The following is a 56,687-nucleotide window of genomic DNA, read 5'->3' on the forward strand; positions in this document are numbered from 1 at the left end:
CACCGTGACCGATGGTGCGCTGACCTCCAACACCGCCACCGTGACCGTCAACGTCGCGCCGGTAAATGATGCACCGGTTGCCGTCAACGACAGCCTGGTCGCCAGCGAAGACACTCCGATCACCTACACAGCAAATGACCTGCTGAGTAATGACAGCGATGTCGATGGCGATACCCTGACCATCGCCAGTGTCACCAGCGGTAATGGCGGTACGGCCGTGCTCAACCCTGACGGCACAGTGACTTTCACCCCGAATGCCAACTTCAATGGCGTCGCTGACTTCACCTACACCGTGACCGATGGTGCGCTGACCTCCAACACCGCCACCGTGACCGTCAACGTCGCGCCGGTAAATGATGCACCGGTTGCCGTCGCCGATGCCTTTACTTTAAATGAAGACGAAACACTGACAGTCACATCGGCAAACGGTGTATTGGCCAATGACAGCGATATCGATGGCGACACTCTGACAGCTTCACTGGTAAGCGGCCCTGCACAGGGTAGTTTGACCCTTAATGCTGACGGTTCGTTTAGTTACACCCCAGCTCCAAACTGGTCAGGCAGCGACAGCTTCACCTACCGCACGTTCGATGGCACCAGTTTCAGCAACCCTGTAACAGTGTCTCTTAATGTCGTGCCGGTCGCCGACACACCTGACCTGCAACTCAACGGCAGCCGTGTACTTGCTTCAACCGATTTTGAAAGCGCAGCGCTCAATGGTGCTAGCTGGTCCGCAGGAATTAGCTCTGCCGGCCTGAACAATGGCGTTGGCAGCACCTGGCAAACCGACAATCCAAACGGCCAGGTAGAGGTCGGCCAGCAGTCGGTGTACATGGGAGGTAACTCGACCAACCAGGTTATTGAACTTGAGCGCATCGCGGGTGATGCCTCCAACCTATTCACCAACGTGACTGGCCAAGCAGGAGCTACTTACTCGCTGGACTTCGACTACTCGCCGCGCAGTGGCGCCCTGGCAACCTCCAATATCGAGGTTTATTGGGACGGTAACCTGCTCGGCACACTTAGCTCTGCAGCCGTAGGCTTTACGTCCTACCACTTCGATTTGCCAATTCCCGCAGACGGTACATACAAGCTTGAATTCAAGGCAGTGGATAGCACCAGTGTCGGCGGCCTGCTGGACAATATTGTGCTCTCCGATGTACGCAATATTGGCAACGAAGACGCCTGGATACGCCTATCCGATATCAGCGCGAACCTAACGGACACCGATGGTTCGGAAACACTGCAAATCACCATCGAGTCCTTACCTGCCGGCTCTTTCCTGAGAGACAACAATGGCAACCTGTTCGAAGCCACCGGCAGCAATGTGGCTGATATCACAGGCTGGGATAAATCGACCTTGTCCTTCCTGCCACCACCGAATTACAACGGTTCGCTAACGCTTAACGTCACCGCTACGGCAACAGAGACCGCCAATAACGATCAGAGCGCAACCTCAACCCCTCTGAATGTAACGGTCAACCCAGTCAATGACGGGCCCGTGGCAGGCAGCGACGTGGTCACGCCGAGTTCAATCCGTTCAGGCCTGCACGCTGACTTCTATAACTACCGTGAAGGCGCAGTCGCCAGTGGCTTCGACGGTCCCAATATGGCCAGCATCAGCCAGGCGGAAGCCTTTATTGCCAGTAGCCAGGCCAATGCCATTTTTGTTGCGTCAAGCCTGAGCTTCACACCTACCCTCACTCACCTGGGTAGCGGTACAGAGCTGGAAACCTTCCTAGGTAGCGCCAGCAGTAGCCTGGTAGATATAAACCGACTCTCAACCATAGATGCTGTCGTACACATGCGCGGACAGATAAATCTCTCGGCAGGCACCTATAACTTCCGTATCAATGCTGACGATGGCTATATCATCCGCATCAACGGTGAGGTCGTCGCCTCATTGAACGGCACCAATACCAATAACACCTCGACTCACAGCAGTTTCAGCATTGCCGCCGGCGGCCTGCAAGACATTGAAATCGTTTACTACGATCAAGGTGGATTTTCGCGCTTCAATGCCGAGTTGAGAAGCAATGGCGCCGGCCCTTATGAGCCGGTTACCGATGCAATGCTTTCCCACAGTCCTGCACTCTATGGCGGCGTGGAAACCTACAGCATCAGCGCTGCCGAGCTGCTCGCGAATGACAGCGACGCTGACAGTGGCGACATTCTCAGCATCACTGCGGTAAGCGGAGCCATTGGTGGCACGGTAAGCCTGAGCGCAGACTTCTCGACCGTGACCTTTGTCCGTGAAGCGGGCTTTACTGGCACTCCCAGCTTCACCTACACGGTAACCGATACTGCCGGCGCAACCAGCAACGCCCAGGTCCAGATCAACCCGACCTCCACGCTGATTAGCGGGTCGGCAGCTGCCGACATACTAATCGGCGATGCAGATGACAACCTGATCATGGGCCTTGCCGGAAACGACACACTGACTGGTGCTGGCGGTAGCGACACGTTTATCTGGCTAAAAGGCCATACCGGCAATGACACCATCAGTGATTTCAACATCAGCATGGACCTTGCCCAGCGGGACCGCCTTGACCTGCACGATCTGCTGCAAGGCGAGAACGCGGGCAATATCGACAACTACCTGCAAATCGTCAGCACCCCTCTAGAAACCACCCTGCAAATCAGCACCAACGGTCAATTCAACGTTGGTGGTAGCGCCGACCTTAGCATCAGGCTTGAAAACGGCGGAGCTCCCGTAGACCTCTCAAGCTTTGGCGCAACCTCTTCACAGATAGTCAACTCACTGATCGCAGGCGCCGACCCGATCATCAAAGTCGACCACAGCTGATGGCCATAACCCCGCTACCATAAGGTAGCGGGGTTAATATTGAGCACGGCCAGCAAGCCAAGGAGCAGTCGATGTTGTATGTAAAGCGGGATGCCTGGGGCAACTTACAGCAGGTGGAAGCAGCGCCTTTTGAGGGCATGGATGGCGAGTTACTGGCTGACAGCGAAGAAGCGCAAGCCTGGTATGCCAATCAGACTGTAGAAAGCAGCCTGCTGCAGCTCAAGCAGAGTGATCTGGACATGATCCGGGTACTGGAAGACTTGATTACCGTGCTGATCCGCAAAGGCGTGGTGCGTATTACCGATCTGCCGGAAGCAGCCCAGAGCAAGCTGGTAGGCCGTAGCAAGGCGCGAGACGCCCTAGGTGGCTTGCACCGTTTGATCAATGACGACGAGTCAAAACTCATCTAGACACCGCCAACACAACGGCCGCATCGCGACCGACGCCCTCGACTAACCAACTTGGCTAACCGAGGGCGCTATGTGTCGAGCTAGCTTCGAGCCAAGCCCTGCAAATGCACAAAGCCAAACAACAGCACCTGCACCCGCTGCAACCAGGGCTGCGGCTGGCCGACCAGGCGGGCCTTGAACAGCAGCAGCTCGCCGAGATGCGCCAGCAGCATGCCACCGGCAAGCAGGTTGACCGCCAGGTACCAGCCCTCGCCCATGGGGTAGAGCAGGTTGAGCAGCGCCAGTAGCCAGAATGCGGCCAGCGCGCCTTTGGCGAATATCAGAACAGGCATACATCACTCCTTAATCAGCTAAGTCAGCCAGGTGAAAAACCTGAGCAGTCTGCCCTGATAATGCCTCACGCGCGTCCGCACTTTGGTCGGGTCGAGTGACGCAGCAACACTCAACGCAGCGTCAGGGCAATCGGTTCATCGCTGAAATCGAAGCAGCCGAGGAAGGTCTTGATCTCCAGCAGATTGCCGTCGACTTTTACATCACCCAGTAGCGCACCCTTGAGCAGGCCGTTCTCGCCGCTCATCACGGTGTCCAGGTACGTCTTGTCGAGGGTCAGCTTGAGCGTGGTGCCCTCGGGGATGCCCTGGTGCAACTGCACCACACCGCGGCGCACTTCTAGCGCCCATTCCTCGCCGATATCCGGGAAGCTGAAGCCCAGGGTCAGCTGCACATCACTGGCCTTATCCGGGTCGACCCGGGTAATCCAGTTTTGCAGAAATATTTTCGCCGGAAAGGCCTTGAGCATGTCCGCCGAGAGAAACACGCTGCGTATGCTTTGCGCCATCTGCTGCACTTTACCGCCGGCAAACTGGCCCTCCAGCTCCATGGCGCTCATCAGGTACCAGTTGCGCCAATTGATATTCATGCTGGCGTAACCCAGTTTGCGAAAGCTGCGCGCCTTAATATCGCGCGCTAGCTTGTCCTCGTTGTCCACCTGAATGGCGTAGCTGGAAAGCTCAGCGGCCCATTGGTAATCACCCTTGAGATAGGCTTCTCCGGCGGCCAGCAGCAGTTTTTCCCGCCCCCCCATCAAGGCAATCAGACGCTCGGCCTTGTCTTTCGGCGGCAACGGGTCAAGCGCCACCGGGTCGCCCTGAAACCAGCCCATATAACCGTTATAGATCTGCCGCACGCTGTGCTTCACCGTGCCGTAGTACTCGCGCAGATAAGGTGTGTAGCCCGCCAGGTGTGGCGGCAGTTTGACCTTCTCGACCAGCTCGTCCGGGGTCAGGCCCTTGTTCATCCAGCGCACGCTCTGGTCGTGGATATAGGCAATACCGTCGCGGGTCATGCGCAATACTTCCTCGACCTTATCCTGGCCGCTGACCGGGCGGCCATGCAGCGGCACCATATGCTCGGCCTTATAGGCGCGCAGCTTGTCCAGGCTCTCGACCCACACCACCGGGTCGCGGAACTTGGTACCGCGCAGGGTGTGGATATTCGGTAGGGTCGGGCCCTGCTCCACTTCGGCACTGATCAGCACGCGGTTATCCGGCAGGTAAATGATGATCTCGTCCGGCGCTTCGCTGGGCACATGCAGAAACTGCAGGTCCAGGCCGGCGATGCGGGTGTCGAGCTTGTCCTTGAAGGTCAGAGTAGGCGCAATAAAAGTTGCGGCCTCGACCTTGGCAATGGGCCCGATACCGGCATTCATCTGTTCGTGATCACCCTCGGGGAGCATGGCGCCGAAGCTGTAGCCGGAGCGCACCGACAGAATCGGCCCGACCAGCGCGCCCTGGGCCACCACATTGGCCAGCAGGGTTTCATGGGCAATGATCTGCACTTCACCGCTGCGCACCTGCTCTTCAGTGACGAAAGCTTTTACGCCGTTGATATGGTCGGAGTGGAAGTGGGTGTAGACCACCGCCTTGACCGGCTTGTCGCTGATCTTGCGGAACTCGGCCATGATCTTGCGCGATTCGCTGACCGATTCGCCGGTGTCGATGATGATCAGCCCTTCCGGCGCCTCAATCATCGCCACGTTGCCCAGCTGCCAGCCGACCGCCGAATAGACGTTGCCGGCCACCTGGTAGACCTTCTGCGCGAAGTGTTTGCTGTGTTCGGCCAGTTCCGGGTGGATCGAGGCTTTGATCTGCTCTTCCGGCAAAGCTGCGTGGCCGGCCATGGGTAACGCCAGGCTCAGCAGCACGGCGGCAGTTCGATTGAGTGAAAACATGCGAAGGCGCTCATTGTTATTGGCAGTGCTGGAAGATTGGCCAAACCAAGTCAATAATTCCAATGCATTCCAAACTCAATAGCGATGCACAGAGCGCATGAATGATCTACGCCAGCTCCGCCACTTTGTCGCCCTCGCCGAGCACGGCCATTTCGCCCGTGCCGCCGAAGCCGTGCACCTCAGCCAACCCGCCCTAAGCCGCAGTATTCAGGCACTGGAGTCCAGCCTCGGCTGCAACCTGGTCGACCGCCACAGCCGCGGTATCAGCCTGACCACCCACGGCCAACTGGTACTGGAACATGCTCAACGCCTGCTGGCCGGCAGCCGCGCGCTGAAGAATGCCGTCAGCCAGCTGGGTAATCTGCAAACCGGTGAACTGCGTCTGGGCAGCGGTCCCTACCCGGCCGCGCGTCTGGTGCCACGAGCGCTGGGACGCATGGCGCAGCGTTACCCACGGGTGCGGATCAATCTGCAGATTGGCAACTGGCTGGAACTGCGCAGCAGCCTGCTGGATGACGCCCTGGAGTTGTTTGTCGCCGATAGCCGCGAGCTGCGAGGCGACACGCTGCTGTGCATCGAGCCACTGCAGCGCCACAGCGGCGTACTGTTCTGCCGCCCCGGGCACCCACTGCTGAAGCAACCGACGCTGCGTATGCACGATCTGCTCGACTACCCCATTGCCGGCACCCAACTACCGCAGGCGGTCGAGCAGAACCTGCGCGCACTCAGCGGCCGCGAACAGCCGCTGAGTATTCAGTGCGATAACTTTATGGTGCTCAAAGCCCTGGTGGCCGATAGCGACGTGCTAAGCATGGCGCCCTGGGATGTGGTGGCCGAGGATATCCAGACAGGTCGCCTGGCGCGGTTGCCGCTGGAAGCAGGTGCATTGACCGAGCAATCCGCCTACGCCCTGATCAGCCGCGCCGGGCACAGCCTGTCACCGGCGGCGCAAGCTATACGGGAAGAGATACTGGCCGAAGATCAGCTCTTCGGCCGTCAGCTTGAAGATGCGCCAGGTTAATAGAGCGCCTAAAAATAGTTGGTTAGAACCTGTTTACGAGCTCGCGAGCTAGAGCTATGCAAGGCGCTACGTTAGTAACAGCCTCTGGCTGATCAAAGCGGCGAGGAAGCGGACTGGGCTCGCACACGAGTGTACGAGCTGTACATGAGCATTCCGACTGGGCTCGCATCCGAGCCTGTTTTTAACGCAGCAGAGCCGACGCGCAGCAGATCGTAAATAGGTTCTTAGTTGCGCTGCCGCTCCCAGCCCTTACTCTCATCACGCCGCCCCTCGCGTCGATCATCACCACGCCGCTCACCACCCCGTTGTGCATCGTGGCGTTGCGGGCGCTGTTGCTGATGGTTGCGCGAGTGGTCGCGATCACGGCGACCATCCCAGCCAGCGTGCGGTTGCGTCACGCGGTAGTCATGACGGTTATGGTACTTGTGCGTTTGGTAGTGACGCGGCTGCGGGGCCGGCACGTAATAACGCGGTGGTTGACGGTAATCATCGTAACGTCGCCCATCATGGTGATAAGCCTTGTAGCGCTGCGGCTGCGGCACCACGTAAACCGGGTAGCGTTGCACCTGATAGTAGGTAGTCGAAGGTCCGCGATCATAACCGCGGTGACCATAGCCACTGCCGCCGCCGTAGACCGCACAACCGCTTAAAGACAAAACCAACAACGCCAGCAGCATGGATTTGTATGACATAGCGGCCTCCTTCGACCGCGGGTGCGGCAGCGACCGTTGTCGCTGCCAGGGATTGCTCCCAATAAATAGACAACGGCGCAGGCCATCCAGTGCGTTGGCCCTAAGCAGCAGATTTCATGACAAATTATTTCAGCGCCGATACGGCCTGCGCTTCGGCTTACACAGACCAACCTGGCACAGTCCTCGCTTAGCGTTCTGCGCATAAAGGAAATGCGTACGGCGGCAAGCAGCTTGCAGCCAGACAATCTGCAATGGTCGACTAGGGTTCCGGTTCGCTGAGCAAGCCTGCAGCGAATGACTGGTCCGAGAGTCGACGACCTCACGCAATGGCCACGGCCATGGGGTTACACGGCGGGATAAAAGCCCGGGAGAACGCACAGCACTGCTGTTCGCTTTCCTGTTCCCGCTGACTGACCCGAGGTTACCCATGCCGCTATCCACCCTGCTCGCCCGCCTGACTGCCACCTGCCTGCTCGCCGCCCTGCTGCTGCAACCGGCCACTGCTGCGAATGAGCCGAAAACCTTCAAGCTGTGCTGGTCGATCTTCGCCGGCTGGATGCCCTGGGGCTATGCCGCCAACGAAGGCATCGTGAAGAAATGGGCCGACCAGTACGGCATCCGCGTCGAAGTCAGCGAAGTGCCGGATTACGTCGGCTCAATCGAGCGCTACAGCGCCGGGGAGTTCGATGCCTGCTCGATGACCAATATGGATGCCCTGACCATCCCGGCTGCGGCGGGCGTGGACTCCACCGCATTGATCATCGGCGACTTCTCCAACGGTGCGGATGCCATTTTGCTGCGCGGCCCGGGGCTGACCCTGAAGGACCTCAAGGGCAAGACCGTGCTGCTGGTGGAGAACTCGGTGTCGCATTACTTGCTCAGTCGCGCCCTGGAGTGGGCCCTGCTTACGCCTGAGGATGTGACCATCCAGCACGTCTCCGACACGCAGATTGCCGAGGCCTTTCTCGCCGGCCAGGGCGATGCAGTAATCACCTGGAATCCGATCCTGGCCAAGATCAAGCAGCAGGCTCAGGTCAGCCAGGTGTTCAGCTCCAACCTGATACCCGGCGAGATCGTCGACCTCACCGTGGTCAACAGCAAGGTCCTCGCCGCCCACCCGGAGCTGGGTAAGGCGCTGACCGGCGCCTGGTTCGAAACCCAGCGCCTGATGGGCATGCCCACCGATGCTGGGCGCGCAGCACGGGCCAAGATGGCCAGCGCCGCCAGCACCACGCCGGAGGATTTCAGCCAGCAACTCGACACCCTACGCTCGTTCTACTCGCCGCGTTACGCCCTTGCCTTTGCCCGCGCCAACAAGATGCCCGAGCTGATGCAACGGGTCGCCCAGTTCGCCGACCAGCAGAAGCTGCTCGGCCACGACGGCAAGGGCCTGGATAAGCTCGGCATCGCCTTCAGCGGTGAGCGCAGCCTGGGCAATGCCGACAACATCCTGCTGCGTTTCGATGGCAGTTATATGCAGATGGCCGCCGAGAAAAACCTGTAACGCCCAGCGCCCCGCAATGCAGCACATCGACATCATTACGCACCGCCAGGGCGCACACCCCTGGCCCGACACCGGCAGAAACCGCGTGCCAGCGCGCTAGATCGAGCTGGCACGATGTTCGCAATACCTACCTTGTGCAGGAACAACCCGCTTCGGCGGGATCGCGGCACCACAATTTGCAATAGCCGACTAGGGTTCCGGGCTGACGATCAGAGGATCGACAGCTGACTGGTCCGAGAGTTGGCGACCTCCTTCGAGGTTACACGGCGGGATAAAAGCCCGGGAGAACGCGCCCCACCCGTGGGGAACCGCCGCGCACTCCTGCCCGTACTTTCTCGAACTGGAGGCTCCACCATGCGTAAGACCCGTCTGTGTTCAGTACTCGCCGCCGGCCTGGCCGCCGCCATCAGCCTCAATAGCCACGCCGCGCCGAAATCCGACTTCAGCGTCTGCTGGACCATCTACGCCGGCTGGATGCCGTGGGAATACGGCGCCGCAGAAGGCATCGTCGACAAGTGGGCGAAAAAGTACGACATCAATATCGATGTGGTGCAGATCAACGATTACGTCGAGTCGATCAACCAGTACAGCGCCGGCCAGTTCGATGGCTGCACCATGACCAATATGGATGCCCTGACCATTCCGGCAGCTGGCGGCGTGGACAGCACCGCGCTGATCATCGGCGACTTCTCCAACGGCAACGACGGTGTCGTGCTCAAAGGCGAGAAGAAGACCCTGGGCGATCTCAAGGGCCAGAACGTCAACCTGGTCGAGCTGTCCGTTTCCCACTACCTGCTGGCCCGCGGCTTGGAAAAAGCCGGCCTCAGCGAGAAAGACCTGAAAGTGGTCAACACCTCCGACGCCGACATGGTCGCCGCCTTCTCCACCAACGACGTCACCGCCGTGACTACCTGGAACCCGCTGCTGGCCGAGATCGAAGCCACACCGAGCGTGACCAAGGTGTTCGACTCCAGCCAAATCCCCGGGGAAATCATCGACCTGATGGTGGTCAACAGCGACACCCTCAAGGACAACCCCGCCTTCGGCAAAGCGCTGACCGGCGCCTGGTACGAAATCATGGCCACCATGAGTGCCGATACCCCGGCCGGCAAGGCCGCTCGCGAGCATATGGCCAAGGCCTCCGGCACTGACCTGGCTGGCTACGAAGCGCAGCTTGCAGCGACCAAGATGTTCTATTCGGCCAAGGACGCCGTGGCCTTCGCCACCAGCCCGAAACTGCCAGCCACCATGACCAAGGTCGCGGAGTTCTCCTTCGGCCACGGCCTGCTCGGTGAAGGCGCGCAAAGTGCCGATGCCATCGGCATGGGCTTCGCCAAGGGCGTGACCACCGGCGACACCGGCAACCTCAAGCTGCGCTTCGACCCCAGCTATATGCAGATGGCGGCTGACGGCACGCTCTGACCGCTCCGTAGGGTGGATGACGCTCTTTTCATCCACCGTGAATCCGGTGTGGTGGTGGATGGGTAAAGCGCCATCCACCCTACGCCCACTTTGCTTCGAGAGCTTGCCATGCGCCTGATCAACCGCCATCCGGATCGCAGCGGTCGCCTGCTGCTGATCCTGCTGCCCTTCGCCCTGCTGCTGTTCGCCTACTTCGCGGGCTCGGCGCAGCGCCTGGCTGACAACCCCAACGACAAACTGCTGCCCAGCGCCAGCCAGATGGTGGCGGCGGTTGATCGCCTGGCCTTTACCGAGGACAAGCGCAGCGGCAACTACCTGTTCTGGCAGGACAGCGCCGCCAGCCTGTCACGCCTGGCCATGGGCATCGGCATCGCCGCCATCGCCGGGCTGTGCTTAGGGATAGCGGCGGGCATCATCCCGCTGTTTGGCGCGCCGTTGTCGCCCCTGCTCACGGTGCTGTCGATGGTGCCGCCGCTGGCGATTCTGCCAATCCTGTTTATCGTTTTCGGCCTGGGCGAGTTGTCCAAGGTGATGCTGATCGTGATCGGCATCACCCCCTGCATCGCCCGCGATCTGGAACAACGCGCCCGCGAAATCCCCCAGGAAATCCTGATCAAGGCGCAGACCCTCGGCGCCAGCACCTGGACCCTGATTCTGCGTGTGGTGCTGCCGCAACTGCTGCCGCGCCTGCTGATCTGCCTGCGCCTGATGCTCGGCTCGGCCTGGCTGTTTCTGATTGCCGCCGAAGCCATCGCCAGCACCGACGGCCTGGGCTACCGGATCTTCCTGGTGCGCCGCTATATGGCCATGGACGTGATCCTGCCCTATGTGGTGTGGATCACTCTGCTCGCCTGGCTGATGGACCTGGGCCTGCGCCAGACCATCCGCGTGTGCTTCCCCTGGTACGAGGGGGCCAAGGCATGAGCACCTTTATCGAAGTGAAGAACGTCTGGCAGGAGTACGGCGATCAGGTCGTACTGGAAAGACTCAACCTGTCGATCAACGAAGGCGAGTTCTGCACCCTGGTCGGTGCATCCGGCTGCGGCAAATCGACTTTTCTGCGCCTGCTGCTCGGTCAGGAGCGCGCCAGCCGTGGCGAGATTCTGCTCGGTGGTGAGCCGCTGGCCGCCGAGCCCGATAGCAGCCGTGGCGTGGTATTTCAGCGCTACTCGGTGTTTCCACATCTGACCGTGCTGGACAACGTCGCCATCGGCCTGGAGTTGCCGCGCTCAAAACTGCTCGGCCGGCTGTTCGGCACCGCCAAGCGCGAAGCCCGCGAACAGGCTGCACAAATGCTAACCAAGGTAGGCCTCGGCCATGCCCTGGATAAATACCCCAGCCAGCTCTCCGGCGGCATGCAGCAACGCCTGGCCATTGCCCAGGCGCTGATCATGCAGCCGCGCGTGCTGCTGCTCGACGAACCCTTTGGCGCCCTCGACCCCGGCATCCGCAAGGACATGCACAGCCTGCTGCTGGAGTTGTGGCACGAAACCAAGCTCACCGTATTTATGGTCACCCACGACCTGAGCGAAGGCTTCAGCCTCGGCACCCGCCTGCTGGTGTTCGACAAGACCCGCATTGATCCGCACGCGCCGAACGCCTTCGGCGCGCGCATCACCTACGACATCCCCCTCAACAGCGACCGCCGCGCCACCCGCGCTGCCGTCGAAGCGTTGCCCGCGCATATCGCCGGCAACCTGCAACCGGCCCTGTAGGAGCACCCGATGACTGCCTCTTTAAGCTTGCGCCCCACGCTCTACGAAGAGCTCGTTCCCGGTGGCGGCCATACTTCCTTTGTCCTCAAGCGCGGCCAATTGCTGCGCGTTACCGACCTGCAAGGCGGCGCCAATGCCAGCCTGCTGCTGCTCAATGCTGCCGAAAAAAGCGAACGGCTAAACCTGCCCGACAGCCTCAAATGCCAGCACACCGCCAAGCTCACCGCCGGGCACTGCCTGTATTCGGATATGGGCCGGGTGCTCGCCGCCATTACCGCCGATACCTGCAGCTGGCATGACAGCTTCGGCGGCGTACTGAATGCCGATGAAGTGCAGGAAAAGTACGGCAACGGCAACTATCAGCAACTGCGCAACGGCTTCTTCCGCAACGGCGTAGACAACCTGCTGGTGGAAATGGGCAAGTGGAACCTGGGTCTTGCCGACCTGCTGATGTGCCTCAACCTGTTCAGCAAGGTCACGGTCGACAGCGACGGCTGCTTCCACTTCCAGCCGGGCAATTCCAAGGCCGGCGACTACATCGAGCTGTACGCGCCGATGGACACGCTGGTGGTACTCACTGCCCTGCAGCACCCCATGGACCCCAACCCTGTGTATGCGCCCAAGCCGCTGCAACTGAGCTGGCACAAGGTCGAAAGCGACGGCATCAGCGTGCTGTGCCGCACCTCGCGCCCGGAAAACCAGCGTGGCTTCCATAACACCGAACGTCTGTATATCTGAGGCCGGCCAGCATGACTCTTATCTCAAGCGACAAGCACCCGGAAGCTGCGGTGTACCGCGCCACCATCGCCGCTGGCGAACCCTTTCTCTGCGAAGTAAAAGCCGGCCAGACCCTGCGCCTGCTTGATCTGGAAGGCAATCAGGCGGTCGATACGCTGTTCTATTCGTCGCGCAACCCGCGCGAGCGCTATGACGTGCAACGCACCCTGCGCAAACAGAACCGCGTGTACCTGACCACCGGCAGCGTGCTGTATTCCAACCTCGGCCAGCCGATGCTGACCATCAGCGCCGACACCTGTGGCCGTCACGACACCCTCGGCGGCGCCTGCGCCCAGGAAAGCAACACCGTGCGCTACGCCCTGGACAAGCGCTATATGCACAGCTGCCGCGACAACTTTCTGCGCGCCAGCCTGCATGACGGCCGCCTGAACAAGGCCGACATCAGCGCCAACATCAACTTCTTTATGAACGTGCCGGTGACGCCCGAAGGCGGCCTGACCTTTGAAGACGGCATCTCCGCCGCTGGCAAATACGTCGAGCTCAAGGCGCATATGGACGTGATCGTGCTGATCTCCAACTGCCCGCAACTGAACAACCCATGCAACGGCTACAACCCGACTCCGGCTGAAGTGCTGATATGGGACTGAACAAAGACGGATGTGGGAGGGGCTTTAGCCGCGAGCAATTGACCTTAAAAGCTCGCGGCTAAAGCCCCTCCTACAGTGGTGAACGTAGCCCGGATGCAATCCGGGGAAAACCACAGCATCACCCCGGATTGCATCCGGGCTACGAATTTTCCACCTCGGACGACCGTGGTGCAGACCGAATACCGCGGGACGGCCCGCCCCTTCGAGGACACCTCGAATGTTCAACAAACTGCTGATCGCCAACCGTGGCGCCATTGCCTGCCGCATCCTGCGTACGCTACGCGCCCTTGATGTACAGGGCGTGGCCGTCTACTCCGAAGCCGACGCCGCCAGCCTGCATATTCAGCAGGCGGACGAAGCGCACAGCCTGGGCGAAGGCCCAGCAGCCAGCACCTACCTGGTGGTCGAGAAGATTCTCGCCGTGGCCAAACAGAGCGGCGCCACCGCGATCCACCCCGGTTACGGCTTCCTCTCCGAGAACGCCGCCTTTGCCGAAGCCTGCGAGGCCGCCGGTATCGCCTTTGTCGGCCCCACACCCGAGCAGCTGCGGGTGTTCGGCCTCAAACACACCGCCCGCGCTCTGGCCAAACAGCACGGCGTGCCGATGCTGGAAGGCACCGAACTACTGGAAAGCCTTGACGCCGCTTTGGTCGCAGGCGAACAGGTCGGCTACCCGGTGATGCTGAAAAGCACCGCTGGCGGCGGCGGTATCGGCATGCGCGTATGTAACAGCGCCGCCGAGCTGAGTGACGCCTTCGACGCAGTCAAACGCCTGGGCCAGAACAACTTCAGCGACAGCGGCGTATTTATCGAAAAATACATCCAGCGCGCCCGCCACCTGGAAGTGCAGGTATTTGGCGATGGTCGCGGCGAAGTGCTGGCCCTCGGCGTGCGCGACTGCTCGGTGCAGCGGCGCAACCAGAAAGTGCTGGAAGAAACCCCTGCGCCGAACCTGCCGGCCGGTATGGCCGAGGAACTCTGCGCGGCGGCGATCAAGCTGGCCAAGGCGGTCAGCTACCGCAGCGCCGGCACCGTGGAATTTGTCTATGACAGCGAGGCGGCGCGTTTCTATTTCCTCGAAGTGAATACCCGCTTGCAGGTCGAGCACGGCGTTACCGAACAGGTGTGGGGCGTCGATCTGGTGCGCTGGATGATCGAACTGGCGGCCGGCGATCTGCCACCGTTAAGCGAACTGGCAAAAGCCCTGAAACCCAACGGCCATGCCATTCAGGCGCGCCTGTACGCAGAAGATCCGGGCCGCGACTTTCAGCCGAGCCCCGGCCTGCTTACCGCTGTGGACTTCCCTAAGGCCGATGGCAAAAGCCTGCGCATCGATACCTGGGTCGAAGCCGGTTGCGAAATTCCGCCCTACTTCGACCCGATGATCGCCAAGGTCATCACCTGGGCCGATAGCCGCGAAGCCGCCAGTGCAGCCCTCGGTCAGGCCCTGGCCGACACCTTGCTGTATGGCGTGGAAACCAATAGCCAGTACCTGCGGCAGATCCTCACTGACGCACCGTTCGCCAGCGGTAACCCCTGGACCCGCTGCCTGGAAAATTTGAACTACCAAGCCACGACCTTTGAAGTGTTAAGCGCCGGCACCCAGACCACCGTACAGGACTTCCCTGGCCGCCTCGGCTACTGGGCGGTCGGCGTACCGCCGTCCGGACCGATGGACAGCCGCGCCCTGCGCCTGGGCAATCGTCTGCTGGGCAACGCGGCAGATGCCGCCGGCCTGGAAATCACCATGAGCGGCCCGACCCTGCGCTTTAACACCGATGCAGTGGTGGCAGTCACCGGTGCACCAATCCCGCTAAGCGTCGATGGTAGCGAGCAGCCACTGAATACCGCGCTGCTGATCAAAGCTGGCAGCACCTTGAGCCTTGGCACAATTGCCGGCGCGGGGGCACGTAGCTATCTAAGCCTGCGCGGCGGCGTACAGGTGCCGGATTATCTCGGCAGCAAAAGTACCTTTACCCTCGGCCAGTTCGGCGGCCACGGCGGCCGCGCCCTGAGAGCCGGTGATGTGCTGCATATCCCGGCATTGACCGACCTTCAAGCCGGTGCGCAACTGCCCGCCGCGCTGTGCCCTGGGCTGCCCGCTGTGCGCGAAATCCGCGTGATCTACGGCCCCCACGGCGCGCCGGAATACTTCACTCCGGCCTATATCGAAACCTTCTTCGCCACCGACTGGGAAGTGCACTTCAACTCCAGCCGTACCGGCGTGCGCCTGATTGGCCCGAAACCTGAGTGGGTACGCGACAGCGGCGGCGAAGCCGGCCTGCACCCCTCCAATATCCACGACAACCCCTACGCCATCGGCGCGGTGGACTTCACTGGGGATATGCCAGTGATCCTCGGCCCGGACGGCCCAAGCCTGGGCGGCTTTGTTTGCCCGGTGACGATTATCGAGGCGGATCTGTGGCAGCTGGGGCAGCTTAAGGCCGGTGACAAGGTGCGCTTTGCGCCGGTGGATATCGCCACCGCGCGGGAGTTGGCCAAGGCGCGCAATGCCGAAGTCAGTGACCTCGCGCTTGTCTCCCCTCTCCCGCTTGCGGGAGAGGGGTCGGGGGAGAGGGTTCTTGAAAACACCCAAAGCCCCTCTCCCCAACCCTCTCCCATAAATGGGAGAGGGAGCAGTTCGGTGTTGGCTTCCCCCATCGTCCTCGATATCGGCGAAGCGGATAAACGCCTGGTCGCGCGCCTGTCCGGTGACACCCATTTGCTGCTGGAAATCGGCGCACCTGAGCTGGATCTGGTACTGCGCTTCCGCGGCCATGCGCTGATGCAGGCACTGGAAGCCAAGCAGCTGGTTGGGGTGATCGACCTCACCCCAGGCATCCGCTCGCTGCAGGTGCATTACCAGCCGGAAACCCTGGCTCTTAGCGATCTGCTCGGCATAGTCGCTGGCGAATGGGATGCGGTCTGCGCCGCGCAGGACCTGCGCGTGCCATCGCGCATCGTCCATCTGCCGCTGTCCTGGGATGACCCGGCCTGCCAGTTGGCCATCGAGAAATATATGACCACGGTGCGCAAGGATGCACCCTGGTGCCCGAGCAACCTGGAATTTATCCGCCGTATCAACGACCTGCCCAATCTCGACGAGGTGTACAGAACGGTCTTTGAAGCCAGCTATCTGGTCATGGGTTTGGGCGACGTTTACCTCGGTGCGCCGGTGGCCACGCCGCTGGACCCACGCCATCGTCTGGTCACCACCAAATACAACCCGGCGCGCACCTGGACCGCCGAAAACTCGGTGGGCATCGGCGGCGCCTATATGTGCGTGTACGGCATGGAAGGCCCCGGCGGCTACCAGTTCGTCGGCCGCACCCTGCAAATGTGGAACCGCTACCGCGAAGTCGCCGCCTTCGACGGCAAGCCCTGGCTGCTGCGCTTTTTCGACCAGATCCGCTTCTACCCGGTCTCGGCGGACGAGCTGCTGCGTATCCGTCGTGACTTCCCCCTGGGCCGCTATGACTTGCGTATCGAGCACAGTGAATTGGCCCTGGCCGATTACCAGACCTTTCTCGACCGCGAGGCTGAGGGCATCGACGCCTTCCGTAACCAACAACGCGCCGCCTTCGACGCCGAACGCCAACGTTGGATCGCTTCCGGCCAGGCGCACTACGAGAGTGAGGAAGTGGCCGCCGATCTCGGCGAAGACGCCCCGCTCGGCGCCGGCCTGCATAGCATCGACAGCCATATCGCTGGCAACCTCTGGCAGGTGCAGGTGAGTGAAGGCGACCAGGTCAAAGCCGGCGATGTGCTGGTGATACTGGAGTCGATGAAGATGGAAATCCCCCTGCTCGCCCCGCGTGATGGCGTAGTGCGCGAGGTGCGCGTGCAACCCGGCTCGCCAGTGCGTGCAGGCCAGCGCGTGGTAGTTCTGGAAGAGGTTCAGTAGCGGTAGTGTGGAGTCGATGAAAATGGAAATCCCCCTGCTCGCCCCGCGTGATGGCGTGGTGCGTGAGGTGCGCGTACAACCCGGCTGCCGGTGCGTGCGGGCCAGCGCGTGGTGGTGCTGGAGGAGGCTCAGTAGCGGTAGGGTGGATGACGCTTCACCCATCCACCAACTGCGACCTCACGGTGGATGAAAAAAGCGTCATCCACCCTACACACTTAAATGAACAGCATTACGATGTGAGGCTCTAGCCGCGAAGGCGTCAATGCGGGAATGGCTTAGCCACTCGCGGCTAAAGCCCTTCCCACAACACTACTAACGCCGATAGCTAAGGATGCGCCCCTTAAACGGCGCATCCGGGTTATCCAGCAGGTTCAGGCTATCGGTCAGCTGCAGGTAGCCGTGCTCCAGCATATGCCGGGAAAACCGCGCGCTGTTGCCGCGGCCCGGGTCGACAATCAGCGCCGCCGCATGGCGATTGCAATGGCGGTCGATAAACCCGGCCAGCAGCCTGGGGTGGTCACGCTCGTACAGCAGATCGCTGCCGATCACCAGATCGAACAGGCCCAACTGCTGATAGTCCTCAGCCCAGTCGCAGCTCTGATAAGGCACCGGTTCCAGTTGATTAAGCGCGGCATTGCGCAGCAGAAACTCGCCGGCCAGCGGGTGGTAGTCGCTGGCGGTGATATCCGCGCCCAGGCGTTGCAGCACCAGGCTGGTCAGCCCCAGGCCGCAGCCCAGCTCAAGAATACGCAGCCCCTCCACCGCCATACCGCTCAGGGTTTGCGCCAGCACTTCACCGGCCGGCCAGAGCTGACCAAATAGCGACCAGGTGGCCGAGGAGATTCCGGCTTTTTCCGCCAGGCCGTCGAGGTCGGCGAACTGCTGTTTGTCGCGCAGCGAGCACAGGTGAAAATCCTCAAGGCCAATGCTCAGGGTGGAATATTTGATGCGATAGCTGGCAGGTACGCGGGGCATGGGGGCTCGGTGTGCTGAAAGGACTGCGGTCAGGGGCAGATCAGCAAGGCGTACGAGCAGCGTACGGGTCACCAAGGAGACTCTTCGTGTTGCCGCACCATAGCCCTCAAGGTCTGGCGCAGCAAGCGCCATGGCTGCCGGCAAATCGGCCAAGCGCCGATGTTTCAGCAGCGCCGGCGGTTGCCGAACGCTACAATGCGGCGATTATTTAACCAGCAGAGCCTTGCATGTCTCATCCGTCCCCGCTGACCCGCCAATGGTCCTTGATTGTGTTGCTGCTGGTTCTGCTCGGTTGTGGCTTCCTTGCCACCTCCCTGGCCAGTTACTACACCGCTCTGGACTCGATCCGCGCCGGCATCATCAACACCGAGCTGCCGCTGACCTCGGATAACGTCTACTCGGAAATCCAGAAGGACCTGGTTCGGCCCATCCTGATTTCCTCGATGATGTCCCGCGACACCTACGTGCGCGACTGGGTGCTGGGCGGCGAGAAGGACCCCGAGCAGATCACCCGCTACCTGCGCGAGGTGCAGGAGCATTACGCCACGGTCACCAGCTTCTTCGTCTCCGAGAAAACCCACACCTACTACCAGGCCAAGGGCGTGCTCAAGCAGGTGCAGGAAGATGAGCCGCGCGATGACTGGTATTTCCGCGTGCGCGACATGCAGACCCCGTACGAGATCAATGTCGACGTCGACATGGCCAACGACGACCGCATGACCGTGTTTATCAACTACAAAGTGTTCGACTACCAGCAGCGCTTTATCGGTGCGACCGGCGTGGGCCTGACCGTGGATGCGGTGGTCAAGCTGATCGATACCTACCAGCAGCGCTATGAGCGCAGCGTGTTCTTCGTCGACACCAATGGCCTGCTGGTACTCACCGGCGCCAGTGGCGGGCCGATGGGCGCGCGGGTTGGCCAGTCACTCAGCGAAATCCCCGGCCTGGAAGAATTGCAGGCCAAGCTGCCGCATCCGCAAAGTGGCGACTTCGAATACCAGGAACACGGCCGCGACCACTTCCTCAATGTGCGTTTTATCCCCGAGCTGAACTGGTATCTGTTTGTCGACAAACACGAAGACGGCGCGGTCGCCGGCATCCGCAAGTCGCTGTACCTCAATCTGCTGATCWGCCTGGTGGTCACCGTTATCGTCATCAGCCTAGTCAGCCTGGTGCTGCGCCGCTATCAACGGCGCATCAGCGCCCTGGCCACCACCGACCTGCTGACCRAGCTGCCCAACCGCCGAGGCTTCGACCTACTGGCCAACCAGGCCGTACAGGAAGTGCGGCGCAGCCCAAGCGCGCTGTGCGCCCTGATGCTCGATCTGGACAACTTCAAGCAGCTCAACGACAGCCACGGCCATATGGCCGGTGATGAAGTGCTGCGCCGCTTTGCCAGCGACCTGCGCAGCACCGTGCGCCAGTCCGACATCATCTGCCGCTGGGGTGGCGAGGAATTTATCCTGCTGCTCAAGGACACCACACCCGAGCAGGCCCGCGAGCTGGGCGAGAAGATCCGCCAGCAAACCGAGCAAAGCAGCATCAGCTTCAACGGCGCGCAGCTGGGCATCACCACCAGCATCGGCCTGGCGCAATTGCATGCCGATGAGTCGCTGGAGCAGCTGATCACCCGCGCCGACCGCGCCCTCTACCGGGCCAAACAGGGCGGCCGCAACCGCCTGTGTGAAGAAACCGCGTGAGTGATGACAGCAGCCGCTGCCCCTGCTGCGGGCAGCTCAACCAGTGCGCCCAGGCTGGCGCCGACGCACCGGTAAGCGAGTGCTGGTGTTTTAGCGTGCCCATCGATGCCGCGCAGTTGGCCAAGCTGCCGCCCGAGCAGCGCAACCGCAGCTGCCTGTGCCCACGCTGTGCTCAGGGCCTGCCGCCTGAAACCTCGCAAGCAAACAGCTAGCCATGCGCCTCGACCGTTTTCTCAGCAACCTGCCTCAACTCAATCGCCAAGCCGCCCGCCAACTGCTGGCCAGCGGCCGCGTGCAAGTGGACGGTGCGGTGGTTTGCAATGGCCTATGCGAAGTCAGTCAGTTCAGCCGTATCGAGCTTGATAGCGAGCTGCTGCAAGCCGGCAAAGCCGCACGCTATTTCATGCTGCACAAACCCATCGGCGTGGTCAGCGCCACCGAGCATGAGCAGCACCGCACGGTGCTGGACTTGCTCGATGAGCCGGACAAAGCCGATCTGCACCTGGCCGGCCGCCTGGACCTGAATACCAGCGGCCTGCTGATTATCACCAACGATGGCCAATGGTCACGCCGCCTCACCGAGCCGCGCAGCCGGCTGGGCAAGGTCTATCGGGTTGAGACCGAACAGCCGATTACTCCTGAGTACATCGAGGTGTTCGCCCGCGGCCTGTACTTCGCCTATGAAGACCTCACCACCCTGCCCGCCGAACTGGTTATTCTCGATAGCCACAGCGCCCTGCTGACCCTGCACGAAGGCCGTTACCATCAGGTCAAGCGCATGTTTGGCCACTTCCAGAACAAGGTCATCGGCCTGCACCGCCTGAGCATGGGCGCCATCCAACTCGACCCGCAGCTGGTCCCCGGTCAGTACCGCGCCCTGACGGCAGCGGAAATTGCCTGCATCTAAGACAATCCGTCTCAAGTCACATGCTTAGCTAGCTAACCGACAAACGGTTGTTCGATATCCCAATATTCACTTGCGCCAGCAGGAGCACGGCTGCTTAAATCAAACCATAAGGTCTTATCGTGACCGAACAGTCACGCAAGCCATCTAAGCGTTCCATCGGTTACTTGCGCACTGCGCGAAATGGGTTCCTGCCTGGTCAAAGACGCCACTCCACACCTGCCAAAAGGTCGTGGACGGATGCTCTATTTCAGCCCTAACTGATTGAAAATAAATAACTTATAAAATCCTCCAGCCTGACATCTTGCTGTCACGTCCAGGCGCTTTCCTGATTGTCCTGCTTAGCCCGGTTTAACGGCACCGCCGTTTTGCCATGCCCACTTTTGCGCCAGGAGGAAACGACATGAAGCCAGCTACCGCTGTCGTCGATGTTCACGGAATCTACAAGATCTACACGGAGTTCTACGCCAATCCGAGCGCGCGCAAGACCATCATCCTGGTTAACGGCTCACTCTCCACCACCGCAGCCTTCGCGCAAACGGTCAAATACCTGCGTACCCAGTTCAATGTGGTGCTCTATGACCAGCCCTATGCCGGCCAGTCGAAGCCGCACAACCATCATCACCAGCCGATCACCAAGGAAGACGAGGCCAGCATCCTGCTTGAACTGATCGAACAGTTCCGCGCCGACCACCTGATGTCGTTCTCTTGGGGTGGCGTCGCCGCCATGCTGGCCCTGGCCCAGCGCCCGGCGCGTATTGAAAAGGCGGTGATCACCTCCTTCTCGCCGCTGCTCAACGAGCCGATGGTCGACTACCTGGAACAAGGCCTGGCCCATCTGCACGCCCTCGACGGCGACCAACTCGGTCACCTGGTCAACAGCACCATCGGGCGCTACCTGCCATCGCTGTTCAAGCGCTATAACCATCGCCATATCAGCAGCCTCGACAGCCACGAATACCAGCAAATGCATGCCCATGTGCACCAGGTACTGCACCTCGACGCCCATTGCCAGATGCAGTGCCTGGCAGGTATCGAGATCCCGCTGCTATTCGTCAACGGCGAACACGACGCCTACACCTCGCCAGCCGACGTGCGCCTGTTCGCCAAGCACCTGAACGACTGCCAGTTCGTCACCATCGACAACGCCGGGCACTTCCTCGACATGGAACACAAAGCCGCATGGCTGCAGAGCCAGGCCGCACTGCTGGGCTTCCTGCAGAGCAAGCCACTGCGCCAGACCCACTACCGCCCACAGATGGACGTACTCCACGCGCTGGCCGTATGAAGCCTGTACACACCCGCGCCCGCACCGCGTTATTGCAGATAACCGGGGCGCGGACTTCATTTCAACCAAGACTTCCGGTATAAAGGCACCCGCTGCGGGCGTCGTATAGTGGTAATACCCTAGCTTCCCAAGCTAGAGCTGTGGGTTCGATTCCCATCGCCCGCTCCAAATCGCAGAATCTAAAGCCTCGAAACCAAACGGTTTCGGGGCTTTTTGCTTTTTGGGAGATGGCTGGGTCGGGAGTGGGCCGGCTATTGGGTTTGGCCGCAGTACATCTTGCAGGTGATCCGGCAAAACCTTCCCTTTTGCCCTGCAGCAGATCGCCATGCAGGCAGCGCATGCTTCGGCCTGGGCATCAACAGTGGCGTAATGCCAGCTTTACGGATCAAGACCTTCCGTATCTATTAGCTTTAATCCACTATGTTCGGCATTGACCCATCTTGAGGGACGGGAACTGCGGAAGGTGCTGAACGAGAGAAAAGAGCATCAGCGCCGGGACAACAGATCTGCTTATAAAAATTTACCTGCAGTACGCCTAATGGCGGGAAAACCAGCCCGGGCTACTACAAAGCCAACCAATATTCGAGTCCCCCGACGCGGGGACGATTGCACAAGAAGTAGCTAACCACTGGTACGCCCGATAATGGAAATTTCTAATCGTATTTAGGAGGTAACATGGCAGCACCACAGCAAGAGCTAATTGTTCGCGGAGAACAAGTTGAACGTATATTCATCAGCTACAGAGACAAAAAATATTTAGTTAATCGGCGCTATCAAAGAAAGCTAATATGGACGCTTGATGAAAAACAAAGCTTTATAGACTCAATCATCAACGGCTATCCAATTCCAATTATTCTTTTGGCAGACCCTAAAAACAGCCAGAACGGGGCACTAGAAATAATTGACGGCATGCAAAGAATGGATGCAATAACATCATTTATAAACAACGACTTTCCAGTCAACGGAACATATTTTGACCTTAACACTTTTGCCACAACTAAAGACATGCTTGACCGAGGAGTACTTGCACAAAAAACACCTGTAATGGCAAGAGAGAATTGCCTTTTCATTGCTGCATATCCAGTACCCCTATCAATTTACGAGTTTGCTGATGGAGAATCAGTGGATGAAGTGTTCAGGAGAATTAACTCCGGAGGCCGTCAGCTCTCTCGTCAAGAATTAAGAGTTGCAGGTGCCATAAATTCATTCTCGGACTGTGTAAGAGTTATCTCGTCACGTATCCGAGGAGACTCATCAAACTCAAGCTTGCTGTTCCTGAATGACATGAAAGCAATCAGCATTACTAACTCCGACTTGGATTACGGAATAAATGCAGATGAAGTTTTCTGGGTGAAAAATGGCATACTAAGCAAAGATCATTTACGCCAAAGTCGCGACGAAGAGCTAATCGCAGATATTGTCGCATACATGGTTTCTGACGAACCTGTTGCATCCAGAACTGAGCTTTTTGATGACTACTATGGCGCAACAACACCATTAGAAGGTGCAAGCCTTGATAGATTCAACAGCATAGATCAATCGATACGGAGACGTAATCCTGACCTCGTAGACATGGATTATCAGAGAAGCCATGACACTTTAGAGTTAATATTGGCACAATATGGAGGTAGCTTTTTCAACCTTCTATTTCCCAATCAAAACGTCGGAAACCCTATACCACGCTATTTCCAATCAGTATTTCTAGCAATACATGACCTGATCGTTCGGAAAGGTTTGATTGTCACCGACCGCAATGGTGTTATTAATGCGTTAAAAAATAAAGGCAGACACATTTCGATCCAAGAAGGTGGGCGCTGGGGTGCAGAAAACAGAGCAGCAGCAGTTGACTCCGTTATAGGCATGATCCAGAAATTCTTTGAGACTGACCCTAACCCGGACCCAGCCAAAGTTCACTGGGTTACAAAACTTCAGAACCTTCTAACAAACTCTAAAACTGAACAAGCTGCATATGATTTCAAACAAGGATTTTTGGAGCTTTCTGAAAAACCAACATTCGATCAAAATTCTCTAGAGAAAATATTTGAAACCTGCGCGGCAATTTCCAATATCAGAAGGGGCTGCAGGGGATATGTGATTGTTGGCGTAGCAGACAACACAAAAACCGCATTACGCGTTACCAATCTATTTGGTGTAAACCCTATAACTTTCGGAGGCTTTCAAGTTACCGGCGTAGAGCATGAAGCAGCTCATTTAGGTAAAAACCTAGACCAGCTTTTCCAAAAAATAACGGATGAGGTCAGACGATCTGACTTATCAGAACCGTTGAAGTCATACATTAACTCGCACATGAAGTGCGTAAGCTATTATGACAAAACAGTATTTGTTTTCGAGATAGAAGGCCAAGAAAAACCATCACTATATAAGAAAAAATATTTCGAGCGCCAAGGCACTCAGGTAATGGAAATTGAGCCAGAAAATCTATCCGTGCTTTTTTCTAGATTCAGTTAGAAAGAGAACTTAGCTCGTAGTCGTAGGATGGGTTGAGCTTAGCGAAACCCATCACCCGCTCCAGAACCCAAAGCCCTGAAGCCAACCAGTTTCGGGGCTTTTTGCTTTCGGGGATAAACGACGTAAGCGCTGAGTAGCGCAAGCACCCGCCAGGCATTTGATAACAACCCTAACGTGCTGCAGTAGATGGCGTTCCCAACTGGATTCGAACCAGTATCTAGCCCTTAGGAGGGGCTTATTCTATCCATTGAACTATGGGAACCGAGGCTGGATAGACGGGCTACCAGCGGGCGGCATCTTAGCGAGACCGCAGGCGTTTGTCATGCCGCTGCCATCATCTCGGCGCCATACTGCCAACTGACTGCCAACCGGTTGTCATAAGGAGAGGAGATCGCCATGCGCCCTGCTGCTTCGCATCATCTGCCGGATTCGCCTTTTGCCGATTTTCACCTGCGTGCGGTCAGCGTTAACGATGCTGCCGCCCTGGCGGCCTTGCTGCAACAATTGGCGCCCGATGAGCCGCGTGCCGATGCCAAGCTGCTGGCTTTGCGCCTGAGCGAGCTGCCGGTGAGCCGTGTGGTGCTGGTGGCCGAGCGTGACGGTAAGTTGCTCGGCACCTGCACGGTCAACCTGATCGAGCACCTGGCGCACAACTTTGCCCGCTCGGCGATTCTGGAAGATGTGGTGGTGGATACTGAGGCGCGCGGCCTGGGGATTGGCCAGGCGCTGATGGGCAAAGCCATCGAACGCGCCCGCGCCTGGGGTTGTTACAAGGTGGCGCTGTCCAGCAGCCAGAGCCGTGAGGCCGCCCATGCCTTTTATGCAAACTTGGGGTTTAAGCCGCATGGGATTAGTTTGGCGCTGATGCTGGATTAAGACGCTATTTCTAGCTGTCAGAGGCCTTTGTAGGAGCGGGGGGGACGCCCAGTCCTTGCCCGCGAACCAAAGTGACCGGAAGAACATCGCGGGCAAGCCCGCTCCTACAGGTTTTGTAAAACGTGCCAGTAGGGCGGGCAACAGTCAGGCGTTTTTAACGGCCAAAGCGCTCTTCGGCCAACTGATCGGCAATCTCTACGGTGGTTTTACTTGCCGCATCGGCGCGCTGGAAGATCTGTTCCAGGGTCGCGCCGATGCCTTCGATATGCGCTTTGAGCTGGGCGGCGCTGCCGCCGGTGCGTTCGTAGCAGACATCGATAATGCCGCCGGCATTGATCGCGTAATCCGGCGCGTACAGGCATTCGTTGCGGCGCAGGGTTTCCGCCAGGCTGGCATCGGCCAGCTGGTTATTGGCGGCCCCGGCGATAATCGGCGCGCGCAGGGCTTCCAGGGTTTGCTGGTTGATGATGCCGCCCATGGCGCATGGCGCGAATACATCGACATCCAGGCCGAAAATCGCCTGTTGCGTCACGGCGGTTGCGCCCAGCTGCTCGACCGCACGGCGCACATTGGCCTCGACGATATCGGTTACCCACAGCTCGGCACCAGCGGCTTTCAGCTGACGCGCCAGGTCGAAGCCCACCTGCCCTACCCCCTGGATCGCGACTTTCAAACCGTGGAGATCATCACGGCCCAGGCGGTGTTTGACTGCGGTCTGGATGCCGATAAACACCCCGTAGGCGGTGGACGGTGACGGGTCGCCATTGCGCGTGCCGCCAGCGAAGGCTTCGCGCAGCTCGGCGCCGGATACGTGGCGCGTGCGCTCGGCCATGATCTGCATTTCCGCAACGCCGGTGCCGGAGTCGGCGGCGGTGATATAGCGGCCGCCGAGGCTGTCGACAAAATCACCCATGGCCTGGAACAGCGCCGCGCTTTTGCCGGTATGCGGGTCGCCGATGATCACGGCTTTGCCGCCACCCAGCGGCAGATTGGCCAGGGCCGATTTGTAGGTCATGCCGCGCGACAGGCGCAACACATCGCGCAGCGCTTCATCGTCATTGGCGTAGGGCCACATGCGGCAACCGCCGAGGGCCGGGCCGAGGTTGCTGTTGTGAATGGCGATAATCGCCCGCAGGCCGCTGGCCTTGTCGTGGCCGTAGACCACCTGCTCGTGGTGGTCGAAATCGATATGGGAAAACACGGACATGGGAGTTCCTTGATTGTTCTTGTTGTTTGGTTTTTGTAGGAGCCAGGGGGCGCCTAGTTCTTGCTGGCGATCAAGGCGTGTCACTAATGCCCGAAGATCGCCAGCAAGCTGGCTCCTACATAGAGGATGGAGGGGGTTTATGCTGCCGGTTCAAACAGCTGCACAGCGGCGATCTGGCTGACGACCATGCGCGCCTTGAGCTGAGCGCTCTGCTCGCGCACCTTGGCCAGGCTGCGTTCCTTGACGTGGCCATAGCCACGGATCTGCTCCGGCAGCTCGGCCAGGGCCAGCGCGGTGCGGTAGTTGTCGGCGTTGAGTTCCTTGAGCAGGTAGTCCAGATCCTGCTCGTAGTCGTCGATCAACTGCAGCTCTAGCTTGCGCTCGGCGCTGTAGCCGAACAGGTCCAGCGGTGTGCCACGCAGAAATTTGAACTTGGCCAGTACGCCGAAAGCTTTGAGCATCCAGGCTCCGAACTGACGCTTACGCGGCTCGCCGGTGCTGGCATCCGGCTTGCTCAGCCAGGACGGCGCCAGGTGGAACTCCAGGCGGTAGTCGCCGCTGAACTGCGCCTCCAGCTGACGGATAAAGCTGCCGTCGCTGTACAGCCGCGCCACTTCGTACTCGTCCTTGTAGGCCAAGAGCTTGAAGTAGTACCGCGCCACGGCCTTGCTCAGTGCTTGGTCGGCGCTCTTGTCGACCTGCTGCACCCGCGCCACCTGCTCGCGGTAGCGTTCGGCGTAGGCGGCGTTCTGGTAGGCGGTCAGACGCACAATGCGGTCGGCGATGATGTCTTCCAGAGTCTGACAATGTGGGGCTTCAATCACCTCCGGCTTGGCCAGACGCTCCACCGCAACCGCATCATGAGCTGCACGACGGCCCCAGAGGAAGGCCTGCTGATTGAGCTGCACGGCCACGCCGTTAAGCTCGATGGCTTTGTTGATGGCTTCGGCGGAAACCGGCACCAGGCCTTTCTGGTAAGCGAAACCGAGCATAAACAGGTTGGTGGCGATGCTGTCGCCGAGCAGGCGGGTGGCCAGGCGGCTGGCATCGACGAAGTGGGTTTTGCTCGCGCCGACCGCTTCGATCAGCGCCTCGCGCATGGCCGCGCCAGGCACCTGAGCATCGGGGTTGCGGGTGAATTCGGCGGTGGCGGCTTCATGGCTGTTGACCACCGCATGGGCGATCTTGTCATTCAGCTTGGCCAGGGCCTCTTCGCTGGCTGACACCACCAGATCGCAACCCAGCAGCAGATCGGTTTCCCCGGCGGCAATGCGCACGGCAAAGATATCGTCCTGCTTGGCGGCAACCCGGATATGGGTGATCACCGGGCCGAACTTCTGCGCCAGGCCAGCCTGATCGAGCACGCTGCAGCCCTTGCCTTCGATATGCGCAGCCATGCCGAGCAATGCGCCGACGGTGGTGACACCGCTGCCGCCGACACCCGGTAGGAGGATATTCCAGGGACGATCCAGCGCCGGTTGGCGCGGCTCCGGCAAGGCAATAAACAGCGCACCTAGACCGACGGCCGTAGGTTTGCGCAGGCTGCCGCCGTGCACGGTGACAAAGCTTGGGCAGAAGCCCTCAACGCAGCTGAAATCCTTGTTACAGGAGTTCTGGTCGATCTCGCGCTTGCGCCCCAGTTCGGTTTCCAGCGGCAGCACTGACAGGCAGTTGGATTTCACGCTGCAATCGCCGCAACCCTCGCACACCGCCGGATTGATAAAGGCACGCTTCTGCGGGTCGACCAGCTTGCCGCGCTTGCGCCGACGGCGTTTCTCGGTGGCGCAGGTCTGGTCATAGATAAGCACCGAGCAGCCCTGGAACTCGCGCAGCTCACGCTGCACAGCGTCCAGATCACGCCGGTGGTGGAAGGTGACGATGGGTGCGAAGGTGTTGCGGGTTGGGTACTTCTCCGGCTCGTCGGTGACCAGGGCGATGCGTTTAACCCCTTCGGCGTACACCTGCTGGCTCAGTTGATCGACGCGCAGTTCGCCGTCGATGGGCTGGCCGCCAGTCATGGCCACGGCGTCGTTGTAGAGAATCTTGTAGGTGATATTCACCCCGGAGGCCACGGCCGCACGCAGAGCCAGCTGGCCGGAGTGGAAGTAGGTGCCGTCACCGAGGTTCTGGAAGATATGCGGGGTGTCGGTAAACGGCGCCTGGCCGATCCAGGTCGCACCCTCACCGCCCATCTGGGTAAAGGTATCGGTGTTGCGGTCCATCCACTGGGTCATGTAGTGGCAACCGATACCGCCCTGGGCGCGGCTACCTTCCGGCAGTTTGGTCGAGGTGTTATGCGGGCAGCCGGAACAGAAATGCGGGGTGCGTACGGTAGTGTGCTTTGGCGCGGCCAGCGATGCTTCCTTGGCCGCCAAGAAGGCCAGACGCTCGTCGATGCTGGCGCTGCTGTAGATCGGTGCGAGGCGCTTGGCGATGGCGCGGGCGATCATCGCCGGGGTCAGTTCGGAGAGGTTCGGCAGCAGCGAATGGCCGGCTTCATCGAACTCGCCAACCACCACCGGACGCTTGCCCACGGGCCAGTTGTAGAGCTGACCGGTGAGCTGGTCTTCGATAATGCTGCGCTTTTCCTCGACCACCAGAATCTCGTCCAGCCCCTCGGCGAACTCGTGCACCGACACGGGCTCCAGCGGCCAGCTCATGCCGACCTTGAGCACGCGCAGGCCAACCTGGGCGCACAGCGCTTCATCCAGGCCGAGGTCATCCAGGGCCTGACGCACGTCGAGATAGGACTTGCCGGTGGTGATAATCCCTAAGCGCGGGTTGGGCGAATCGAGCTTGATCTGGTTGAGGTTGTTGGCCAGCGCAAAGGCGCGGGCGGCGTAGATCTTGTAGGTGTTAAGGCGCGCTTCCTGGGCCAGGGGTGGGTCCGGCCAGCGGATATATACGCCGTCTTCCGGCAGCTGGAAGTCCTCGGGAATCTTCACCTGCATACGCAGCGGGTCGACATCCACCACGGCAGAAGAGTCGACGTTCTCGGCGATGGTTTTCAGCGCCACCCAGCAACCGCTGTAGCGCGACAGCTCCCAGCCGATGATGCCGTAATCGAGAATTTCCTGAACGTTGGCCGGATTCAGCACCGGGATCGAGGCGGCGATAAACGCATGCTCGCTCTGGTTGGCAATGCTCGAAGATTTGCAGCCATGGTCGTCGCCAGCCAGCAGCAGCACGCCGCCATGCTCGGAAACGCCGGCCGAGTTGCCGTGCTTGAACACATCACCGCAACGGTCAACACCCGGGCCTTTGCCGTACCACATGGCAAACACGCCGTCGTAGCGCGCACCGGGGAACAGGCTGGTCTGCTGGCTGCCCCACACCGAGGTGGCGGCCAACTCTTCGTTGACCCCCGGCTGGAAGTGGATGTGGTTGTCCTTGAGGTACTGCTTGGCGTCCCACAAGCTCTTGTCGAGGTTGCCCAGGGGCGAGCCACGGTAGCCGGAAATAAAGCACGCGGTATTCAGGCCATGGGCGGCGTCGCGTTGCTTCTGCAGCATGGGCAGGCGGGTCAGTGCCTGGGTGCCGGTGAGGTACAGGTGACCAGTGGCAAGGCGGTACTTGTCATCCAGGCGGATCTCGGCCAGAGACATGGTGGTGCTCCTGTTATTTTTATCGAGAGCTGGGTTGGCAACGGTGAATGCCACCCTTGTTAAGCCTAGTGCGGGATCACCACACAAGGCGCATGGCCAAGAATATGAACGGAGCGCGCGGCTTTTTTATTTCTTTTTGCTGGCCGTTTTGCAGATACTGCGCATGATTAATCCAACAAGAACAAAAAACCCGGAACAGTCATGCAAGAAAAACTCAGCCCCATCGACCGCAAGATTCTCCGCCTGCTGCAACACAACGCCGACCTCTCTGCCGCCGAGATCGCCGAGAAGGTGGAATTGTCACAATCGCCCTGCTGGCGGCGGATTCATCGCATGCAGGAAGAAGGCATTATCGAGCGCAAGGTTGCCCTGCTCAGCCACAAGCAACTGGGCTTTAGCATCACCGTGTTTGTCGATATCAAACTGTCGGCGCACGGGCGCAGCAACCTGGAAGAGTTCGAGCAGGCGGTGGTCGGTTACCCCGAGGTGCTGGAGTGTTTCACCATGGCCGGCGGCTCGGATTACCTGCTCAAGGTGGTGGCCAAGGACATCGCCAGCTATGAACGCTTTCTGCGCGACCACCTGCTGCAACGCCCGCATGTGCACGAAGCGCACTCGCATATCGCCATGAGCGAGGTCAAACGCACTACTGAATTGCCGCTGGATTGAGGCGTGAGATCGCCTTGCCTATGCCGCCTCCGCACGCGGCTGCCGCAGGGCGCATTCCGACTGCGCTTTGCCCGCCCACCACAATGCCAGCGGGCCGAGCAGCAATAGCAGGCCCATCAGGGCAAACGCCGCCCACCAGCCGAGCAGGCTCTTGTCGCCCAACACATCCAGGCTGATGCCAAACAGTAGCGGGCCGAGAAAGGCGCCGCTAAAGCCGGTGCAGGAATACAGCGCCATGGCCGTGCCGCGGTGACTGGCCGGGGCCACAGCGATCAGACCAGCCGTCAGGGATGACGAATCGGCGGTGACGGTAATGCTGTAGAGCAGCACCAGCACCAGCATCAGCCAGAACGGCAAGGCTGCACTCAGGCCGATAAACAGCGCCAGAGCCGTCGAGCTGAGCATCACTGCGATCAACCAGCGCTGCCGACCAAAACGCAGCGCCAGCTCGTTGCCGAAGATGCTCGCCGGCATACCGATCAGGGTCACCAGCATCGCCACCCAGGTGCCGGACAGCCAGGGATCGCTGCCCTGCAAATGCCCGGAGAACACCACAAAAGCCACCACCCAGGCGCGCAGGGCAAACAGTTCAAGGTTATGCACCGCATAGGCCAGGCAGTAAGCCGCCACTGCGCGGCTCTTTAATGGGGCCAAATCCAGTAGCTTGCGCGGCGCATGCTGCACCACCGCTTTTGGCTGCAAACCCCAATAGACCATGGCCCAGGCCAGCAAGGCGCAGACGCCACTGAGCAGAGTCGGCAACTGCCAGCCGCCGAACTTGGCCAGCTCGCCGGCGAGAATAAACGACAGTGCCGTACCCAAACCGAAGCTCGCCGTATAGAACGCCACCGCGCGCGACTGCGCCGGCCCTTCGATACGTTCGGACAGCGCCTTGAGCCCCGGCATATAGGTGCCGGCCAAACCAACGCCCGCCAGCACTCGCCAGGCCAGGGCCGACCAGAAACCATCGGCGAAGACAAAACCGGCATTGGCCACGGCAGTCAGCAGCATCGCCGCCAGATAGATCAGCCGCGCATCGTATTTGTCGGTCAGCCCGGTAAGGATCGGCACTGCAACCATATAACCGAGAAAGAACCCGCCACCAATCCAGCCCGCCTGGGTATTAGTCAGCCCCCACAGCGCCTGAAAATCCGGCAGCAAGGCGGCGAACAGGGCAAAGCCAGCCATGCCCAGGGTTTCCGAGCCGCACAGCAGCAGCGTCACGCGGCGGGCGTTCATAGCACTCGCCCATCAAAGGCTAGGCTAACCCCCGCAGGCAAGGCATCGGGGTGTTCCAGCAGCCAGGCGTCGAAGCTATGGCCGATATGGGTCAGCACGGTTTCTCTCGGTTGCAACTGCTCGACCACTTCCAGCGCGCGGGTCAGGTCGTTGTGGTTGCGCGGGGCGATGGGCTGCGGTGCGGTGGAGCAATCCAGCACCAGCAGATCCAGCGGCTGCTTGCGCAGTACCTCAGCACTGGCGTCTGGTACGCCGAGGGTGTCAGTGAGGTAGGCGATACGCCGTTGTTCGCCACTCGCCGTTAAGCCTTGCAGTAGATAACCAAATGTCGGCTTGGAGTGATTAAGCGGCAGCGCGGTGACGCTTAACTCAGCCAGTTGCCGCCGCTCGAAGGGCGCAAAGGGCTGACTGAAATCGAGAATGCCGGGGTGCTTGTACAGATCGGCCAGGCCTTCCGGATCATCCGGGCCATGCACCGGAATAATCAGCCCCTGACCCCAGCGCAGGTGCAGCAAGCCCTGGGCGTGGTCGGCGTGATAATGGGTTTGCAGAATGCCGCTCAGGCTATGGGGCGGGAAGCGCTCACACAGATCGCTCAGGCCCGAGTCGATCAGCCAGCGCTGCGCGCCGCATTCAATCAGCGCGCAACAGGGCCCACGACGACGTGCAGGATTCAGACGTGCGCTGTCGCAGGCCGCGCAGCTGCAGTTGTACACCGGCACCTGACGCGCATCGCCGGTGCCGAGCAGGGTCAGGCGCATGCGCGCGCATCGCTAAGCAGTTGCAGCAACTGGGTGACGGTTTGGTCGAGTGGGCCGGAGTTATTCAGCAGGTATTGCGATTCGGCCTCTCCCCTCTCCCCAGCCCTCTCCCCTAAGGGGAGAGGGGGCTGGAGCGAACGACTGCGCGCCAGGCGTGCCTCGATCTGCTCGGCGCTTTCCCGACCGCGCGCTTGCAAGCGCAGGCGCAATGCCGCTTCATCCACCTGCAACAGGATTGCCAGCAACTCGGGATAACGCTGCCGGGCCTGGGCCAGATGGCCGCGCGAGCCGTTGACCAGCACATCCTGCCCCGCCACCAGCCAGTCATCGATCTGCCGGGGAATGCCATAGGCCAGGCCGTTGGCGCGCCAGCTCAGGGCAAAAGCGCCGGCGGCTTCCTGCTGGTCGAACTCGGCAGGCGACACCCCGATGGCGTCCTCACCCACCGCTTCCGCCGAGCGAGTGATCACCCGGCGGGCGATCACACAACCACGTTCAGCCAGGCGCTCGCGCGCGGCATTCAACAGGCTGTCCTTGCCCGAGCCCGAAGGCCCCATCAGATAGATCAACCGGCCGCTCATCAGAACACCCTTTTCGCTTGTCGCCAGACTTGCTGGATCACCGCCTGGCCCGCATGCACCTGCGCCTGCACCAGGTCGGCACGCAGGCCGACGCGGATTTCGCCGCGATCATGCAGCCCCGCCGCCTGTGCCGGCACGCGGCTGACGGTGGCAATCGCGCGCGGCAGATCATAGCCGTTATCCTGCCCGGCCAGCAGCAAAGCGGCCTGCAACAGGCTGGACGGGTAGTAGTCGCTGGAAAGGATATCCAGCACTCCATGCTGGGCCAGTTCGGCGGCGGCGATATTGCCGGAGTGCGAACCGCCGCGCACGATATTCGGCGCGCCCATCAGCACCTTCAAGCCCAGTTCGTGGCTGGCCTTGGCCGCCTCCAGGGTGGTGGGAAATTCGGCGATGGACATGCCAAAGCTCGCCGACTCCTGCACATGGGCCAGGGTCGCGTCGTCATGGCTGGCCACGGAAATACCACGGGCCTGGCAGTCGGCAACAATGCTGCGGCGCTGGCGATCGCTGTACTGCCGCGAGTTGTCCACCTGCTCGACGATAAAGGCATTCATCTCCGCCTCGCTGAGGTGGTACTTGCCCATGTAGTACTCGCGGTATTTGTCTTCCTTGGCAAACTGACGCTGGCCCGGCGCGTGGTCCATCACCGACACCAGCTGCACCAGCGGGTGCTCGACCAGATCGCGAAACACCGCGAGGGTCTCCGGGTGGCAGACCTCGCAACGCAGGTGCAGGCGGTGATCCGCGCGTATATGCCCGACCGCTGCCGCTTCGGCGATGGCTTCAAGCATCGCCGGCAGTTGCTGCATGCGCTTGCCGCGCGGATTGACGTCGCCAATCGCCAGGGCATCAAACACCGTGGTGATGCCGGCCGAGGCGATCTGCGCATCGTGAGTCAGTACTGCCGAGGCCGATGGCCAATCCACCCCCGGCCGTGGGCTCATGTACTTTTCCAGGTTGTCGGTGTGCAGCTCGACCAGGCCGGGCAGCAGGTAATCACCGTTCAAGTTCTGCGCCTGGGGCAAACCGCTAACGCCCTCTTCCACCTGGGCAATCAGGCCGTCGCGCAGCACCAGGGTGCCGACAAACTCCTGCTCGGCAGTGACGATCCGCGCGTTGGTCAGAATCAGTTCAACCGGCATATACATACTCCTGCTGCGCCGCAGCGCTCATATCAAGGTTGCGATCGGCCACCGCCTCACGGGCGGCGCGGTCGTGGAAGATGCCGATCAGCGCGCTACCGGCGACCTTGGCTTCAGCGATCAGTTCCAGCACCACCTGGCGGTTGGCGTCGTCCAGGGACGCGGTGGGTTCGTCCAGCAGCATCAGCGGCCAGGCGACCATAAAGCCGCGGGCGATATTCACCCGCTGCTGCTCGCCGCCGGAGAAGGTGCCAGGGGCCAGCTGCCACAGGGCCTGAGGGATATTCAGACGGCTGAGCAGGCTTTTCGCCCGCGCCTCGGCATCGGCCTTGCTCCAGCCACGGGCCAGGGCCGGTTCCATCACCACATCCAGGGTCGCCACGCGCGGAATAACCCGCAGAAACTGGCTGACATAACCCAGGGTTTGCCGGCGTACCGCCAGCACTTGGCGCGGTTCGGCGCCAACCAGCTCGACCCATTCGCCGTTGTGCAACACGCGAATGCTGCCGCCAGCGGCCAGGTAATTGCCGTACAGGGTGCGCAGCAAAGTCGATTTACCTGCACCGGATTGGCCATGCAGCACCAGGCACTCGCCAGCGCGCACGCTGAAATGCAGCCCGCTCAATACATTCAGCACCACGCCATGCTGCTGATGCAGGGTGAAGGTCTTGCTGAGGCCGGAGACCTCGATAAGCGTATTCATGATTGACCTCATATTGACCGGCAGCCCGCATGCAATCCGGGCTGCACACACGTCAGGGCTGCAGGACAGACGACACCAGCAACTGCGAATAGGGATGCTGCGGGTCATCGAGAATCTGGTCGGTGAGACCGGACTCGACCACATGGGAGCGGCGCATCACCATCAGCCGGTCTGCCAGCAAGCGCGCCACCGCCAGGTCGTGGGTGACGATCACCACCGCCAGGTCCAGTTCGCGCACCAGGCCGCGCAACAGGTCGAGCAGGCGCGCCTGCACCGATACATCAAGGCCGCCGGTGGGTTCGTCCATAAAGATCAGCCGTGGGCTGGAGACCAGATTGCGAGCGATCTGCAAACGCTGCTGCATGCCGCCGGAGAAGGTGCGCGGCAGGTCGTCGATGCGCAGCGGGTCGATCTCCACCTGTTTCAGCCAGTCGATGCCGGCCGCGCGCAGCTCGCCGTAATGGCGCACGCCCTGGGCCATCAGTCGCTCGCCGATATTGGCCCCGGCCGACACGCCCATACGCAGGCCATCACGCGGGTTCTGCTCGACAAAGCCCCACTCGGTGCGCAGCAGCGTGCGCCGCTGCGCTTCACTGGCGCTGTATAGATCGACCCAGTTGCCGGCCGTATCGCGATAACTGACTGAACCGCGATCCGACGGGCAGCGCCCGGAGAGCAGGCTAAGCAGGGTCGACTTGCCCGAACCGGACTCGCCGACGATGCCCAGCACCTCGCCCGGATACAGATCGAACGACACGCCCTGGCAGCCCTTCTCCAGGCCGTACAGGCGGGTCAGGTCACGCACGCTAAACAGCGGCTGCGCCGTGTCGGTGTGCAGGTGCATTTTCTCGGCAGCACTCATTGCTCGCCCTCCTCTTCAAGGTCACGGCGTTGCATGCAGTAGTCGGTGTCGGAGCAGACAAAGCGCTTGCTGCCGGCGTCGTCGACGATCAGCTCATCCAGGTAGGAATCCTGGCTGCCGCAGAAGGCGCAGCACTCGTCCCAGCGCTGGATCTCGAACGGGTGATCTTCGAAGTCCAGACTCACCACCTGGGTGTAGGGCGGCACGGCATACAGGCGCTTCTCGCGGCCGGCACCAAACAACATCAGCGCCGGACTCATATGCAGCTTGGGGTTGTCGAATTTAGGGATGGGCGAGGGGTCCATCACGTAGCGCTCATCAACCGTCACCGGGTAGGCGTAGCTGGTGGCGATATGGCCGAAGGTGGCGATGTCCTCGTACAGCTTGACGTGCATCACGCCGTAATCCTCCAGCGCATGCATGGTGCGGGTCTCGGTTTCCGAGGGTTCGATAAAGCGCAGCGGCTCGGGGATCGGCACCTGGTAAACCATGATCTGATCGCCACTGAGCGGCGTTTCCGGAATGCGGTGGCGGGTCTGAATCACCGTCGCCTCGGGCGTGCGCGTGGTGGTTTTGACCCTGGCGGTGCGGGCGAAGAAACGGCGGATCGACACTGCGTTGGTGGTGTCATCCGCGCCTTGGTCGATCACCTTGAGCACATCATCTGCGCCAAGAATCGCGGCGGTCAGCTGCATACCACCAGTGCCCCAGCCATAGGGCAGCGGCATCTCGCGGCCACCGAACGGCACCTGGTAACCGGGAATCGCCACGGCCTTGAGCAGGCCACGGCGGATCATGCGTTTGGTCTGTTCGTCGAGGTAGGCAAAGTTATAGCCAACCTCAGTTGCATACTGCGTTTGGGCCTGGGCATTCATGCGCGTTGCTCCTCGGCGGCGGGCTGCTCGCAGGCCTGCTTACGCAGTTTGCGGATCAGTTCCAGCTCGGATTGGAAGTCGACGTAGTGCGGCAATTTCAGGTGCGAGACGAAGCCCGCGGCCTCGACGTTGTCGCAGTGCATCAGCACGAATTCTTCCTGCTGCGCCGGGCCTTCCACTTCCTCGGCGTATTCCGCCGCGCGCAGCGAGCGGTCAACCAGAGCCATGCCCATGGCCTTGCGCTCGGCATAGCCAAAGGCCAGGCCGTAGCCACGGGTAAACTGCGCCTGCTCGGCGCTCTCACCGACGAACTGGTTGACCATCTCGCACTCGGTGACTTCGATATCGCCCAGCGGCACGGCAAAGCCGAGTTCTTCCGGCTCCAGCCAGACCTCGACCTCGCCGATGCGAATCTCCCCGGCAAAGGGGTGATTGCGCCCATAGCCGCGCTGGGTGGAATAGCCCAGAGCCAGCAGAAAACCTTCGTCGCCCCGAGCCAACGCTTGCAGGCGCTGAGCACGACTAGCGGGAAAATCCAGCGGCTCGCGGGTGATATCCGCCACCGCTGCGCCGTCATCCGCCTCGCGGGCCATCAGGCCTTCGTCGGCGAGAAAATCCAGCACCCGTGGGCACGGCGACAGTTCAGCCTGCGGGTCGATCTTCGGCCCTGGCTGCTCGCCTTCGGCCAGCAGAGCGAAATCCAGCAGACGGTGGCTGTAATCGAAGGTCGGGCCGAGCAACTGGCCGCCGGGCAGGTCTTTGAAGGTTGCCGAGATGCGCCGGGTCAGCTGCATCTGCGTGGTCTCCAGTGCAGCGCTGGCACCGAAACGCGGCAGCGTGGTGCGGTAGGCGCGCAGCAGGAAGATCGCCTCCATCAAGTCACCGGCCGCCTGTTTGATCGCCAGGGCGGCCAGCTGCGGGTCATACAGCGAGCCTTCGCTCATCACCCGAGCGACCGCCAGGGGCATCTGCTCACGGACTTGCTCGACGCTGAGTTCGGGAATGGCAGTATCGCCACGGCGTTTCTTCGCCAGTAGCAAGTGAGCATTGTCGATGGCGCGCTCGCCACCTTTGACGGCGACGTACATCAGGCAGCCTCCTCGGCATTGATCAGCACGCGGGTGCTGCGCGGCAGGCCGATCACCTGCTCGCCGGCGGCGAAGAAGGCATCCAGACCTCGGGGAAAGGCGCTGCGCGCCTGGCGCTGCTGCCAGAACACCGCCGGCAGCGGCAGCTCGACGCTGCGCACGTCCTTGATGCCAGGGCCGCGCCAGCGCAATGCCGGCCCGGCGCTCAACGCATCGAGCTGAATCAGCAAGGTGCAGGACTGGTCCGGATAGCGCTCACTGCCATTGTCGAAGGCCGACAGGTCGGCCAGCTCGCGCTCATCAAGCAGGGCAAACAGCGCCAGCTCACGCTCGGCGACAATCGGGCAGCCGCAGTGGAACGACAGGTTGGCGCGGATTGCCGGGGTATCGAAACGCGGCGCCAGCCACAGCGGCGTGTCGCCATCGAGAAACGCCAGGCACAGGGCGTAGGTCGCCGGATGCAGGTTTTCCAGGGCCAGGGCGCGGTTCAGCGGTTGCGCCAGGCCTGGCTCGGCCAGGGCCTTGAGGGCGCTGCGGAAGCTGGTCTGGGCGTCCAGCACCGGATCATTGAAGGCCGGTTGCAGCCATTGCGAGCTATTCGCCGCGTTCATCAGTCTTCTCCTCTGACCAGGGTGAAGAATTCCACCTGGGTGGTTGCGGTTTCTGCGGCCTTGGCCGCCTGTTGGGCTTGTTGCGCTGCCGCCAGGGGTTCGATCAGCCGGCTCAACCAGTGCGGCTGTTCGGCACCCTGCAAATGCGCGTCGGCCAGGGCCGCCAGTTCGGCATGTTGCTTGTCGCGGCCGCTCACGTAGCTGTAGCCCGTGCGGCCATCAGCCAGGCGCACCACGCAGCGGGTCACGCTCATCTCGCCGAGGTTGAACGGGCTGCCGGTGCCGCCCATGCGCCCGCGTACCAGGGTCATGCCGATTTCCGGGGCGCGAATCAGGCGGTACTCGGCTTCCTTCAACGCCGACTCATAAGCCGCCAATTGACCGCCGGCGCGGGCGAGTACGCCCATCCAGCGCTGGCGGGTGGCGATCTGCGGGTCGCTGTGCAGCAGGTTGCTTTGCGGTCGTGCGCGGTTCATCAACAAGCCTCCATCAAAGGGCGAGCTGGTACTGGAAGCGGTCGGCGCGGCTGGTCGATAACGACAGCTCCACCGGCCGTCCGGCCAGATCGCGGGAAAGGGTTTGCACGCTAAGCAGCGGCGCGTGCCGGGGCATCAACAGGCGCGCGGCCTCATCACGGCTGGGCAGGCGCGCGCCGATCAGGCTGAAGGTGCGAGTCAACGGCAGGCCGCGCTGACTGAGGTACTGGCGCAGCGAGCCGCCCTGGTAGTCGGCGAGCAGCTCGGCGTATTCGGTGCTGAAGGCATGCCGAATCAGGCTGACCGGCTGGCCTTCAATCAGGCGCAAAGTGCTCAGCTCCAGCAGTTGCGCACCACTGGCCAGCTGCAGGTATTCGCGCTCCTCACATGCGGCCGGGCGCAGGCGGCTTTCCAGCAATTGCGCCTCAACCTTGTGGCCAAGCGCCGAGAGCGAGGCGCTGTAGGCACTGCCGGCCTGCATCGGGTAGATCAACGGTTTGGCCAACACCCGCGTGCCCTTGCCCTGCTGGCGCAGCAGGCGGCCTTCGAGTACCAGCTCATCCACCGCGCGGCGCAGGGTGTGGCGGTTGACCGCAAAGCGCGCGGCCAGCTGCACCTCGGCCGGCAGGTAATCACCGGGGCTCATGCGCTGCAGCTCATCGCGCAGCACGGCGGCCAGTTCGCGGTACAGCGGCTCGGGTTGTCTAGACAAGTGCATGGCTAAAAAAGGGCATCCGCAGATGCCCGCTCTCCGTCAGATAAATTGTTTACGCAGGCGCTGCGAAATGATGTCCAGCAGGCTGACCACCAGGATGATCACGATCAGCAAGGCGCAGGTCTGGGCGAACTGGAAGCCGCGAATCGCTTCCCAGAGAATCACCCCGATGCCGCCGGCGCCGACCATGCCGACCACGGTGGCCGAGCGCACGTTGGACTCGAAGCGGTACAGCGAGTAGGAAATCCACAGCGGCAGAACCTGCGGAATCACCCCGTAGATGACTTCCTGCAGCGCGCTGGCGCCGGTGGCGCGTACGCCTTCAACCGGGCCGGGATCGATGGCCTCGACCGCCTCGGCAAAGAGTTTGGCGAGCACCCCGGTGGTGCCGATAAACAACGCCAGCACCCCGGCAAAGGGACCCAGGCCAACCGCCACCACAAAGAGCATGGCGAAGACCATTTCATTGATCGAACGGCAGGCGTCCATCACTCGGCGAATCGGCTGGTAAACCCACCACGGCACGATGTTTTCCGAGCAGAGAATGCCCAACGGGATAGCCAGAACAATCGCCAGCACCGTGCCCCACAGGGCGATCTGCACGGTGACGATCATCTCCTTGAGGTACAGCTCCCAGTTGCTGAAATCGGGCGGAAAGAAGTCCGCGGCAAAGGTCGCCATGTTGCTGGAGTCGCGGATCAGCGCCAGCGGATTCATCTCCGCGCCCTGCCAGGACCAGGCCAACACAACGAAGAACAGCCCCCAGCCGATCAGCTGCAGCCAGGAACGCTTGGCAATCAGGTCGGGCGTGGGTGCGGTGGTCAAAGTGGTCATAACAACATCTCGAATCAAGCGGCAGAAGAAAACGACCCGCCGTGGGCGGCGGGTCGAGAACTGCGATTAACCAGCGCTGGCAGGGCTCTGCTTGGCAATTTCAGCCATGCGTTTTTCCAGCTTGGCCAGCTCGGCATCCAGCTCCTTGAGCTGAGCCTGCTTGTCGGCGGCATTCAACTTGTCGTTGTTGGCCACTTCGGTGCGCTTCTTGAACAGTTCCAGCTGGCGGATCGGCAGCAGCTGATCGTCATCGGAAGCCTTGAACTTGGCCCACTGCAGACCTTCCAGCACTTTCTGCTCGGCTGGCTGGTCGCCGTAGGTCATAAAGAATTCGCGCAGCTTGTTCTTGGTGGCGTCGTCCAGGTTCTTGCGCCATACCATCGGGTCGGATGGGATCAGCGGCGAGGTCCAGATCACTTTCAGCTGGGCGGCCTTGTCCGGCGCAGTCACTTCCAGACGCTCCATGCCTTCGCTGTTGAAGGTGCCGACATCGACCTGCTTGTTGGCCACCGACAGGGCGTTGACTTCATGGCTGCCGTTAAGCGCGCGCTTGAAGATCTTGTTGGCGTCGGCATTGTTCTGCGCAAACACGTAGTAGCCCGGCACCAGATAGCCCGAGGTGGAGTTCGGATCGCCGTTGGCGAAGGTCAGGGTCTTGGCGTTTTTCAGCATGTCTTCGATCGAATTGATCGGGCTGTCCTTGTGCGCCACCATCAGGCTGTAATAGCCCTGGGTGCCGTTGGCGGCGACGGTCTGGGCGAAGATCTGCCCACCGGCGCGGTCCACAGCTTCCATCGCGGCCTTGTTGCCGTACCAGGCCATGTCGACCTTGTCGAAACGCATGCCCTGGATAATCCCGGCATAGTCAGGGGCGAAGAAGGCTTTGATCTTCAGGCCGGTCTGCTGGCTCATATCCGCCAGGAAGGGGTCCCACATACTTTTCAGGTTCTGCGAGGACTCGGTGGAGATGATGCCGAAATTGACTTCCTGCTCAGCGGCCTGGGCAGCGCCCAGAACCGAGCCGGCCAGCAGCGTGGACGCGGCGAGAACGCGACTGATACGTTTGAACATGCAAAGCACTCCTAGTGCAGATGGACATACAGGGGTTGGCATAACAGGGAAGCAGCTCAGGCCTTGGCCAGAGCCAGCGGGACTTTCGGCTTGCGCGCACGGCGCGGTTTCTCATCGGCTTGCGGCTCGACTAGCAGCTCGGCGCCGTAAAGATCGTTAAGGAAGTTGGGGTGCAGCTCGGCGGCCGCGCCGTCGTAATGAATACGCCCCGCTTTCAACGCTACGGCGCGCTGGCAATAGCGCATGGCGTAGTCGACTTGATGCAGGGTGACCACCACGGTGGTGCCGTCTTCGCGGTTGATGTCGGCAAGAATCTGCATGACCTTGCGCGCGGATTCGGGGTCGAGCGAGGCAATCGGCTCGTCGGCCAGGATTACCTTGGCGCGCTGACACAGGGCACGGGCAATCGCCACGCGCTGCTGCTGGCCGCCAGACAGGGTCGAGGCGCGCTGCTGCGCCAGATCGGCCAGACCCACACGGGCCAAAGCCTGTAGCGCACGCTGCTTTTCTTCGGCATTGAACAGGCCGAGGGTGCCTCGCCAGCGCGGCATGCGCCCCAGGCAACCGAGCAGCACGTTCTGCAGCACGCTAAGGCGGCCGACTAGATTGAACTGCTGAAAGATGTAGCCGATGTCGGCGCGCAGACGACGCACTTCGCCATTTAGGCGGCCTGCGGCCTGCACTTCACGGCCCAGCACTTGAATGCTGCCACCGCCGCCGCGATCGCAGCAGGCCAGGCCGGCAACATGACGCAGCAAGGTCGACTTGCCGGAACCCGAGGCTCCGATCAGCGCCACCATTTCACCGGGTTCGACGGACAGCGCCAGATCAAACAGCGCCTGCTTGCGGCCGAACGTTTTGTTCAGGCTCTCAACCCGGATCACTGCGCTCATGGAATGCCTCCTTTTATTAGCGGTTACACCGCGGCTAACAGCCGCCTTCTGGTGTAGACCAAGGTAGGCAAATCCTGTGTCAGGCCGATTAATGGGCCGTGACACTTACGTGACCATTGCTTGAAGTTTTTTCTACGCGCGGGCGAATTTCCTTGCTTTTTGCACAGCACGGCGCATTTCTGATGACTGGTGCTGGCATAACGCCTTTATCCAACGCAAAATGCGACACGCGATTGGCGTCAATTTATCGACCTCGCGACTGTATAGTCACATGCGATCAAGCGGCTTTCTGGCTGAACGGTTAGTGCTAAAGGTGGTCAAACCGGTGACAATCCTATAGCCCATTGCCAGTATCGCTTTCCTGAACTAACCGGTTTAATGTACGCGCCCTATGAAACCAGCACTCTATTCCAGCCGCACCGCTGACAAATTCGTAGTTCGTCTGCCCGATGGCATGCGCGAACGTATTGCGGATGTCGCACGCAACCATCACCGCAGCATGAACTCGGAGATCATTGCTCGCCTTGAGCAAAGCATGCTCCAGGAAAGCGCTCTGGGTGATGACCTTAATATGCGCCTGGACAGCCCAGACCTGTCCTTGCACGAGCGTGAGCTGCTGCAACGCTTTCGCCAGCTGTCGCGCCGTCAGCAAAATGCCCTGGTGGCATTGATTGCTCACGACGCCGAGATGGCCGCAGAAGAAGCCTGATTGCGCTGCACCCTGAAAAAACCGGCCGAGGCCGGTTTTTTTGCTGCCCGTTTTGCAGGCAATAAAAACCGCCCTTAGGCGGTTTTTATTGGCCGTGTTAATCAGCCGACAAAGCTGAGCAGTACACCCGCCGCCACTGCCGAGCCGATCACCCCGGCCACGTTAGGGCCCATGGCGTGCATCAGCAGGAAGTTCTGCGGGTTGGCTTCCAGGCCGACCTTGTTCGATACCCGCGCCGCCATCGGCACCGCAGACACCCCGGCCGAACCAATCAGCGGGTTGATCTTGTTCTTGCTGAACAGGTTCATCAGCTTGGCCATCAACACCCCGGCAGCCGTACCGGCACAGAACGCCACCATACCCAAGCTGAGAATGCCCAGGGTTTTCAGCTGCAGGAAGGAGTCGGCCGAGAGCTTCGAGCCCACGGTCAGACCGAGGAAGATGGTGACGATATTGATCAGCGCATTACGCGAGGTATCAGCCAGACGCTCGACCACACCGGCCTCGCGCAGCAGATTACCCAGGGCAAACATACCAATCAGCGGCGCCGCATCAGGTAGCAGCATGCCGATCAGCAGGCACAGCACAATCGGGAAGATAATCTTCTCGGCCTGACCCACAGGGCGCAGTTGCTGCATAACGATGGCGCGCTCTTCCTTGGTGGTCAGTGCGCGCATAATCGGCGGCTGAATCAGCGGCACTAGCGCCATATAGGCATAGGCCGCCACGGCAATCGGACCGAGCAGATGCGGAGCCAGCTTGGAGGTCACGAAAATCGAGGTTGGGCCGTCGGCACCGCCAATGATGGCGATGGAAGCAGCCTCCTTGAGGGTGAACTCAAGCCCCGGAATACCCAAGGCAGTCAGCGCCAGCGCGCCCATCAGGGTGCCGAAAATCCCGAACTGCGCCGCAGCCCCGAGCAGCAAGGTCTTGGGGTTAGCCAGCATCGGCCCGAAGTCGGTCATGGCCCCCACGCCAAGGAAGATCAACAGCGGGAAGATACTGGTGGGCAGGCCCACCTCGTAGATCATATGCAGGAAGCCCGCACCCTCGGCCATGTTGGCCACCGGGATATTTGCCAGCAGACCACCAAAACCAATAGGCAACAGCAGCAAGGGCTCGAAACCCTTCTTGATCGCCAGATAGATCAGCAGGATGCACACCGCGATCATAAACAGCTGACCGACCTCGACGTGGTACAGGCCAGTGCTGTGCCAAAGCTTGAGGAGCTTTTCCATTACCGCGCTCCCTTAACCGATGGTCAGCAGGCTGTCGCCCACCGCCACCGCATCACCGACCTTGACGTTGACCGCACCGACGGTGCCAGCCTTGAACGCACGGATCTCGGTTTCCATCTTCATGGCTTCGAGGATGATCACCAGCTGCCCTTCTTCAACGGCCTGACCTGGCTGCACCAGCACCTTGAAGATATTGCCGGCCAGCGGGGCATTCTGCGGCTCGCCAGCGCCAACCGGCGCAGCTACCACTGCTGCAGCGGAAGTCGCGCCGCCGACAGCCTTGAGCCCTGCGATATCACCACCTTCATTGACCTGCACCACATAAGACTTGCCGTTCACCTCAACGGTGTAGACCTCAGGTTTGCCGGCTTCACGAGCAAGGGTTTCCTTACCAGTCGGCATCGGTTCGAAGGCTGCCGGATTGCCGCGGTTTTCCAGAAACTTCAGTCCGATCTGCGGGAACAGGGCATAGGTCAGCACGTCGTCGATTTCATCAGCAGCAAGCTTGATGCCCTTCTCTTTGGCAATGCCCTTGAGTTCAGCAGTCAGCTTGTCCATCTCGGCTTCAAGCAGATCAGCCGGACGGCAGGTAACCGCTTCAGCACCATCGAGCACCCGCGCCTGCAGTTCTTTATTGAAAGGCGCCGGCGCTGCGCCGTATTCACCTTTCAAGATGCCGGCGGTTTCCTTGGTGATCGATTTGTAACGCTCACCGGTCAGCACGTTGATCACCGCCTGGGTGCCAACGATCTGCGAAGTTGGGGTCACCAGCGGGATAAAGCCGAGGTCTTCGCGTACGCGCGGGATCTCAGCCAGCACTTCATCAAACTTGTCCTGGGCGCCCTGCTCTTTCAGCTGGCCTTCCATATTGGTCAACATGCCGCCTGGCACCTGGGCAACCAGAATCCGCGAATCGACACCCTTGAGGTTGCCCTCGAACTTGGCGTATTTCTTCCGCACTTCACGGAAATAGGCAGCGATTTCTTCCAGCAGCAACAGATCCAGGCCGGTATCGCGCTCAGTACCCTGGAACATCGCCACTACGGACTCGGTCGGCGAATGGCCATAGGTCATCGACAACGAGGAAATGGCGGTGTCGACATTGTCGATGCCAGCTTCCACGGCCTTAAGAATGGCCACAGACGACAGCCCAGCAGTGGCGTGACACTGCATATGAATCGGGATCGACAGGGTTGCCTTCAGGCGCGTCACCAGCTCGAACGCGGTGTAGGGCGTCAGAATACCGGCCATGTCCTTGATGGCCACCGAGTCGGCGCCCATGTCTTCGATCTGCTTGGCCAGATCAACCCACATTTCCAGGGTATGCACCGGGCTGGTGGTATAGGAGATGGTGCCCTGAGCATGCTTGCCCAGCTGCTTGACCGCTTTGAGAGCAGTCTGCAAATTGCGCGGATCGTTCATCGCATCGAATACGCGGAACACATCAACGCCATTGAAGGCAGCGCGCTCGACGAATTTTTCCACCACGTCATCGGCGTAATGGCGGTAGCCCAGCAGATTCTGCCCGCGCAGCAGCATTTGCTGTCGGGTGTTGGGCATGGCCTTTTTCAGCTCGCGAATGCGGTGCCATGGATCTTCACCCAGGTAACGGATGCACGCATCGAAGGTCGCGCCGCCCCAGGACTCTACGGACCAGAAGCCGACCTGATCGAGCTTGGGTGCGATTGGCAACATGTCTTCCAGGCGCACGCGGGTGGCCAGGATCGACTGGTGGGCGTCACGCAGCACCACATCAGTAATTCCGAGTGCTTTCTTTACGGCAGTCATACAGATGCTCCCTGTCGAACCTGGCTCACCCGCGGCGGGCGCGGTGCTGGTGAATAGCGGATTGGATAGCGGCTAGCACATCAGCGCTCGGCTCGTCGGAGGCCGGCTTGACTGCTGATGGCACAGATACGGGAATTGGCGCTTTCACGGTAAAACGCTCGATAACCCACGACATCACGCGGATCATCAGCACCAATAGAATCAGGAAGAGAAATACGGTGCCCAGGCCGAACAGCATGAGCTCGACACCCTCGAGGAGGAGTTCACTAGGGGTCATCTTGGCTCCATTACCAGCTACGTGTGAGCTGCGTTAATTATTAGATAGGAGCGCCCGGGAACTGATCCCGGGCAAAGCTGGCGAACCTTAGCGTGAAACGAGCGTTTGAAGCAAACCCAGAGCAGCCTAATGAGACATTTTCTGTAGAGAAAGCGTCATACCCCAGCAGGCCGCTAGAGCAGGAACAGGCTGGCCAAGCCCAGGAAGATAAAGAAGCCACCGCTATCGGTTACCGCAGTGATCATCACACTCGCGCCCAAAGCCGGATCACGCCCCATACGCACCAGCGTCATCGGGATCAACACCCCCATCAACGCCGCCAACAGTAGGTTCAGGATCATCGCAGCAGTCATCACCACGCCCAGCGACCAGCTGTCATAGAGCAGGTAGGCCACCACGCCAATCACCCCACCCCAGACGATGCCATTGACCAGGCCAACGCCCAGTTCCTTGCGAATCAGCCGCGAGGTATTACCGGTACTGACCTGATCCAGCGCCATGGCGCGTACGATCATGGTGATGGTTTGGTTACCCGAGTTACCACCGATGCCCGCAACAATCGGCATCAGCGCTGCCAGAGCCACCAGCTTCTCGATGGAATCCTCGAATAGGCCGATCACCCGTGACGCCATAAAGGCCGTTACCAGGTTGATCGCCAGCCAGGCCCAGCGGTTGCGCAGGGATTTCCACACCGAGGCGAAGATGTCTTCTTCCTCGCGCAGACCGGCCATATTGAGGACTTCGCTTTCGCTCTCCTCACGGATCAGGTCGACCATTTCATCGATGGTCAAACGGCCGATCAGCTTGCCGTTCTTGTCCACCACCGGCGTAGAAATCAGGTCGTAACGCTCGAACGCCTGCGCGGCGTCGTAGCCGTCCTCATCCGGATGGAAACTTACCGGGTCGGTGGCCATAACCTCGCTGACCAGCTTCTCCGGATCATTGACCAGCAAACGCTTGACCGGCAGCACACCCTTGAGCACGCCGTCGTAGTCGACCACAAACAGCTTGTCGGTGTGCCCCGGCAGCTCCTTGAGGCGGCGCAGATAACGCAAAACCACTTCCAGGCTGACGTCTTCGCGGATGGTGACCATCTCGAAGTCCATCAGCGCGCCGACCTGATCTTCCTCGTAGGACAACGCCGAGCGCACGCGCTCACGCTGCTGCGCATCGAGGGTTTCCATCAGCTCATGCACAACATCGCGCGGCAGCTCGGAGGCCAGGTCGGCCAGTTCGTCGGCGTCCATGTCCCTGGCGGCGGCGAGAATTTCGTGGTCGTCCATGTCCGCGAGCAGGGTTTCACGCACCGCGTCGGACACTTCGAGGAGGATATCGCCGTCGCGCTCGACTTTGACCAGCTGCCAGACAGTCAGACGGTCATCAAGCGGCAAGGCTTCGAGAATGTGGGCAACGTCGGCGGAGTGCAGCTCATCGAGCTTGCGTTGCAATTCGGCGAGGTTCTGCCGATGCACCAGGTTTTCCACCCGGCCGTGGTGCTGGCCTTCCTGACGGTGAGTCAGGTCTTCGACCAATTTGTGCCGATGCAGCAGCTCGACCACCTGGGCCAGGCGATGCTGCAGGCTTTCCTGCGGTTTTTTTGCTTCTACTTCAGTCATGGCGCGCTCCACCCCCAGCGGCAGCGCACGCCACGGAGGGTCAATCAGTCAACACGTGATTGCACAATCGAGATTCAGAGTAACTACTGGGTAAGTCCATGGTGGTTTTCCACAAGCCCCGGCGGGGCTGACGCGGCGAATGATACCACCGCCCAGGCGCTTTGCATGTGACAAAAACAATCCTAGAACAAGCGCTTGCACGACAAACTTAAGCGCGCCTGCACATCTGTAACTGCGACGTGCCAGACATTGGCAAAGGCACGCCTGGCGCAGACAAAGGCATGAACTACCCTTGCACATGGACCGTCACGGAGGACGCACCATGCATGGACTGCGCTGCGCAGCTTTCTGCGCCATTCTGCTTTGCCCGCTGCCCACACTCAGCTCAACGGTATTTCGCTGCGAAGACGCCAAAGGCCACGTCACCTTCACCCGCCAAGGCTGCCCCGACGCGCACAACCAGAGCTTGCAGCAGGCCTACAACCCCACACCCGGCAGCGGTAAACCGGTGCCACTGGCCAAACCGCGCAAGGCGAGCCGCGAGAACAAGAAGAAAGATGAGTATGAGCTGACAGTGATCGGCGTGAAGCAGGACGGTTGCGGCAACCACCTGAGCAGCAGCGAACGACGCGCCGCCATCATCAAGCAGCAGATACGCCTGGGCATGAGCCGCAGCGATGTCGAGAGCAGCCTCGGCAAGCCTGACAAGGTCACCGAACAGAACGGCCAGACGCGCTACGTTTACCAGGGCAAGAAAGGCAACAAGCGCAATGTGAGTTTTGATGAAGCCGGCTGCGTCAAAGGCAAGACCAAACGCTGAATTTGACCAATAAAAAAGGGCCTGCATCGCTGCAGGCCCTTCTTGTTTGGTGCACTCAGGAGGATTCGAACCTCCGACCGCTCGGTTCGTAGCCGAGTACTCTATCCAGCTGAGCTATGAGTGCAAATGGCGCTTTTTAACCAGATCACCGCTGGTTGAAACAAAATGGCCTGCATCGCTGCAAGCCATTCCGATTTGGTGCACTCAGGAGGATTCGAACCTCCGACCGCTCGGTTCGTAGCCGAGTACTCTATCCAGCTGAGCTATGAGTGCAAGTGGCGCTTTTTAACCAGATCACCGCTGGCTGAAACAAAATGGCCTGCATCGCTGCAAGCCATTCCGATTTGGTGCACTCAGGAGGATTCGAACCTCCGACCGCTCGGTTCGTAGCCGAGTACTCTATCCAGCTGAGCTATGAGTGCATGTAACGCTTGCACTGTAGACTTCTAAATCAACGCCTACAGCACTAAATAATGGCGGAGAAGGGGGGATTCGAACCCCCGACACCCTTTTGAGATGTACTCCCTTAGCAGGGGAGCGCCTTCGGCCACTCGGCCACCTCTCCGCAACACGGGGCGCATGATAACCATGTTTTCCCCGTTTGCAAAGCCAAAATTTCGATAAAAATTAGTGGCTTGGTTCTTCGCCTTTCTCTTTCTGGATGCGCTGGTAAATTTCTTCGCGGTGCACGGCAACCTCTTTCGGCGCGTTAACGCCAATGCGCACCTGATTACCTTTAACGCCCAACACGGTGACAGTGACTTCGTCACCCACCATCAGGGTCTCTCCGACCCGGCGAGTCAGAATCAGCATTCCTTTCTCCTTACGGATTTCAGTTCAGGACAACAACAGTCTGCAAAAAAGAAAATGGTGGCAGCCCCGAACATCTCAAGCAGAGCCTTCACCCAAGTATTGACTAGTGTGAGCAGAAAGAAAGTTCCTGCTCATGCCAACCAAAAAGACAAAAGGCGCGGGATAAACCGCGCCTTTCGGATAATGCCTCAGTCGCCCTGACGGGCCGGGGCATCCAGTTCAAAAGCAGTGTGCAGGGCGCGCACCGCCAACTCCAGATATTTCTCCTCGATTACCACGGAGACTTTGATCTCCGAGGTCGAGATCATCTGGATATTGATGTTTTCCTTGGCCAGCGCCTCGAACATGCGGCTGGCAACACCGGCGTGAGAACGCATGCCAACGCCAACGATGGACACCTTGGCAATCTTGGTGTCGCCGATCACTTCGCGCGCACCCAGCTCGCGGGCGGTGTTTTCCAGCACCTGCTGCGCCGCGGTGTAGTCATTGCGGTGCACGGTGAAGGTGAAATCGGTGGTGTTATCGTGCGCAACGTTCTGCACGATCATGTCCACTTCGATGTTCGCAGCACTGATCGGGCCGAGAATTTTGAACGCCACGCCCGGGATGTCCGGTACGCCACGGATGGTCAGCTTGGCTTCGTCGCGGTTGAAAGCGATGCCGGAGATGATCGGCTGTTCCATGGATTCCTCTTCATCAAGGGTAATGAGGGTGCCCGGCCCCTCTTGGAAGCTGTGCAGCACGCGCAGCGGGACGTTGTACTTGCCGGCGAACTCCACCGAGCGAATCTGCAGCACCTTGGAACCGAGGCTGGCCATTTCCAGCATCTCTTCGAAGGTGATCTTTTCCAAACGTTGGGCCTGCGGCACCACACGTGGGTCGGTGGTGTAGACACCATCAACGTCGGTGTAGATCTGGCACTCATCGGCCTTCAGCGCAGCAGCCAGCGCCACACCGGTGGTGTCGGAACCGCCACGACCGAGGGTGGTGATATTGCCGTGCTCGTCAACACCCTGGAAACCCGCGACCACCACCACACGACCGGCCTTGAGGTCGGCACGCAGCTTCTGGTCATCGATCTGCAGGATGCGCGCTTTGTTGTGCGCGCTGTCCGTCAGGATGCGCACCTGGTTGCCGGTATAGGACACCGCTGGCACGCCCAGCTTGATCAGCGCCATAGCCAACAGGGCAATCGTCACCTGCTCACCGGTGGAAACCATCACGTCGAGTTCACGCGGTACCGGCTGACCATCACTGACCTGTTTGGCCAGATCGATCAGGCGATTGGTTTCACCGCTCATGGCGGAAACCACAACCACAATGTCATCGCCGTTTTCGCGGAATTTCTTCACCTTCGCGGCCACCTGCTGAATACGCTCAACAGTGCCGACGGAGGTGCCGCCAAATTTCTGTACGATCAAAGCCATTTCAAAGCCGCCTCAGCCCGTGAAGGGCGCCCATTAAACAGATAACTCAATACCCTGCCAAGGCCCGCCGGGCGTATACCGGGCCTTGGGCTGTACATCCGGGGAATCAGGCGTTTACAGCCCCTGCTCAGCGAAGGCAACAGCCAACGCCAGCGCACCATCAAGAGCCGCCGCATCGACGCCGCCGCCCTGGGCCATATCCGGGCGACCACCGCCCTTACCGCCGACAGCCGCAGCCGCCTGCTTCATCAGCTCGCCGGCTTTCAGCTTGGCAGTCAGATCCTGGGTTACACCGGCCACCAGCACAACCTTGTCGTCCTGCACGCCGCCGAGCAGGATGACTGCACTGCCCAACTTGTTCTTCAGCTGATCGACCATCGCCAGCAGCGCCTTGCCGTCCAGGCCGTCGAGACGCGCAGTCAGCACCTTGATGCCTTTGACGTCGACAGCCGAACCGGCCAGGTCATTGCCCGCCGCGCTAGCGGCCTTGGCCTTGAGCTGCTCCAGCTCTTTTTCCAGCTGACGGTTGCGCTCCAGCACACCGGCGAGCTTGTCCAGGAGGTTGTCGCGACTGCCTTTGACCAGCGCCGCAGCTTCTTTCAGCTGCTCTTCCGCGCCATTCAGGTAAGCGAAGGCTGCGGCGCCGGTGACCGCTTCAATTCGACGCACACCAGCCGCCACACCGCTTTCGCTGGTGATCTTAAACAGGCCGATATCGCCAGTGCGCTTGACGTGAGTGCCGCCGCACAGCTCAACGGAGAAGTCACCACCCATGCTCAATACACGCACCTGATCGCCGTACTTCTCACCGAACAGCGCCATGGCTCCCTTGGCCTTGGCGGTTTCGATGTCGGTTTCCAGGGTTTCCACTTCGCTGTTGCCGCGTACTTCACGGTTAACGATGGTTTCCAGCTCTTTCAGTTGCGCTGGAGTGATCGCCTCAAAGTGGCTGAAGTCAAAACGCAGACGCTGACTGTCGACCAGCGAGCCCTTCTGGGTCACGTGCTCACCCAGCACCTGACGCAGCGCAGCATGCAGCAAGTGGGTCGCTGAGTGATTGAGCGCAGTGGCCTGACGCACGCTGGCGTCCACTTCGGCCTTGACCGAGGTGCCGACGCTCAAGCCGCCTTTGGCCGCGACGCCGTGGTGCAAGAACGCGCCACCAGCCTTGGTGGTATCACGCACATCGAAACGCACACCTGCGCCCTCAAGGAAGCCACAGTCACCGACCTGGCCACCGGATTCGGCATAGAACGGCGTCTGATCGAGAACGACAACGCCCTCCTCGCCTTCGCCCAGACTGTCGACTGCCTGACCAGCTTTGAACAGCGCAATGATCTTGCCGCTGCCGCTGGTGCCCTGGTAACCGAGGAACGCAGTGTCACTGTCGACCTTGACCAGGCTGTTGTAATCCATGCCGAACGCGCTGGCGGAACGAGCGCGCTCGCGCTGCGCCTGCATCTCGCGCTCGAAGCCTTCTTCGTCCAGAGTCAGCTCGCGCTCACGGGCGATGTCGCCGGTGAGGTCCATCGGGAAGCCGAAGGTGTCGTATAGCTTGAAGATCACATCGCCCGGAATGACGGTGCCTTTCAGCTCGGCCAGATCCTGCTCGAGAATCTTCAGGCCCTGTTCCAGGGTCTTGGCGAACTGCTCTTCTTCGGTTTTCAGCACGCGCTCGATATGCGCCTGCTGTTGTTTCAGCTCAGGGAAGGCATCGCCCATCTCGGCCACAAGCGCGGCAACGATCTGGTAGAAGAAGCTGCCCTTGGCACCCAGCTTGTTCCCGTGACGGCAGGCGCGGCGGATGATGCGGCGCAGCACGTAGCCACGACCTTCGTTAGACGGTGTCACGCCGTCGGCAATCAGGAAGCCGCACGAACGGATATGGTCAGCCACCACTTTCAGCGAAGCCTGAGCTTCGTTGGTGCAGCCGATGGCCTTGGCCGCAGCGTTGAGCAGGCTCTGGAACAAGTCGATCTCGTAGTTCGAATTGACGTGCTGCAGCACCGYACTAACGCGCTCCAGGCCCATGCCGGTGTCCACGCTCGGCGCCGGCAGCGGGTGCAATACGCCGTCAGCGGTGCGGTTGAACTGCATAAAGACGTTGTTCCAGATTTCGATGTAGCGGTCGCCATCTTCCTCTGGCGAACCGGGTGGGCCACCCCAGATGTGCTCGCCATGGTCGAAGAAAATCTCGGTGCACGGGCCGCACGGGCCGGTATCGCCCATGGTCCAGAAGTTGTCGGACGCGTACGGCGCGCCTTTGTTGTCGCCGATACGGATCATGCGTTCGACAGGAACGCCGACTTCCTTGGTCCAGATGTCGTAGGCCTCGTCATCGGTGGCGTAGACGGTGACCCAGAGCTTTTCCTTGGGCAGCTTCAGCCAGTTTTCGCCGGTGAGGAACTCCCAGGCGAAGTGAATGGCGTCGCGCTTGAAATAGTCGCCAAAGCTGAAGTTGCCGAGCATTTCGAAGAAGGTGTGGTGACGTGCGGTGTAACCGACGTTTTCCAGGTCGTTGTGCTTGCCGCCGGCACGCACGCACTTCTGGCTGGTGGCGGCGCGGGTGTAGGCGCGCTTTTCCAGGCCGAGGAAGCAATCCTTGAACTGGTTCATCCCCGCGTTGGTGAACAGCAGGGTCGGGTCATTGCCCGGAATCAGGGAGCTGGAGGCGACACGGGTGTGTCCCTTCTGTTCGAAGAAGCTGAGGAAGGCTTCACGGATTTCTGCGCTTTTCATAGGAATCTTCCAAAAACCAGCGGCCACGACAAAGCCGGCAAAGGGCCGCATTATATCGGGCCTGCGCTAGGGGGCTAGTGCCTTTATTGATAGATAACAGCTATTAACTGCTCACTATTCGCTCAATGCGAACGGAATTCTGCAAAAGCTGCGACCACCTGATCGATATCCGCAGTGGAGATATCCAGGTGAGTGACCATGCGCAGCCGTGGCGCGGCGGTGAGCTTGATCCCGCGCTCGGCGCAGAAGGCCTTCAGCGCACTAGCCTGCTCGCCAACCTGGGCGTAGACCATATTGGTCTGCACCGACTCCACCGGATAGCCCAGCTCACGCAGGCCTGCGGCCAAGCGCTCGGCGTTGGCGTGGTCCTCGGCCAGGCGCGCTACCTGATGTTGCAAGGCATACAAGCCGGCCGCAGCGAGCATGCCGGCCTGGCGCATACCGCCGCCGACCATTTTGCGCAAACGCCGCGCCCTGCCGATCAGCTCGACCGAGCCACACAACACCGAGCCAATCGGTGCGCCGAGGCCCTTGGACAGGCACACCGACACCGAATCGAAGTATTGAGTAATTTCCCGTGCTGGCACGCCCAGCTTGACCGCCGCGTTATACAACCGCGCGCCGTCCAGATGCAGGGCCAGGCCGCGTCGCGTGGTCAGCTCACGCGCGGCCTGCAGATAGGCCTGCGGCAGCACCTTGCCCTGCATGGTGTTTTCCAACGCGAGCAAGCGGGTGCGGGCGAAGTGGAAGTCATCCTGTTTAATAGCAGCTTCGACCTTGGCCAGGTCCAGCGAGCCATCGGCTTCGCCCTCAATCGGCTGCGGCTGGATCGAGCCAAGTACCGCCGCGCCGCCGCCTTCGTATTTATAGGTGTGCGCCTGCTGGCCGACGATATATTCGTCGCCGCGCGCGCAATGGGCCATCAACCCGAGCAAGTTGCTCATGGTGCCAGTGGGCACAAACAGCGCAGCTTCGAAACCCAACTCGGCTGCCAGAAATTGCTCCAGACGGTTCACCGTAGGGTCTTCGCCATACACATCATCGCCCAGTTCGGCGGCTTGCATGGCCTCGCGCATACCAGGAGTCGGCTGGGTGACGGTGTCGCTGCGCAGGTCGATAACGGGCATGGCGGGCAGTCCTTAGATGGGGCTAAAGCCCGATGCTAAAGCGCGCCCCTCAGGCAAACAAGGTACAGATCAGGCGATTAGCAGCAGGACAGATTGCGGCTCAAAATCGCTATAGGATCTCGCGAGCTAGAGCAATGAAAGGCGAAAACAGGCGAGGAAGCGGAGTGTACTGCTGTACATGAGCATTCCGAGCCTGCTTTCAACGCAGCAGGGCCGACGCGCAGCAGATCGTAACTGGCTCAGGCTAATTGCACGTCTTCGGCGGGAACTATCAGGATGCCGGCGCGCAGGCCGTTCTTGACCTTGGGATTGGGGAAGATGATCCGTGCGCCTGGCTCATCCACCACCCAACGGGTGTCGGCCAGATCCTCGGCCAACAAGTAGCCAAGCGGCAATTCACTGAAGTTCTCGATATCGGCCGGCAAGTGCAGCTTGAAGGCGTCGCTGTGCTTGATCACCTCGCGCGCTACGGCAAACAGCTTGAGCTCGCCCAGATCATCCGTAGCACCCTCTGGCTCGCGGCCTTCGATCAGCGCCTGCAGATGCAGTTCGAGCAGGTCGAGGTTGACCAGCTCGTTCTGCCCGAACGGCCGCGCCTTGCCCAGCTCCAGGGTGAAGGCTTCCGCCCCCAGCTGGGTATAGGTGTAAGCGCTAAAGGTGATCGAGCTTTTGTTGTGCAGCAGCACCGCTTCAATTCCGGCAGCGCTGAGACGCGCCAGTTCACGTTGGCTGCGCGGGCGGCCTTCCTGAAACGGATAAAGGGCGAACTGCTCGATCTTCGATGCACGAATCGCGGTATGCAGGTCGTAATGCAGGCGGGTGCGTTCTGGCTTGTTGAAGAAGGTTGCTGCCAGATGTTCCAGGTCACAGGCACGCAACGCTTCGGCACCGGTGTGCTGATCGTGGCGACCGTTGAACAGGCGGTTGATGTCCTGCTCGATATAACGCTCGCCGCTGCGCATGGCGGCGGGGTTACCGAACAGAAAGAGAATGCGCGCGCGGGGCTTCAACTGGTTGCGGGCAATTCCCTGCAACAGGCGGTCGAGCAACTCGATGGGCGCGGTTTCGTTGCCATGGATGCCGGCAGACAGCAGCAGGTCCAGGCCATTGTCGCTGGCCACCGGCGGCGTTATTTCCAACGCGCCTTCGGCCAGCCAACGCAGACGCGTACCCTCGGGGGTCAGCTGAATCTTCGCTGCCGGTTCGTGGCCGGCCAGGGTCAGTTCAAGCAGTTTGCCGAGGGCAAGCATGGGCGTTTCCTCAGAAGAGCGTTTTTACGATCTCGCGAGCTAGAGCCATGCAAGGCAAAAGCAGGCGAGGACGCGGAGTTTACGAGCTGTAAATGAGCATTCCGAGCCTGCTTTTAACGCAGCAGGGCCGACGCGCAGCAGATCGTAAACGGGTTCTTAGTGGTTGCAGTCAGGACCGTGCACATGATCGTCATCTTCGTCCGCCAGATCGGCCGCTTCCATCTCCAGCTCCAGGCTGACCAGGTTG

The 56,687-nt window shown here is 60.5% G+C and carries 49 protein-coding genes, 6 tRNA genes and 2 riboswitches (1 of these 57 running past the window's edge); of the genes, 20 read left to right on the forward strand and 35 right to left on the reverse strand.

Going from position 1 to position 56,687, the window contains the following annotated elements; all coding sequences use genetic code 11:
- Both P3C18_RS18230 and P3C18_RS18235 read left to right on the forward strand, forming a co-directional pair.
- Nucleotides 1-2,806, forward strand: a 2,806-nt coding sequence (locus P3C18_RS18230; protein ID WP_275963230.1) for a tandem-95 repeat protein, incomplete at its 5' end; no start/stop codon positions are given.
- 71 nt (nt 2,807-2,877) lie between these two features.
- Nucleotides 2,878-3,216, forward strand: a complete 339-nt coding sequence (locus tag P3C18_RS18235) for a tryptophan synthase subunit beta (RefSeq protein ID WP_275963231.1) — start codon at nt 2,878-2,880, stop codon at nt 3,214-3,216.
- 80 nt (nt 3,217-3,296) lie between these two features.
- Here P3C18_RS18235 and P3C18_RS18240 read toward each other — a convergent pair whose 3' ends face one another.
- Complete coding sequence (locus P3C18_RS18240) at nt 3,297-3,548, reverse strand: DUF1145 domain-containing protein (RefSeq protein ID WP_275963232.1); 252 nt, start codon at nt 3,546-3,548, stop codon at nt 3,297-3,299.
- A gap of 110 nt (nt 3,549-3,658) precedes the next feature.
- The gene (locus P3C18_RS18245; protein WP_275963233.1) at nt 3,659-5,446 is read right to left on the reverse strand and encodes an alkyl sulfatase dimerization domain-containing protein; all 1,788 of its coding nucleotides are present in this window, start codon (nt 5,444-5,446) and stop codon (nt 3,659-3,661) included.
- A 97-nt stretch (nt 5,447-5,543) separates the two neighbouring features.
- Between P3C18_RS18245 and P3C18_RS18250 the strand changes: the two genes are divergently transcribed.
- Nucleotides 5,544-6,467 (forward strand): LysR substrate-binding domain-containing protein, encoded by a 924-nt coding sequence (locus tag P3C18_RS18250; RefSeq protein ID WP_275963234.1) that lies wholly within the window; start codon nt 5,544-5,546, stop codon nt 6,465-6,467.
- 224 nt (nt 6,468-6,691) lie between these two features.
- Here P3C18_RS18250 and P3C18_RS18255 read toward each other — a convergent pair whose 3' ends face one another.
- Nucleotides 6,692-7,159 carry a hypothetical protein gene (locus P3C18_RS18255; protein ID WP_275963235.1) on the reverse strand — a complete coding sequence of 156 codons (468 nt, stop codon included), beginning with the start codon at nt 7,157-7,159 and terminating at the stop codon, nt 6,692-6,694.
- Between the two features lie 248 nt (nt 7,160-7,407).
- Nucleotides 7,408-7,532, forward strand: a riboswitch (guanidine-I (ykkC/yxkD leader).
- A gap of 54 nt (nt 7,533-7,586) precedes the next feature.
- On the opposite strand from P3C18_RS18255, the gene P3C18_RS18260 reads away from it, so the two are divergent.
- The 7 genes from P3C18_RS18260 (at nt 7,587) to uca (ending at nt 17,089) form a co-directional block, all read left to right on the forward strand.
- On the forward strand, nt 7,587-8,663 hold the full coding sequence (locus tag P3C18_RS18260; RefSeq protein WP_275963236.1) for a putative urea ABC transporter substrate-binding protein: 1,077 nt from the start codon (nt 7,587-7,589) through the stop codon (nt 8,661-8,663).
- A 178-nt stretch (nt 8,664-8,841) separates the two neighbouring features.
- A riboswitch (guanidine-I (ykkC/yxkD leader) is annotated at nt 8,842-8,951 on the forward strand.
- Nucleotides 8,952-9,017: 66 nt separating this feature from the next.
- A complete protein-coding gene (locus P3C18_RS18265; protein ID WP_275963237.1) occupies nt 9,018-10,085 on the forward strand; it encodes a putative urea ABC transporter substrate-binding protein in 1,068 nt (355 codons plus the stop codon).
- A 108-nt stretch (nt 10,086-10,193) separates the two neighbouring features.
- Complete coding sequence (locus P3C18_RS18270) at nt 10,194-11,009, forward strand: ABC transporter permease (protein WP_275963238.1); 816 nt, start codon at nt 10,194-10,196, stop codon at nt 11,007-11,009.
- Nucleotides 11,006-11,800 (forward strand): ABC transporter ATP-binding protein, encoded by a 795-nt coding sequence (locus tag P3C18_RS18275; RefSeq protein ID WP_275963239.1) that lies wholly within the window; start codon nt 11,006-11,008, stop codon nt 11,798-11,800. The genes P3C18_RS18270 and P3C18_RS18275 overlap by 4 nt, the downstream gene beginning before the upstream one ends.
- A gap of 9 nt (nt 11,801-11,809) precedes the next feature.
- Nucleotides 11,810-12,538, forward strand: coding sequence for an urea amidolyase associated protein UAAP1 (locus P3C18_RS18280; RefSeq protein ID WP_275963240.1), 729 nt, complete (start codon nt 11,810-11,812; stop codon nt 12,536-12,538).
- 11 nt (nt 12,539-12,549) lie between these two features.
- Nucleotides 12,550-13,185 carry an urea amidolyase associated protein UAAP2 gene (locus tag P3C18_RS18285; protein WP_275963241.1) on the forward strand — a complete coding sequence of 212 codons (636 nt, stop codon included), beginning with the start codon at nt 12,550-12,552 and terminating at the stop codon, nt 13,183-13,185.
- A 217-nt stretch (nt 13,186-13,402) separates the two neighbouring features.
- Nucleotides 13,403-17,089, forward strand: a complete 3,687-nt coding sequence (gene uca, locus P3C18_RS18290; protein WP_275963242.1) for an urea carboxylase — start codon at nt 13,403-13,405, stop codon at nt 17,087-17,089.
- A gap of 312 nt (nt 17,090-17,401) precedes the next feature.
- Here the strand turns inward: uca and P3C18_RS18295 are convergent, their stop codons facing one another.
- On the reverse strand, nt 17,402-18,064 hold the full coding sequence (locus P3C18_RS18295; protein WP_275963243.1) for a methyltransferase domain-containing protein: 663 nt from the start codon (nt 18,062-18,064) through the stop codon (nt 17,402-17,404).
- 227 nt (nt 18,065-18,291) lie between these two features.
- Between P3C18_RS18295 and P3C18_RS18300 the strand changes: the two genes are divergently transcribed.
- From P3C18_RS18300 to P3C18_RS18325, 6 genes are all read left to right on the forward strand, one after another.
- On the forward strand, nt 18,292-19,764 hold the full coding sequence (locus P3C18_RS18300; RefSeq protein WP_275963244.1) for a sensor domain-containing diguanylate cyclase: 1,473 nt from the start codon (nt 18,292-18,294) through the stop codon (nt 19,762-19,764).
- Nucleotides 19,761-19,976, forward strand: a complete 216-nt coding sequence (locus P3C18_RS18305; RefSeq protein WP_275963245.1) for a cysteine-rich CWC family protein — start codon at nt 19,761-19,763, stop codon at nt 19,974-19,976. The genes P3C18_RS18300 and P3C18_RS18305 overlap by 4 nt, the downstream gene beginning before the upstream one ends.
- Before the next feature lie 2 nt (nt 19,977-19,978).
- Complete coding sequence (locus tag P3C18_RS18310) at nt 19,979-20,671, forward strand: 16S rRNA pseudouridine(516) synthase (RefSeq protein WP_275963246.1); 693 nt, start codon at nt 19,979-19,981, stop codon at nt 20,669-20,671.
- A 400-nt stretch (nt 20,672-21,071) separates the two neighbouring features.
- Nucleotides 21,072-21,956, forward strand: a complete 885-nt coding sequence (locus P3C18_RS18315; RefSeq protein ID WP_275963247.1) for an alpha/beta hydrolase — start codon at nt 21,072-21,074, stop codon at nt 21,954-21,956.
- A 94-nt stretch (nt 21,957-22,050) separates the two neighbouring features.
- A tRNA-Gly gene (locus tag P3C18_RS18320) sits at nt 22,051-22,124 on the forward strand.
- 507 nt (nt 22,125-22,631) lie between these two features.
- Nucleotides 22,632-24,425: a DUF262 domain-containing protein gene (locus P3C18_RS18325; protein WP_275963248.1), complete on the forward strand. Its 1,794-nt coding sequence runs from the start codon at nt 22,632-22,634 to the stop codon at nt 24,423-24,425.
- A 187-nt stretch (nt 24,426-24,612) separates the two neighbouring features.
- On the opposite strand, the gene P3C18_RS18330 is transcribed toward P3C18_RS18325, so the two are convergent.
- A tRNA-Arg gene (locus P3C18_RS18330) sits at nt 24,613-24,687 on the reverse strand.
- Nucleotides 24,688-24,821: 134 nt separating this feature from the next.
- Here P3C18_RS18330 and P3C18_RS18335 point away from each other — a divergent pair.
- Complete coding sequence (locus tag P3C18_RS18335) at nt 24,822-25,301, forward strand: GNAT family N-acetyltransferase (RefSeq protein ID WP_275963249.1); 480 nt, start codon at nt 24,822-24,824, stop codon at nt 25,299-25,301.
- Nucleotides 25,302-25,455: 154 nt separating this feature from the next.
- Here the strand turns inward: P3C18_RS18335 and P3C18_RS18340 are convergent, their stop codons facing one another.
- Both P3C18_RS18340 and P3C18_RS18345 read right to left on the reverse strand, forming a co-directional pair.
- The gene (locus P3C18_RS18340; protein ID WP_275963250.1) at nt 25,456-26,508 is read right to left on the reverse strand and encodes a Glu/Leu/Phe/Val dehydrogenase dimerization domain-containing protein; all 1,053 of its coding nucleotides are present in this window, start codon (nt 26,506-26,508) and stop codon (nt 25,456-25,458) included.
- A 137-nt stretch (nt 26,509-26,645) separates the two neighbouring features.
- Nucleotides 26,646-30,113, reverse strand: coding sequence for an indolepyruvate ferredoxin oxidoreductase family protein (locus tag P3C18_RS18345; RefSeq protein ID WP_275963251.1), 3,468 nt, complete (start codon nt 30,111-30,113; stop codon nt 26,646-26,648).
- Nucleotides 30,114-30,314: 201 nt separating this feature from the next.
- Here P3C18_RS18345 and P3C18_RS18350 point away from each other — a divergent pair, with 201 nt between their 5' ends.
- Nucleotides 30,315-30,782: an Lrp/AsnC family transcriptional regulator gene (locus P3C18_RS18350; protein ID WP_136665833.1), complete on the forward strand. Its 468-nt coding sequence runs from the start codon at nt 30,315-30,317 to the stop codon at nt 30,780-30,782.
- Between the two features lie 18 nt (nt 30,783-30,800).
- Here P3C18_RS18350 and P3C18_RS18355 read toward each other — a convergent pair whose 3' ends face one another.
- From P3C18_RS18355 to phnC, 14 genes are all read right to left on the reverse strand, one after another.
- Nucleotides 30,801-32,021, reverse strand: a complete 1,221-nt coding sequence (locus P3C18_RS18355; protein WP_275963252.1) for an MFS transporter — start codon at nt 32,019-32,021, stop codon at nt 30,801-30,803.
- A complete protein-coding gene (phnP, locus tag P3C18_RS18360; RefSeq protein ID WP_275963253.1) occupies nt 32,018-32,782 on the reverse strand; it encodes a phosphonate metabolism protein PhnP in 765 nt (254 codons plus the stop codon). The genes P3C18_RS18355 and phnP overlap by 4 nt, the downstream gene beginning before the upstream one ends.
- Complete coding sequence (phnN, locus tag P3C18_RS18365; RefSeq protein WP_275963254.1) at nt 32,773-33,363, reverse strand: phosphonate metabolism protein/1,5-bisphosphokinase (PRPP-forming) PhnN; 591 nt, start codon at nt 33,361-33,363, stop codon at nt 32,773-32,775. Before phnN ends, phnP begins: the two co-directional genes overlap by 10 nt.
- Nucleotides 33,363-34,508 carry an alpha-D-ribose 1-methylphosphonate 5-triphosphate diphosphatase gene (locus tag P3C18_RS18370; RefSeq protein WP_275963255.1) on the reverse strand — a complete coding sequence of 382 codons (1,146 nt, stop codon included), beginning with the start codon at nt 34,506-34,508 and terminating at the stop codon, nt 33,363-33,365. The genes phnN and P3C18_RS18370 overlap by 1 nt, the downstream gene beginning before the upstream one ends.
- Complete coding sequence (phnL, locus tag P3C18_RS18375) at nt 34,498-35,211, reverse strand: phosphonate C-P lyase system protein PhnL (RefSeq protein ID WP_275963256.1); 714 nt, start codon at nt 35,209-35,211, stop codon at nt 34,498-34,500. Before phnL ends, P3C18_RS18370 begins: the two co-directional genes overlap by 11 nt.
- A gap of 52 nt (nt 35,212-35,263) precedes the next feature.
- A complete protein-coding gene (phnK, locus tag P3C18_RS18380) occupies nt 35,264-36,073 on the reverse strand; it encodes a phosphonate C-P lyase system protein PhnK (RefSeq protein ID WP_275963257.1) in 810 nt (269 codons plus the stop codon).
- Nucleotides 36,070-36,948 (reverse strand): alpha-D-ribose 1-methylphosphonate 5-phosphate C-P-lyase PhnJ, encoded by an 879-nt coding sequence (locus tag P3C18_RS18385; RefSeq protein ID WP_275963258.1) that lies wholly within the window; start codon nt 36,946-36,948, stop codon nt 36,070-36,072. The genes phnK and P3C18_RS18385 overlap by 4 nt, the downstream gene beginning before the upstream one ends.
- Nucleotides 36,945-38,036: a carbon-phosphorus lyase complex subunit PhnI gene (locus tag P3C18_RS18390; RefSeq protein WP_275963259.1), complete on the reverse strand. Its 1,092-nt coding sequence runs from the start codon at nt 38,034-38,036 to the stop codon at nt 36,945-36,947. The genes P3C18_RS18385 and P3C18_RS18390 overlap by 4 nt, the downstream gene beginning before the upstream one ends.
- Nucleotides 38,036-38,647 (reverse strand): phosphonate C-P lyase system protein PhnH, encoded by a 612-nt coding sequence (gene phnH / locus P3C18_RS18395; protein WP_275963260.1) that lies wholly within the window; start codon nt 38,645-38,647, stop codon nt 38,036-38,038. The genes P3C18_RS18390 and phnH overlap by 1 nt, the downstream gene beginning before the upstream one ends.
- Nucleotides 38,647-39,123 (reverse strand): phosphonate C-P lyase system protein PhnG, encoded by a 477-nt coding sequence (gene phnG / locus P3C18_RS18400; protein ID WP_275963261.1) that lies wholly within the window; start codon nt 39,121-39,123, stop codon nt 38,647-38,649. The genes phnH and phnG overlap by 1 nt, the downstream gene beginning before the upstream one ends.
- 13 nt (nt 39,124-39,136) lie before the next feature.
- The gene (phnF, locus tag P3C18_RS18405) at nt 39,137-39,841 is read right to left on the reverse strand and encodes a phosphonate metabolism transcriptional regulator PhnF (protein ID WP_275963262.1); all 705 of its coding nucleotides are present in this window, start codon (nt 39,839-39,841) and stop codon (nt 39,137-39,139) included.
- Nucleotides 39,842-39,877: 36 nt separating this feature from the next.
- On the reverse strand, nt 39,878-40,672 hold the full coding sequence (gene phnE / locus P3C18_RS18410; protein WP_269381934.1) for a phosphonate ABC transporter, permease protein PhnE: 795 nt from the start codon (nt 40,670-40,672) through the stop codon (nt 39,878-39,880).
- 66 nt (nt 40,673-40,738) lie between these two features.
- Complete coding sequence (gene phnD / locus P3C18_RS18415; protein WP_275963263.1) at nt 40,739-41,743, reverse strand: phosphonate ABC transporter substrate-binding protein; 1,005 nt, start codon at nt 41,741-41,743, stop codon at nt 40,739-40,741.
- A 56-nt stretch (nt 41,744-41,799) separates the two neighbouring features.
- Entirely contained in the window at nt 41,800-42,636 is an 837-nt protein-coding gene (phnC, locus tag P3C18_RS18420; protein WP_275963264.1) for a phosphonate ABC transporter ATP-binding protein, read from the reverse strand.
- A 391-nt stretch (nt 42,637-43,027) separates the two neighbouring features.
- On the opposite strand from phnC, the gene P3C18_RS18425 reads away from it, so the two are divergent.
- Nucleotides 43,028-43,345, forward strand: coding sequence for an Arc family DNA-binding protein (locus P3C18_RS18425; protein ID WP_090382962.1), 318 nt, complete (start codon nt 43,028-43,030; stop codon nt 43,343-43,345).
- Nucleotides 43,346-43,446: 101 nt separating this feature from the next.
- On the opposite strand, the gene P3C18_RS18430 is transcribed toward P3C18_RS18425, so the two are convergent.
- The 4 genes from P3C18_RS18430 to mgtE form a co-directional block, all read right to left on the reverse strand.
- Nucleotides 43,447-44,583 (reverse strand): sodium ion-translocating decarboxylase subunit beta, encoded by a 1,137-nt coding sequence (locus P3C18_RS18430; protein WP_275963265.1) that lies wholly within the window; start codon nt 44,581-44,583, stop codon nt 43,447-43,449.
- A 12-nt stretch (nt 44,584-44,595) separates the two neighbouring features.
- On the reverse strand, nt 44,596-46,371 hold the full coding sequence (oadA, locus tag P3C18_RS18435; RefSeq protein ID WP_275963266.1) for a sodium-extruding oxaloacetate decarboxylase subunit alpha: 1,776 nt from the start codon (nt 46,369-46,371) through the stop codon (nt 44,596-44,598).
- Between the two features lie 25 nt (nt 46,372-46,396).
- Nucleotides 46,397-46,648 (reverse strand): OadG family transporter subunit, encoded by a 252-nt coding sequence (locus tag P3C18_RS18440; protein WP_275963267.1) that lies wholly within the window; start codon nt 46,646-46,648, stop codon nt 46,397-46,399.
- A gap of 173 nt (nt 46,649-46,821) precedes the next feature.
- Nucleotides 46,822-48,264 (reverse strand): magnesium transporter, encoded by a 1,443-nt coding sequence (gene mgtE, locus P3C18_RS18445; RefSeq protein ID WP_275963268.1) that lies wholly within the window; start codon nt 48,262-48,264, stop codon nt 46,822-46,824.
- A 322-nt stretch (nt 48,265-48,586) separates the two neighbouring features.
- Here mgtE and P3C18_RS18450 point away from each other — a divergent pair, with 322 nt between their 5' ends.
- Nucleotides 48,587-49,084 carry a DUF4124 domain-containing protein gene (locus tag P3C18_RS18450; RefSeq protein ID WP_275963269.1) on the forward strand — a complete coding sequence of 166 codons (498 nt, stop codon included), beginning with the start codon at nt 48,587-48,589 and terminating at the stop codon, nt 49,082-49,084.
- A 47-nt stretch (nt 49,085-49,131) separates the two neighbouring features.
- Here the strand turns inward: P3C18_RS18450 and P3C18_RS18455 are convergent.
- The 10 genes from P3C18_RS18455 to P3C18_RS18500 form a co-directional block, all read right to left on the reverse strand.
- Nucleotides 49,132-49,208, reverse strand: a tRNA-Arg gene (locus P3C18_RS18455).
- Nucleotides 49,209-49,280: 72 nt separating this feature from the next.
- A tRNA-Arg gene (locus tag P3C18_RS18460) sits at nt 49,281-49,357 on the reverse strand.
- 72 nt (nt 49,358-49,429) lie between these two features.
- Nucleotides 49,430-49,506: transfer RNA gene (locus P3C18_RS18465), tRNA-Arg, on the reverse strand.
- 52 nt (nt 49,507-49,558) lie between these two features.
- Nucleotides 49,559-49,649: transfer RNA gene (locus P3C18_RS18470), tRNA-Ser, on the reverse strand.
- A gap of 62 nt (nt 49,650-49,711) precedes the next feature.
- Nucleotides 49,712-49,897: a carbon storage regulator CsrA gene (gene csrA, locus P3C18_RS18475; RefSeq protein ID WP_025165378.1), complete on the reverse strand. Its 186-nt coding sequence runs from the start codon at nt 49,895-49,897 to the stop codon at nt 49,712-49,714.
- Nucleotides 49,898-50,085: 188 nt separating this feature from the next.
- Complete coding sequence (locus P3C18_RS18480) at nt 50,086-51,324, reverse strand: aspartate kinase (protein WP_275963270.1); 1,239 nt, start codon at nt 51,322-51,324, stop codon at nt 50,086-50,088.
- Between the two features lie 114 nt (nt 51,325-51,438).
- Nucleotides 51,439-54,063 (reverse strand): alanine--tRNA ligase, encoded by a 2,625-nt coding sequence (gene alaS, locus P3C18_RS18485; protein ID WP_275963271.1) that lies wholly within the window; start codon nt 54,061-54,063, stop codon nt 51,439-51,441.
- Nucleotides 54,064-54,185: 122 nt separating this feature from the next.
- Complete coding sequence (ltaE, locus tag P3C18_RS18490) at nt 54,186-55,190, reverse strand: low-specificity L-threonine aldolase (protein WP_275963272.1); 1,005 nt, start codon at nt 55,188-55,190, stop codon at nt 54,186-54,188.
- A 239-nt stretch (nt 55,191-55,429) separates the two neighbouring features.
- Nucleotides 55,430-56,440 (reverse strand): succinylglutamate desuccinylase, encoded by a 1,011-nt coding sequence (gene astE / locus P3C18_RS18495; protein ID WP_275963273.1) that lies wholly within the window; start codon nt 56,438-56,440, stop codon nt 55,430-55,432.
- Between the two features lie 156 nt (nt 56,441-56,596).
- On the reverse strand, nt 56,597-56,687 hold the end of the coding sequence (locus tag P3C18_RS18500; RefSeq protein WP_275963274.1) for a topoisomerase II. Its footprint extends 197 nt past the window's final position; 91 of the gene's 288 nt are visible here — the last part of the coding sequence; the start codon falls outside the window, past its right edge; the stop codon is at nt 56,597-56,599.

The organism is Pseudomonas sp. 1928-m, assembly GCF_029269135.1.
In the GTDB taxonomy this organism is placed as follows: domain Bacteria; phylum Pseudomonadota; class Gammaproteobacteria; order Pseudomonadales; family Pseudomonadaceae; genus Aquipseudomonas.

What these genes read in the sequence shown, in the direction of transcription:
- P3C18_RS18235 (WP_275963231.1), top strand. Translation starts at nt 2,878, where the DNA reads ATGTTGTATGTAAAGCGGGATGCCTGGGGCAACTTACAGCAGGTGGAA.
- P3C18_RS18240 (WP_275963232.1), bottom strand. Translation starts at nt 3,548, where the DNA reads ATGCCTGTTCTGATATTCGCCAAAGGCGCGCTGGCCGCATTCTGGCTA.
- P3C18_RS18245 (WP_275963233.1), bottom strand. Translation starts at nt 5,446, where the DNA reads ATGTTTTCACTCAATCGAACTGCCGCCGTGCTGCTGAGCCTGGCGTTA.
- P3C18_RS18250 (WP_275963234.1), top strand. Translation starts at nt 5,544, where the DNA reads ATGAATGATCTACGCCAGCTCCGCCACTTTGTCGCCCTCGCCGAGCAC.
- P3C18_RS18255 (WP_275963235.1), bottom strand. Translation starts at nt 7,159, where the DNA reads ATGTCATACAAATCCATGCTGCTGGCGTTGTTGGTTTTGTCTTTAAGC.
- P3C18_RS18260 (WP_275963236.1), top strand. Translation starts at nt 7,587, where the DNA reads ATGCCGCTATCCACCCTGCTCGCCCGCCTGACTGCCACCTGCCTGCTC.
- P3C18_RS18265 (WP_275963237.1), top strand. Translation starts at nt 9,018, where the DNA reads ATGCGTAAGACCCGTCTGTGTTCAGTACTCGCCGCCGGCCTGGCCGCC.
- P3C18_RS18270 (WP_275963238.1), top strand. Translation starts at nt 10,194, where the DNA reads ATGCGCCTGATCAACCGCCATCCGGATCGCAGCGGTCGCCTGCTGCTG.
- P3C18_RS18275 (WP_275963239.1), top strand. Translation starts at nt 11,006, where the DNA reads ATGAGCACCTTTATCGAAGTGAAGAACGTCTGGCAGGAGTACGGCGAT.
- P3C18_RS18280 (WP_275963240.1), top strand. Translation starts at nt 11,810, where the DNA reads ATGACTGCCTCTTTAAGCTTGCGCCCCACGCTCTACGAAGAGCTCGTT.
- P3C18_RS18285 (WP_275963241.1), top strand. Translation starts at nt 12,550, where the DNA reads ATGACTCTTATCTCAAGCGACAAGCACCCGGAAGCTGCGGTGTACCGC.
- uca (WP_275963242.1), top strand. Translation starts at nt 13,403, where the DNA reads ATGTTCAACAAACTGCTGATCGCCAACCGTGGCGCCATTGCCTGCCGC.
- P3C18_RS18295 (WP_275963243.1), bottom strand. Translation starts at nt 18,064, where the DNA reads ATGCCCCGCGTACCTGCCAGCTATCGCATCAAATATTCCACCCTGAGC.
- P3C18_RS18310 (WP_275963246.1), top strand. Translation starts at nt 19,979, where the DNA reads ATGCGCCTCGACCGTTTTCTCAGCAACCTGCCTCAACTCAATCGCCAA.
- P3C18_RS18315 (WP_275963247.1), top strand. Translation starts at nt 21,072, where the DNA reads ATGAAGCCAGCTACCGCTGTCGTCGATGTTCACGGAATCTACAAGATC.
- P3C18_RS18325 (WP_275963248.1), top strand. Translation starts at nt 22,632, where the DNA reads ATGGCAGCACCACAGCAAGAGCTAATTGTTCGCGGAGAACAAGTTGAA.
- P3C18_RS18335 (WP_275963249.1), top strand. Translation starts at nt 24,822, where the DNA reads ATGCGCCCTGCTGCTTCGCATCATCTGCCGGATTCGCCTTTTGCCGAT.
- P3C18_RS18340 (WP_275963250.1), bottom strand. Translation starts at nt 26,508, where the DNA reads ATGTCCGTGTTTTCCCATATCGATTTCGACCACCACGAGCAGGTGGTC.
- P3C18_RS18345 (WP_275963251.1), bottom strand. Translation starts at nt 30,113, where the DNA reads ATGTCTCTGGCCGAGATCCGCCTGGATGACAAGTACCGCCTTGCCACT.
- P3C18_RS18350 (WP_136665833.1), top strand. Translation starts at nt 30,315, where the DNA reads ATGCAAGAAAAACTCAGCCCCATCGACCGCAAGATTCTCCGCCTGCTG.
- P3C18_RS18355 (WP_275963252.1), bottom strand. Translation starts at nt 32,021, where the DNA reads ATGAACGCCCGCCGCGTGACGCTGCTGCTGTGCGGCTCGGAAACCCTG.
- phnP (WP_275963253.1), bottom strand. Translation starts at nt 32,782, where the DNA reads ATGCGCCTGACCCTGCTCGGCACCGGCGATGCGCGTCAGGTGCCGGTG.
- phnN (WP_275963254.1), bottom strand. Translation starts at nt 33,363, where the DNA reads ATGAGCGGCCGGTTGATCTATCTGATGGGGCCTTCGGGCTCGGGCAAG.
- P3C18_RS18370 (WP_275963255.1), bottom strand. Translation starts at nt 34,508, where the DNA reads ATGCCGGTTGAACTGATTCTGACCAACGCGCGGATCGTCACTGCCGAG.
- phnL (WP_275963256.1), bottom strand. Translation starts at nt 35,211, where the DNA reads ATGAATACGCTTATCGAGGTCTCCGGCCTCAGCAAGACCTTCACCCTG.
- phnK (WP_275963257.1), bottom strand. Translation starts at nt 36,073, where the DNA reads ATGAGTGCTGCCGAGAAAATGCACCTGCACACCGACACGGCGCAGCCG.
- P3C18_RS18385 (WP_275963258.1), bottom strand. Translation starts at nt 36,948, where the DNA reads ATGAATGCCCAGGCCCAAACGCAGTATGCAACTGAGGTTGGCTATAAC.
- P3C18_RS18390 (WP_275963259.1), bottom strand. Translation starts at nt 38,036, where the DNA reads ATGTACGTCGCCGTCAAAGGTGGCGAGCGCGCCATCGACAATGCTCAC.
- phnH (WP_275963260.1), bottom strand. Translation starts at nt 38,647, where the DNA reads ATGAACGCGGCGAATAGCTCGCAATGGCTGCAACCGGCCTTCAATGAT.
- phnG (WP_275963261.1), bottom strand. Translation starts at nt 39,123, where the DNA reads ATGAACCGCGCACGACCGCAAAGCAACCTGCTGCACAGCGACCCGCAG.
- phnF (WP_275963262.1), bottom strand. Translation starts at nt 39,841, where the DNA reads ATGCACTTGTCTAGACAACCCGAGCCGCTGTACCGCGAACTGGCCGCC.
- phnE (WP_269381934.1), bottom strand. Translation starts at nt 40,672, where the DNA reads ATGACCACTTTGACCACCGCACCCACGCCCGACCTGATTGCCAAGCGT.
- phnD (WP_275963263.1), bottom strand. Translation starts at nt 41,743, where the DNA reads ATGTTCAAACGTATCAGTCGCGTTCTCGCCGCGTCCACGCTGCTGGCC.
- phnC (WP_275963264.1), bottom strand. Translation starts at nt 42,636, where the DNA reads ATGAGCGCAGTGATCCGGGTTGAGAGCCTGAACAAAACGTTCGGCCGC.
- P3C18_RS18425 (WP_090382962.1), top strand. Translation starts at nt 43,028, where the DNA reads ATGAAACCAGCACTCTATTCCAGCCGCACCGCTGACAAATTCGTAGTT.
- P3C18_RS18430 (WP_275963265.1), bottom strand. Translation starts at nt 44,583, where the DNA reads ATGGAAAAGCTCCTCAAGCTTTGGCACAGCACTGGCCTGTACCACGTC.
- oadA (WP_275963266.1), bottom strand. Translation starts at nt 46,371, where the DNA reads ATGACTGCCGTAAAGAAAGCACTCGGAATTACTGATGTGGTGCTGCGT.
- P3C18_RS18440 (WP_275963267.1), bottom strand. Translation starts at nt 46,648, where the DNA reads ATGACCCCTAGTGAACTCCTCCTCGAGGGTGTCGAGCTCATGCTGTTC.
- mgtE (WP_275963268.1), bottom strand. Translation starts at nt 48,264, where the DNA reads ATGACTGAAGTAGAAGCAAAAAAACCGCAGGAAAGCCTGCAGCATCGC.
- P3C18_RS18450 (WP_275963269.1), top strand. Translation starts at nt 48,587, where the DNA reads ATGCATGGACTGCGCTGCGCAGCTTTCTGCGCCATTCTGCTTTGCCCG.
- csrA (WP_025165378.1), bottom strand. Translation starts at nt 49,897, where the DNA reads ATGCTGATTCTGACTCGCCGGGTCGGAGAGACCCTGATGGTGGGTGAC.
- P3C18_RS18480 (WP_275963270.1), bottom strand. Translation starts at nt 51,324, where the DNA reads ATGGCTTTGATCGTACAGAAATTTGGCGGCACCTCCGTCGGCACTGTT.
- ltaE (WP_275963272.1), bottom strand. Translation starts at nt 55,190, where the DNA reads ATGCCCGTTATCGACCTGCGCAGCGACACCGTCACCCAGCCGACTCCT.
- astE (WP_275963273.1), bottom strand. Translation starts at nt 56,440, where the DNA reads ATGCTTGCCCTCGGCAAACTGCTTGAACTGACCCTGGCCGGCCACGAA.